General features: G+C 52.1%; 43 protein-coding genes and 3 tRNA genes (1 of these 46 cut by a window edge). 21 read left to right on the top strand and 25 right to left on the bottom strand.

Annotated features, from left to right (window positions below; translation table 11 throughout):
- The 9 genes from ACI2I2_RS02565 to ACI2I2_RS02525 all read left to right on the top strand — a co-directional run.
- Positions 1-536, top strand: a 536-nt coding sequence (locus tag ACI2I2_RS02565) for a fimbrial protein (protein WP_404656460.1), incomplete at its 5' end; no start/stop codon positions are given.
- A 71-nt stretch (positions 537-607) separates the two neighbouring features.
- Positions 608-1,231, top strand: coding sequence for a response regulator (locus ACI2I2_RS02560; RefSeq protein ID WP_404656459.1), 624 nt, complete (start codon positions 608-610; stop codon positions 1,229-1,231).
- Between the two features lie 4 nt (positions 1,232-1,235).
- Positions 1,236-4,853, top strand: coding sequence for a transporter substrate-binding domain-containing protein (locus ACI2I2_RS02555; protein WP_404656458.1), 3,618 nt, complete (start codon positions 1,236-1,238; stop codon positions 4,851-4,853).
- A 127-nt stretch (positions 4,854-4,980) separates the two neighbouring features.
- A complete protein-coding gene (locus ACI2I2_RS02550) occupies positions 4,981-5,748 on the top strand; it encodes a basic amino acid ABC transporter substrate-binding protein (RefSeq protein WP_404656457.1) in 768 nt (255 codons plus the stop codon).
- A gap of 69 nt (positions 5,749-5,817) precedes the next feature.
- Positions 5,818-6,582 (top strand): amino acid ABC transporter permease, encoded by a 765-nt coding sequence (locus ACI2I2_RS02545; RefSeq protein WP_404656456.1) that lies wholly within the window; start codon positions 5,818-5,820, stop codon positions 6,580-6,582.
- A complete protein-coding gene (locus ACI2I2_RS02540; protein WP_404656486.1) occupies positions 6,569-7,291 on the top strand; it encodes an amino acid ABC transporter ATP-binding protein in 723 nt (240 codons plus the stop codon). Before ACI2I2_RS02545 ends, ACI2I2_RS02540 begins: the two co-directional genes overlap by 14 nt.
- Before the next feature lie 89 nt (positions 7,292-7,380).
- Positions 7,381-8,103: a peptidoglycan editing factor PgeF gene (gene pgeF, locus ACI2I2_RS02535; protein WP_404656455.1), complete on the top strand. Its 723-nt coding sequence runs from the start codon at positions 7,381-7,383 to the stop codon at positions 8,101-8,103.
- A gap of 292 nt (positions 8,104-8,395) precedes the next feature.
- Positions 8,396-9,037, top strand: a complete 642-nt coding sequence (locus ACI2I2_RS02530; RefSeq protein WP_404656454.1) for a LuxR C-terminal-related transcriptional regulator — start codon at positions 8,396-8,398, stop codon at positions 9,035-9,037.
- Positions 9,038-9,041: 4 nt separating this feature from the next.
- Positions 9,042-9,647: a LuxR C-terminal-related transcriptional regulator gene (locus tag ACI2I2_RS02525; RefSeq protein WP_404656453.1), complete on the top strand. Its 606-nt coding sequence runs from the start codon at positions 9,042-9,044 to the stop codon at positions 9,645-9,647.
- 487 nt (positions 9,648-10,134) lie between these two features.
- Here the strand turns inward: ACI2I2_RS02525 and ACI2I2_RS02520 are convergent.
- The 4 genes from ACI2I2_RS02520 to mdtK all read right to left on the bottom strand — a co-directional run bounded on the left by ACI2I2_RS02520 (position 10,135) and on the right by mdtK (position 11,897).
- Positions 10,135-10,211 (bottom strand) — tRNA-Val (locus ACI2I2_RS02520).
- Between the two features lie 18 nt (positions 10,212-10,229).
- Positions 10,230-10,306 (bottom strand) — tRNA-Val (locus tag ACI2I2_RS02515).
- A 2-nt stretch (positions 10,307-10,308) separates the two neighbouring features.
- Positions 10,309-10,385 (bottom strand) — tRNA-Val (locus ACI2I2_RS02510).
- Between the two features lie 138 nt (positions 10,386-10,523).
- The gene (gene mdtK, locus ACI2I2_RS02505) at positions 10,524-11,897 is read right to left on the bottom strand and encodes an MdtK family multidrug efflux MATE transporter (protein WP_404656452.1); all 1,374 of its coding nucleotides are present in this window, start codon (positions 11,895-11,897) and stop codon (positions 10,524-10,526) included.
- Positions 11,898-12,134: 237 nt separating this feature from the next.
- On the opposite strand from mdtK, the gene ACI2I2_RS02500 reads away from it, so the two are divergent.
- On the top strand, positions 12,135-12,776 hold the full coding sequence (locus ACI2I2_RS02500) for a riboflavin synthase subunit alpha (RefSeq protein WP_404656451.1): 642 nt from the start codon (positions 12,135-12,137) through the stop codon (positions 12,774-12,776).
- Positions 12,777-12,985: 209 nt separating this feature from the next.
- Entirely contained in the window at positions 12,986-13,195 is a 210-nt protein-coding gene (gene glgS, locus ACI2I2_RS02495; protein ID WP_330982627.1) for a cell surface composition regulator GlgS, read from the top strand.
- A gap of 46 nt (positions 13,196-13,241) precedes the next feature.
- Here glgS and ACI2I2_RS02490 read toward each other — a convergent pair whose 3' ends face one another.
- From ACI2I2_RS02490 to punC, 5 genes are all read right to left on the bottom strand, one after another.
- Positions 13,242-14,570, bottom strand: coding sequence for a PTS sugar transporter subunit IIC (locus ACI2I2_RS02490; protein WP_404656450.1), 1,329 nt, complete (start codon positions 14,568-14,570; stop codon positions 13,242-13,244).
- Between the two features lies 1 nt (position 14,571).
- Complete coding sequence (locus tag ACI2I2_RS02485; protein ID WP_404656449.1) at positions 14,572-15,960, bottom strand: glycoside hydrolase family 1 protein; 1,389 nt, start codon at positions 15,958-15,960, stop codon at positions 14,572-14,574.
- 9 nt (positions 15,961-15,969) lie between these two features.
- On the bottom strand, positions 15,970-16,284 hold the full coding sequence (locus ACI2I2_RS02480; RefSeq protein ID WP_404656448.1) for a PTS sugar transporter subunit IIB: 315 nt from the start codon (positions 16,282-16,284) through the stop codon (positions 15,970-15,972).
- Positions 16,285-16,571: 287 nt separating this feature from the next.
- Entirely contained in the window at positions 16,572-17,720 is a 1,149-nt protein-coding gene (gene cfa, locus ACI2I2_RS02475) for a cyclopropane fatty acyl phospholipid synthase (RefSeq protein WP_404656447.1), read from the bottom strand.
- A 299-nt stretch (positions 17,721-18,019) separates the two neighbouring features.
- Complete coding sequence (gene punC / locus ACI2I2_RS02470) at positions 18,020-19,210, bottom strand: purine nucleoside transporter PunC (protein ID WP_404656485.1); 1,191 nt, start codon at positions 19,208-19,210, stop codon at positions 18,020-18,022.
- Positions 19,211-19,323: 113 nt separating this feature from the next.
- Between punC and punR the strand changes: the two genes are divergently transcribed.
- Positions 19,324-20,235 carry a DNA-binding transcriptional activator PunR gene (gene punR / locus ACI2I2_RS02465; protein WP_404656446.1) on the top strand — a complete coding sequence of 304 codons (912 nt, stop codon included), beginning with the start codon at positions 19,324-19,326 and terminating at the stop codon, positions 20,233-20,235.
- 171 nt (positions 20,236-20,406) lie between these two features.
- Here the strand turns inward: punR and purR are convergent, their stop codons facing one another.
- Complete coding sequence (gene purR, locus ACI2I2_RS02460) at positions 20,407-21,432, bottom strand: HTH-type transcriptional repressor PurR (RefSeq protein ID WP_404656445.1); 1,026 nt, start codon at positions 21,430-21,432, stop codon at positions 20,407-20,409.
- Positions 21,433-21,725: 293 nt separating this feature from the next.
- Between purR and ACI2I2_RS02455 the strand changes: the two genes are divergently transcribed.
- Both ACI2I2_RS02455 and ACI2I2_RS02450 read left to right on the top strand, forming a co-directional pair.
- A complete protein-coding gene (locus tag ACI2I2_RS02455; protein WP_330982620.1) occupies positions 21,726-21,815 on the top strand; it encodes a YnhF family membrane protein in 90 nt (29 codons plus the stop codon).
- 169 nt (positions 21,816-21,984) lie between these two features.
- Positions 21,985-23,151 carry an MFS transporter gene (locus ACI2I2_RS02450; protein WP_404656444.1) on the top strand — a complete coding sequence of 389 codons (1,167 nt, stop codon included), beginning with the start codon at positions 21,985-21,987 and terminating at the stop codon, positions 23,149-23,151.
- A 36-nt stretch (positions 23,152-23,187) separates the two neighbouring features.
- Here the strand turns inward: ACI2I2_RS02450 and sodB are convergent, their stop codons facing one another.
- Entirely contained in the window at positions 23,188-23,769 is a 582-nt protein-coding gene (gene sodB, locus ACI2I2_RS02445) for a superoxide dismutase [Fe] (RefSeq protein ID WP_404656443.1), read from the bottom strand.
- A gap of 124 nt (positions 23,770-23,893) precedes the next feature.
- Positions 23,894-24,712, bottom strand: a complete 819-nt coding sequence (locus ACI2I2_RS02440; protein ID WP_404656442.1) for a C40 family peptidase — start codon at positions 24,710-24,712, stop codon at positions 23,894-23,896.
- A gap of 342 nt (positions 24,713-25,054) precedes the next feature.
- Here ACI2I2_RS02440 and ACI2I2_RS02435 point away from each other — a divergent pair, with 342 nt between their 5' ends.
- Complete coding sequence (locus ACI2I2_RS02435) at positions 25,055-25,402, top strand: Grx4 family monothiol glutaredoxin (protein WP_404656441.1); 348 nt, start codon at positions 25,055-25,057, stop codon at positions 25,400-25,402.
- Between the two features lie 60 nt (positions 25,403-25,462).
- On the opposite strand, the gene ACI2I2_RS02430 is transcribed toward ACI2I2_RS02435, so the two are convergent.
- The 8 genes from ACI2I2_RS02430 to ACI2I2_RS02395 form a co-directional block, all read right to left on the bottom strand.
- Entirely contained in the window at positions 25,463-26,503 is a 1,041-nt protein-coding gene (locus tag ACI2I2_RS02430; protein ID WP_404656440.1) for a pilus assembly protein, read from the bottom strand.
- A complete protein-coding gene (locus ACI2I2_RS02425) occupies positions 26,503-27,240 on the bottom strand; it encodes a fimbria/pilus periplasmic chaperone (protein ID WP_404656439.1) in 738 nt (245 codons plus the stop codon). The genes ACI2I2_RS02430 and ACI2I2_RS02425 overlap by 1 nt, the downstream gene beginning before the upstream one ends.
- 15 nt (positions 27,241-27,255) lie before the next feature.
- The gene (locus tag ACI2I2_RS02420; RefSeq protein WP_404656438.1) at positions 27,256-29,790 is read right to left on the bottom strand and encodes a fimbria/pilus outer membrane usher protein; all 2,535 of its coding nucleotides are present in this window, start codon (positions 29,788-29,790) and stop codon (positions 27,256-27,258) included.
- An 84-nt stretch (positions 29,791-29,874) separates the two neighbouring features.
- Positions 29,875-30,417, bottom strand: coding sequence for a fimbrial-like protein (locus tag ACI2I2_RS02415; protein ID WP_404656437.1), 543 nt, complete (start codon positions 30,415-30,417; stop codon positions 29,875-29,877).
- A gap of 573 nt (positions 30,418-30,990) precedes the next feature.
- Complete coding sequence (gene rnt / locus ACI2I2_RS02410; RefSeq protein ID WP_404656436.1) at positions 30,991-31,641, bottom strand: ribonuclease T; 651 nt, start codon at positions 31,639-31,641, stop codon at positions 30,991-30,993.
- Between the two features lie 104 nt (positions 31,642-31,745).
- Positions 31,746-32,153 carry a lactoylglutathione lyase gene (gene gloA / locus ACI2I2_RS02405; protein WP_330982610.1) on the bottom strand — a complete coding sequence of 136 codons (408 nt, stop codon included), beginning with the start codon at positions 32,151-32,153 and terminating at the stop codon, positions 31,746-31,748.
- Between the two features lie 79 nt (positions 32,154-32,232).
- Positions 32,233-33,330: an alkene reductase gene (locus ACI2I2_RS02400; RefSeq protein WP_404656435.1), complete on the bottom strand. Its 1,098-nt coding sequence runs from the start codon at positions 33,328-33,330 to the stop codon at positions 32,233-32,235.
- 54 nt (positions 33,331-33,384) lie between these two features.
- Positions 33,385-33,984, bottom strand: coding sequence for a TetR/AcrR family transcriptional regulator (locus tag ACI2I2_RS02395; protein ID WP_404656434.1), 600 nt, complete (start codon positions 33,982-33,984; stop codon positions 33,385-33,387).
- A gap of 256 nt (positions 33,985-34,240) precedes the next feature.
- Between ACI2I2_RS02395 and ACI2I2_RS02390 the strand changes: the two genes are divergently transcribed.
- The 3 genes from ACI2I2_RS02390 (at position 34,241) to sodC (ending at position 36,018) form a co-directional block, all read left to right on the top strand.
- Positions 34,241-34,480: a DUF1289 domain-containing protein gene (locus ACI2I2_RS02390; RefSeq protein WP_330982607.1), complete on the top strand. Its 240-nt coding sequence runs from the start codon at positions 34,241-34,243 to the stop codon at positions 34,478-34,480.
- A 49-nt stretch (positions 34,481-34,529) separates the two neighbouring features.
- Entirely contained in the window at positions 34,530-35,426 is an 897-nt protein-coding gene (locus ACI2I2_RS02385) for an aldo/keto reductase family oxidoreductase (RefSeq protein ID WP_404656433.1), read from the top strand.
- 70 nt (positions 35,427-35,496) lie between these two features.
- Positions 35,497-36,018 (top strand): superoxide dismutase [Cu-Zn] SodC, encoded by a 522-nt coding sequence (gene sodC, locus ACI2I2_RS02380; protein ID WP_404656432.1) that lies wholly within the window; start codon positions 35,497-35,499, stop codon positions 36,016-36,018.
- Here sodC and ACI2I2_RS02375 read toward each other — a convergent pair.
- Genes ACI2I2_RS02375 through ACI2I2_RS02365 form a run of 3 tightly spaced genes read right to left on the bottom strand, consistent with a single transcriptional unit; the run spans position 36,011 to position 39,219 of the window.
- Entirely contained in the window at positions 36,011-38,035 is a 2,025-nt protein-coding gene (locus ACI2I2_RS02375) for an FUSC family protein (protein WP_404656484.1), read from the bottom strand. The genes sodC and ACI2I2_RS02375 overlap by 8 nt on opposite strands.
- 2 nt (positions 38,036-38,037) lie before the next feature.
- Positions 38,038-38,973, bottom strand: a complete 936-nt coding sequence (locus ACI2I2_RS02370; RefSeq protein ID WP_404656431.1) for a biotin/lipoyl-binding protein — start codon at positions 38,971-38,973, stop codon at positions 38,038-38,040.
- Between the two features lie 9 nt (positions 38,974-38,982).
- A complete protein-coding gene (locus ACI2I2_RS02365; RefSeq protein WP_404656430.1) occupies positions 38,983-39,219 on the bottom strand; it encodes a DUF1656 domain-containing protein in 237 nt (78 codons plus the stop codon).
- 181 nt (positions 39,220-39,400) lie between these two features.
- Between ACI2I2_RS02365 and slyA the strand changes: the two genes are divergently transcribed.
- Positions 39,401-39,841, top strand: coding sequence for a transcriptional regulator SlyA (slyA, locus tag ACI2I2_RS02360; RefSeq protein WP_404656429.1), 441 nt, complete (start codon positions 39,401-39,403; stop codon positions 39,839-39,841).
- Between the two features lie 42 nt (positions 39,842-39,883).
- On the opposite strand, the gene ACI2I2_RS02355 is transcribed toward slyA, so the two are convergent.
- Complete coding sequence (locus tag ACI2I2_RS02355; protein ID WP_404656428.1) at positions 39,884-41,248, bottom strand: GGDEF domain-containing protein; 1,365 nt, start codon at positions 41,246-41,248, stop codon at positions 39,884-39,886.
- 239 nt (positions 41,249-41,487) lie between these two features.
- Positions 41,488-41,955 (bottom strand): outer membrane lipoprotein SlyB, encoded by a 468-nt coding sequence (gene slyB, locus ACI2I2_RS02350; RefSeq protein WP_404656427.1) that lies wholly within the window; start codon positions 41,953-41,955, stop codon positions 41,488-41,490.
- Positions 41,956-42,229: 274 nt separating this feature from the next.
- Here slyB and anmK point away from each other — a divergent pair, with 274 nt between their 5' ends.
- Together anmK and mliC are read left to right on the top strand one after the other, a co-directional pair.
- Positions 42,230-43,354 carry an anhydro-N-acetylmuramic acid kinase gene (anmK, locus tag ACI2I2_RS02345; RefSeq protein ID WP_404656426.1) on the top strand — a complete coding sequence of 375 codons (1,125 nt, stop codon included), beginning with the start codon at positions 42,230-42,232 and terminating at the stop codon, positions 43,352-43,354.
- Positions 43,355-43,445: 91 nt separating this feature from the next.
- A protein-coding gene (gene mliC, locus ACI2I2_RS02340; protein WP_404656425.1) for a C-type lysozyme inhibitor crosses the window boundary here: on the top strand, positions 43,446-43,663 show its 5' portion. It continues 106 nt past the right edge of the window; only the first 218 of its 324 coding nucleotides appear in the window; it begins with the start codon at positions 43,446-43,448; its stop codon lies off the right edge, out of view.

Raw genomic sequence — 43,663 nt, 5'->3', positions numbered from 1 at the left:
AGCTGGTAAAAATAGCGGCAACCACAGGGTCGGGCCCCATGACCGGAGGCTCAATAGTGAAGGCTCAGGTTGTCGGGGAAAGTGACATCATGAACGTCATTCTGGGCGGCGGAACTGTACGCACCGTGGGCTGTTCAGTGAGTAATACCACCATCAACGTGCCCATGGGCTTAACAAGGAATATCGACTTCAGCGGCCCGGGCAGCACCGGTAACGATAACACCTTTGATATCGCGCTGGATTGTACTGCCGGGACCCGGGTATCGATGCGTCTTGATCCCGGTAGCGCAGGGCTGGCGGATGCCAGCAATGGCGTGCTGAACCTCAACGGAGGGAGCGGAGCGCAAGCGAGCGGTGTGGGCATTCAGGTGCTTTACAACGATGCGCCCGTGCAGTTCGGCACGGCCATGAGTGCGGGTACATCACGTGGTGGTTTTACAGACCTGCTGCTGAAAGCTCGCTACTACCAAACGGGCAGCAAAGTGATGCCAGGACAAGCGGATGCGACCGCAACGTTTACCATGACTTATCAGTAAAAGGTAATTTTCCACGCATCTGCTACATTTTTGGTATCTGACTGAAAACTAAAACGATAGCTGGAGCTTTCATGGCCAATATTGCGATCATTGACGATCACCCCGTAGCCCGACTTGCCATTCGGATGCTGCTTGAAAAAGACGAACACAGCATTGTATTGGAGGCCGATGATGGCCTTCAGGGGCTGAACCTGATTCGAACCCGTCAGCCGGACATGGTGATCGTTGACCTGGATATCCCGACCATGAGCGGCGTGGAAGTGATTGAAAAACTGCGTGCCGCCGGGTTTAGTGGCGGCATTTTGGTGCTGACCGGGCGGGATGACGCCCACTTTCTCAGCCGCTGTCAGCAGATTGGCGCGGATGGCTTCGTCAGCAAACGCAATAACCTGGAAGAGTTGGGCGATGCTGTTAAAGCCATCCTGCGCGGCTATAGCTACTTCCCTCGCAAACGTAGCGACGGTTCGACCTTAAAAACCGACGATCAGGAAACCACCGCACTGACGCAGCTTTCCAGCCGTGAACTGCAGGTGCTGCGCTATCTGGCGCAAGGGCTGCGCCTGGTGGATATCTCCCGGCAGATGCACATCAGCAATAAAACCGTGAGTACCTACCGCAACCGGATTATGGAAAAACTCGACATTAGCGATCTGCCTGCGCTGCTGAATTTTGCGCGCAGGCACCATCTGGACTAACACTGTGAAGTTTCTTCTTTTTTTTATTCTTACTTTTAGCTTGCTGACGACGGGTTATGCCCGCGAGCCGCTGCCGCCAGAAGCACTGCAAATTCGCAGTCAGGAACACTATCACAACAGCAACTTTGCGCTGAGCGATCAGGACTGGCGCTGGTTAGGTGAAAAACGGGTACTGACGATTGGCGTCTGGCGGCCTGAAATTCCGCCGCTCAATCTGTTTACTGAATCCGGGAAATACGAGGGGATCGGCGCGGACTACGTGCTGCTGGTGGCGCAGTACCTTGGGCTGCAAACGAACATTCAGCGTTATAGCACCCGTGACGAAGCCATCAGCGAACTGGAAAACGGCAGCGTGGATATGGTTGTCGACCCGGCTGGTTTTCCGATTTCGAGCCACAGCAACCTGGTGGTCAGCCGCAATTTCGTGACCGATCACCCGGTTCTGGTTCATCGCCAGCAGGCGACAAAAGGCAATTTCGAGTACCAGCCTGGAATGAGGCTGGCGATCTCCAACTGGTACATAGACGACAGTTGGCTGACGACACAATTTCCCGGCGTGCGTATCGTGCGTTTCAACAGTGACACCGAAGCCATGGCCTCGGTGGCGTTTGACGAGAATGATTTCTACGTCGGCAACCTGATTACCGCATCTTATTTGATGACCCGCAATTACAACCACTACCTCGAATTGCAGCATGTGTTTCCCGATCACGATACCGGGAGCCGCTTTATTCTTCGCCGCGATGAAGATGTTTTGCTTCAAGGCGTCGACAAAGCGTTACAGGCTATTCCGCGTGCGCAAAGTGAAGGCATTCTGCACAAATGGAGTGAAGAGGCTGAATTGTGGCGCACCCAGCAAACCGTGGCGTTTACCGAACGCGAACAACGCTGGATTGCGCGAAATCCTGTAGTGCCGGTGGGCGTAAATGCCTTCTACGCACCTTTCACCATGGTCAGCCAGAACGGGTCGTTCTACGGGATCACGGCTGATATTCTGCGCTTAATCAGCCTGCGAACCGGGATAAACTTCAACCCGCAACCGTCGGAATCGGTCGACAGTATGTTCAGCCACATCGGGTCGAAGCAAGTGGCCTTTCTGGGGTCGATGACCTGGAGCGACACTCGTGATAACCAACTGCTCTTCAGTCGCCCGTATTTCACCTCGCCGTTTGTGCTGGTGGTCAAAGCGGGAATCGATCATCCGGTGCGCATCAACCGTTCGATGACCCTGGCGCTGGTAAAAGGCAATGCGCTGATCCCAGAACTGCGCAGCCGCTATCCGGGCATTAATTTGCTATTGGTGGATAACGCCAGCCTGGCGCTGCAAAACGTAAAAGAGGGCACCGCTGACGGTGCGGTGCACACTCTGATTGGCGCGCATTATATGATTGCCCGCTATTTCCAGAATGAATTGAAAATTGCCAATACCCTTGGGGAGCACTCAGCGGAAGTCGGCTTTGCCGTGCGCCGTGATCAGCCTGAACTGCTGAGCATTCTGAACAAGGCCCTGGCGGATATTCCTTCGAACGACGTGTCGCGCATTCTGGCGAAATGGCAAACCCGTCCGGACGTGAAGCTGGACACCTGGGAAATCTATCGCAAGCAGTTTTGGCTGGTGGTGGCGATGGCGGCGGTGGTAGCGGCGACGTTTTTGGGCTGGGTGTGGTTTTTGCGTCGTCAGGTGGCGGGTCGTCGTCGGGCGCAGAACCAGATGCAGACTGAGCTTTTGTTCAGCGACACTTTACTTAACAGCGTGTCGGTGCCTGTTTATGTCGTCAATCAGCGCGGCGAGTTACTGCGCTATAACCCCGCGTGGTCCGCATTCTTCAACGATGAACAGCGTGAAAAGGCTCAGCAGAATATCGGCAATGAAGACAACCCGCTGCACGCCATCTGGCAGCAACTGCAGCCGTTGATGGCGGAAGGCCAACTGCCGCATTCTTCAACCCCACTGGCGGTGAAGATTGACAGCGGTGAATCTGAACGCAGCGTGCTGCACTATGCCGTGCCGTGGGGCGACGAGCAGCAGCCTTTCGCTGGGCTGATTTGCAACTGGATTGATTTGACTCGTCACGAACAGCTGATGCAGGAGCTGTCGGAAGCTCGCGAACGTGCTGAGCAGGCGAACAGAGCGAAGAGCACGTTCCTGGCGACCATGAGCCATGAAATTCGTACGCCAGTGAGCGCCATCATTGGGCTGCTGGAGTTGGCAGTGAAAACCGCCGAAGAGGAGCCGGGAGAAGAAGATCCGATCCGCGTGGCGTGGGAGTCTTCCCGCAGCCTGATGGGCATTATCGGCGATATTCTTGATATGGCGCGCATTGAATCCGGGCGACTGGAACTGTCACCGGAGTGGGTGCGAACCACCGAATTGTTGCCGCCAGTATTGCGTGTATTTGAAGGGTTGGCGCGGCAAAAAGGCTTACGGTTGCGTTGTACTTTGCCGCCAACGCTTCCGGGTGAAGTGTTTATCGACCCACTGCGTTTCCGCCAGATCCTGTCGAATCTTGTCGGCAATGCCATCAAATTTACCGAACAGGGCGGGATTGATATCGCCATGGATATTGCGCCGCGCGACGCCGAAACGGTGGTGTTGCAGATTGCGGTGCAGGACAGCGGTCAGGGCATTGGCGAAGAAGCGCTGGCTACCATCTTTGATCCCTGGGAACAAACCGAAGTAGGGCGCAAGCAGAGCGGGTCCGGGCTGGGATTGGCTATCTGTGCACAGCTTGTCGAAATGATGGGCGGTGATATCTCACTGACCAGTGAAAGTGGCCGGGGAACGACGGTCAGATTCTCCATCCCAGTACAGCAAACTAACAAGCGACCGGAGGCTCGCGTCGCTGAAGTGGCTCCGGCGCTGCTTCCGGACAGGCTTTCGCTGAACATTCTGACAGCAGATGACCATCCGGCGAACCGCATGTTACTTCGTCGCCAGTTGACTCATCTGGGACATCGGGTGACCGAAGCCTGCGATGGTGAAGAGGCTTTTGGGCTCTGGCAAAATGGGGATTTCGACCTGGTGATCACCGATTGCAGCATGCCAGTGATTGACGGGATTGGGCTCACGAAGTTGATTCGTGAGCATCAAAAGCAGCCGGTGGTGATCCTCGGGCTGACGGCAAACACCTGGCCTGAAGAGCGTAACCGCTGCATAGAGGCCGGGATGGACGACTGTTTGTTCAAACCGCTGCAGTTGCCGCAGCTTCAGGGCATGCTTGAGGCAGTCGCCAAAAAACTGGCCTCACAGGGGCTAACGCTACGGCCTTCGCTAGGGGCAATCTTGTCTCTCGATAATTTGCGAGAGTTTACTCAGCACGATGACGAATGGCTCAAAACGTTGCTGCAAACCACGCTGAACGCCAACCGGGAAGACGCGATAAAAGCCCGCGATTGCCTGGAAATCGAAGACTGGCCTGAGCTGGGATCTTGCGTACATCGCTTGCACGGCATGGCGCAGATTATCGGTGCTACAGCCGCAGCGAAAGCCTGCAAAGAGGTCGAAGAACTCTGCCGACAGCAAGCGCCCGATCCCGAATGCATCCGCACAACCTGGCAGGAAACCGAGCATCATCTGAATCAGCTCAACGATGCGATTGCGAGCTGGCTGGAGGCGTCTTGATAAGGTGCCTTCTGCCAGGAGAGAGGGTTGTAGGACATAACCTGCAGTTATAAGGACGATCATTTGTTGCATATGCAGATTAGTTTATGTATTTTTATGCAAATTAAATGCATAAAAAGGTAATGATATGATCAGCAAATGGATGAAAGCCTGTTGTCTGACGGCAGCGTTAGCCGCAAGCGCACAGGCAGCAGCAGAAACGTATGTGGTTGGGGCTGGCGGAACTTATCGCCCGTTCGAGTTCGAAAACAATCAAAAGCAGCTGGAAGGCTTTGATATCGACGTGATTAAGGCTATCGCCAAAGCGGAAAATTTTGATATCAAACTGGTCAACACGCCATGGGAAGGCATTTTTGCGACCCTCAATTCTGGCGATCGCGACATCATCATTTCAGGGATCACCATTACCGACAAACGTAAACAAATGGTCGATTTCTCTGCCCCTTATTTCCCGGCAGAGCAGTCCATTGTGGTGCCGAAAGACTCAAAAGTGACGTCGCTTGATGCGCTGAAAACAGAGAAAGTCGGCGTGGTGAACTCCAGCACCGGCGATATCGTGGTGTCTGATGTGCTGGGCAAAAACAGCACCGCTATCAAGCGTTTCGACAACACGCCGCTGATGTTACAGGAACTGTTTGAAGACGGTGTCAGCGCGGCGGTCGGCGATGTCGGCGTGGTGAAGTACTACATCAAACAACACCCGGAAAAACAGTTCAAACTGGTGCCGGACGCCAAATTTGAACGTCAGTATTTCGGCATTGCAGTGGCAAAAGGCAACACTGAGCTGCTGGGCAAAATCAACGATGGCCTGAAGAAAATCGTCGCTGACGGCACTTACGCCAAAATCTACCAGACCTGGTTTGACGCAGACGTTCCAACGCTGCCTGCACAATAATCACGCTTTTCATTTAACACCACGGCGATCGCCTTTGCGGACGATCGCCGTTTTTTTCAGGGATAAAGTATGACGGGATTCCGTTGGGAAATTATCGAGGAGTACGGCCCGCTGTTTATTGACGGCGCGATAATGACCCTCAAGTGCACCATCATCTGTGTGATCCTCGGCACGCTGTGGGGTCTGACCCTCGGCCTGGGGCGAATGGCCAAAGCTGAACATGGGCCATGGAAATACATCCTGCGCTATCTGGTGCAGTTCCCGGTGCGTTTTTACGTCAGCGCATTCCGTGGCACGCCCCTGTTTGTGCAAATCATGGTGGTTCACTTCGCGCTGGTGCCTTTGTTTATCAACCCGCGCGACGGCCTGCTGGTCACCGGTGGAGTGATGAGCAGTGACTTCGCCCGCGAACTGCGTTCAAACTACGGCGCGTTTCTGTCCTGTATTGTGGCGATCACGCTGAATGCGGGCGCCTACGTTTCGGAGATTTTCCGCGCCGGCATTCAGTCCATCGACAAAGGGCAGATGGAAGCCTCGCGTGCATTGGGGATGCCATGGTGGAAAACCATGCGGAAGGTGATTTTGCCGCAAGCATTTCGCCGCATTCTGCCGCCGCTGGGGAACAACGCGATTGCTATCGTGAAGGATTCTTCCCTGGCCTCAGCCATTGGCCTTGCCGATCTCGCTTACGCCGCGAGAACGGTTTCCGGGGCTTACGCCACCTACTGGGAACCCTACCTGACCATTTCAGTGGTGTACTGGGTTATTACGTTCGTGCTGGCGCAGCTGGTTAACCGTCTGGAAAAGAGGTTTGGCAAAAGTGATTCACATTAAAAATCTGCATAAACGTTTTGGTGAAAGCCATGTCCTGCGCGGGATCGACTGCGATATTCAGCCGCAGGAAGTGGTGTGTGTGATTGGCCCGTCGGGTTCCGGGAAAAGTACGTTTCTGCGCTGTATGAATGCGCTGGAATCGGTGAGCGAAGGGGAAGTGGTGGTCAACGGCTTCCCGGTTCACGATAAGAAAACTGACCTGAATAAGATGCGCGAAAGCGTGGGGATGGTGTTTCAGCGCTTTAACCTGTTCCCGCACATGACGGTGCTGGAAAACTTGCTGATGGCGCCGATGGCGCTGCGCGGCATGTCACGGGCGGAAGCTATCACTTTTGCTGAAGGTCTGCTGGCGAAAGTTGGGCTCAGCGATAAACGCGATGCCTGGCCGTCGAGCCTTTCTGGCGGTCAGCAACAGCGCGTAGCCATCGCTCGGGCGTTGGCGATGCAACCTTCCATCATGCTGTTTGATGAACCCACTTCAGCGCTGGACCCGGAACTGGTGGGCGACGTGCTGGACGTGATGAAAAACCTCGCCAAAGAAGGGATGACGATGGTTATCGTGACCCATGAAATGGGCTTCGCCCGTGAAGTGGCGGATCGGGTGATTTTCATCGACCAGGGCGTGATTCAGGAGCAGGGCACACCAGAACACATTTTCAACACTCCGCAAAACCCTCGTACCGCTTCCTTCCTCAGCAAAGTGCTGTAACGACGCAACACCTGCGGTGTCATCCGGCTTGCCGGAATGGCATCGCTGGTTTACGGTTATAGGCTAAGCCCAAAGACGCAAAGACAATTATGGCCTGGTTTTCCCGTTTACTGACCGACATTCCCGGCATTCGCCACGCTTTCCTGAACGTTCATGAATCTGCAGCTTTTGATCAATCCCGGCTGGTGGATATCAAACAGGTGCATGGCGCTGAGCTTTTGTCCCTGACAGAAATACCTGAACAGCGCCCACATGTGGACGGCGTAATCACGTCGCTTACGGCGCAGCAGATAGGGATTGTGACCGCGGATTGTTTGCCTTTGCTGATGGCTTCCCGCGACGGCAGGGTGATTGCCAGTGTGCATGCCGGATGGCGTGGTACAGCGGCAGGCATTGTACAGCAAACTGTGCAGCAGTTTGCTGCCAGTGGCATTGAGGCGAAAGATATTGTGGTCGCCATAGGGCCGCATATTCGGGCTTGCTGTTACGAGGTCTCTGAAGCGTTTTATCACACTTTGTTGCAGATGCCCGCTCGGGAAATTGTTACCCGCAATCAGCAACGGTTGTTCTTCAGTTTCCCACAGCAGCCAAATGCGCTAAGCGCCAATGCCCGTGAAAACAACAGCTATTGGTTTGATTTACCGACCTTCTGTCTGCTGCAATTGCAGGACTCAGGGATTCATGCTGAAAATGTCGAAGTGCTCGAAAACTGCACGTATTGCACGCCAGAAGAACTGGGCTCGTATCGCCGCCGAACCCATGTTCCGGCAACCAAAACTCAGCAAATTTCCTGGATCATGAAGGATGCTTAAAAAGAAAGGATCCGGGACGTCATATTTAATTAATGAATGGACTTTGGTCCCTGGTGTGCGCTTTTTGAGCGCGAAGGGCTGAAATTTATTCCTCCGCCAGGGCCACTATTGAGTAGGAATATACGGAAGACCGCTGTTGTACGACTTTGGTATATCGTTAATTAAAAAGAATAATCGTTTAATTGTAATAAAAATGTGACTTACAAATCCACTATTGGACCCACTGGCGTATTGTCAATAAGTGTGAATCTACTACTCTGGCGTTGTTAATCATTTTCTGATCATGGACGTTATGGAACAAGGATCTCCCACAGTGCCAGCGCTATTTCTTTTTGAGCCGCGCATGTTGATGCGCACGGCGGTTACCGGTTTATTAACGAAACAACACTCACACATTCAGACATATCAAGTGCTGCCTTCATTACTTGAAGGCCTGCATGCGTCGCGCTCAGACAATAAAACGTTGCTTATTGGCGTGGGTGGTGCGGGGCATGCCTGTTTTGACCTCTTGCGATTAATTCGCCGGATGAAATCACTGAAAGTCAAAACTCTTGTCTGGGTACCCGCAGAATATCCCTGGATGCTGCGTTTATTAAAGTCCCTGCACGTTCACAAGGTGATTGCCGAAGAAGACATTGCCACCGTGCTGCCTGCCTTAGTGACCGAAGTGATGGGTGCTAAACCGCGAGCTGTACGAGCGCCAGCTGGGGTAGCGCGAGCACGTAGCATCACGCAAACGGAACTGGAGATTCTGCTGCAATTTGCATCGGGGCTCTCTTCAAGAAAAATGTCTGAGCAACGTAACTGCAGCTATAAAACGATTTTCTCCTGGAAGCATAATTTATGTGAAGCGTTAGAACTTAAGTCGCATTCGGACTGGCTTCAAGTGCTGTTCGAGCTTTCACAACTTTCATCTCAATATCAGGCAGGGTGATCTTTTGGCCAATTACAACGTATTATCGCTTTCTGCACAGAGCATCTGGGTTCAGGCTATTGGATTTGGCCTGACGCATTTGGCACGAACCAATCCAGGTTGGTCGTATCTTATTCTGTCGAAAGAAGAAGAGGGTATTGTTCCAAACCTCTATATTCTCGATTTGACTGCCAACACAGATATTGATGTGCAAGCGCTTCCGGTCGTCAACTCTCGATTACTGGTTCTGGTGCACGCCTACCAGCGTCGGTTGATAAAAAAACTGCAGCAAGAATCCCGCTGTTCCCTCCTTTGCGTCGATGAACATTTTTTAAATTTCCGTGAGATCATCGAGTCCAGTGCTCGACATAAACGATTCATGAGCCCGTTTATTCGTGAACTACTGATGCAACAACCCGTGCCCGTTGATGAAATAAAACTTACCGAAACGGAAAGTAAAGTCCTGAAATTTATTCGCAACGGGAAAAACGGGGTGGAGATTTCGCAGGCTCTGTTCCGCAGCCAAAAAACCATCAGCAGCCATAAACGAAACATTATGCGCAAGCTGGGCGTTAGCGATGACCTCGGGTTGAAGCAAAAGATCCTGGCGATGGAAGAGAGTGCTCGATAAATGAAGGTGCATGGATGGCGCTGGGGTCCAGAGCACTGTTCCGTTCACTTTATGACTTGCTATCACCTTAACTATCTTTGCACGTGAACGGGTTAAGGGAGCCTCTCGCGGCTCCCTTAACAATCCCTGCGACCCCGCGAATGAAACCGGTGCTTTGCACTAAACCTCCCTGCCAACCAGCTGCCTGCGGCCGGCTCGACTCGACGTCCCTGTCTCATTTCGCCTCAGTCCGCCATCCATGGCGGCCTGACCTTGTCATCTGGTCGTCAGCTCGGCGGTTTCAGCGGGGACCAACACCAGTGCCCACCTCAGCTAATGGAAAAGAGATTTTGATCCTGGTTTTGACCTTGTTAGTGAACGGAACGATCCCACAGATGTTTTATGGATATTAATTTTATGGCGATCTCTCAGTACGAACACCGATCAAGAAATATCAATAGCTTATGCGATGAGCAGAAAGGGAATACAAGAAAGGTAAAACACTGAATGGTGCGTCCGAGTGGACTCGAACCACCGACCCCCACCATGTCAAGGTGGTGCTCTAACCAACTGAGCTACGGACGCACATAAGAAAAGCGATGATGGTGCGTTCAATTGGACTCGAACCAACGACCCCCACCATGTCAAGGTGGTGCTCTAACCAACTGAGCTATGAACGCAATGGTGCGTCCGAGTGGACTCGAACCACCGACCCCCACCATGTCAAGGTGGTGCTCTAACCAACTGAGCTACGGACGCACAACGGGGACGAATATTAGCGGCAGGGAGGGGAAGTGGCAAGAGGCAATTGCCACTTTTCTTTCTGATTTCACGCGATTGCGGAACAACTGCACAAACTGTTGAGAAAGCCGCCACTTAAAAGTAGCGGCTTTGGGGTTAGCGAGCCGCGCGCGCCAGAATGATGGCGGAAGGTTGACGCTGAAGGAAGCGCATACGCAACATCATCAGGATGGCCGCCGAGGTCAGACCGATAATAAAGCCCATCCAGAAGCCTGCAGGGCCCATTCTCGGCACGACAATATCTGTTAACGCCAGAATATAGCCGCTTGGCAGACCCAGCACCCAGTACGCCGTGAAAGTAATAAAGAAGATGGAGCGCGTGTCTTTATAGCCGCGCAGAATGCCGCTGCCGATAACCTGAATGGAATCAGAAATCTGATAAACCGCTGCCAGCAGCATCAGCTGCGAGGCGAGCGTCACCACCTCAGGGTTATCGTTATACAACATAGCAATGTGCGAGCGCAGAGTAACGGTGAAGATAGCGGTCATGACCGCCATACACACACCTACACCAAGCCCTGTCCACGCAGCTGTTTGGGCATCCAGCGTGGAGCCCTGGCCCAGACGGAAGCCTACGCGAATGGTCACCGCAGCGGCCAGTGACATCGGCAGAACGAACATCAGCGAGCTGAAGTTCAGGGCGATCTGGTGCCCGGCAACATCAATAATGCCTAGCGGTGAAACCAGCAGAGCTACGACGGCAAACAGCGTCACTTCAAAGAACAGCGCCAGCGCAATCGGCAAGCCAAGCTGCACCAGGCGTTTCATGATTGCCATATCCGGCAGCACAAATCCTTCGTGCGTGCGGATGTCACGCATGGAGCGTGCGTTCTTCACATAGGACAGCATGGCAATAAACATCACCCAGTAAACCGCGGCGGTTGCTACACCGCAGCCCACACCGCCGAGTTCCGGCATGCCAAAGTGACCATAAATAAAGATGTAGTTAACCGGGATGTTGACCAGCAGGCCGATAAATCCCATCACCATGCCGGGCTTGGTTTTGGCCAGGCCTTCGCATTGGTTACGGCATACCTGGAAGCACAGATAGCCGGGAACGCCCCACAGTAACGCTCGCAGATAACCGACGGCTTTATCAGCCAGTTCAGGGTCGATATTGTGCATGGAGCGAATAATGTATCCGGCGTTCCACAGAACGACCATCACCAATACGGAAACGCTGCTCGCGAGCCAAAAGCCCTGACGAACCTGATGCCCAATGCGGTCACGACGACCGGAACCATTGAGCTGAGCTATAACGGGCGTTAACGCCAAAAGCAGGCCGTGTCCGAACAGAATAGCCGGAAGCCAGATGGACGTGCCAATGGCAACGGCGGCCATATCGGTGGCGCTGTACCCGCCTGCCATGACGGTGTCGACAAAACCCATTGCCGTTTGGGCCACCTGCGCAAGGATGACCGGGATTGCCAGCGCGAGAAGCTGGCGCGCTTCTGAAACGTACTTTTGCACGGGTAGATACCTTTTTATCTTTGTTATTGTGGAAGAGACTAAAAAAGCCGCCGAAACTGGCAGCAAGAAGAAAGAGCAGGGGAATTTTCGAATATATTGTAGCGAGTCATCGCCATTAAGCCAGTCAAAAAATGGCAGGGAGCACTGGCTGACTGGCAACAAGGAAGGGCAACTGATATTGTTTGAGGCATAAAAGGCGGTGCTGATTCCGTCTTCGTAGATACAGGAGTTAATGGCATGTTTACTGGTATCGTTCAGGGCACCGCAAAAATTGTGTCCATCGATGAGAAACCGAATTTTCGCACCCATGTGGTTGAAATGCCGGAGCATATGCTCGACGGCATTGAGACTGGCGCGTCGATTGCCCATAACGGTTGCTGCCTGACGGTGACGGAGATTAATGGCAACCGCATCAGTTTTGATTTAATGAAAGAGACGTTGCGTATTACCAACCTCGATGAGCTCAAAGAAGGCGATGTGGTTAACGTCGAACGCGCCGCACGTTTTAATGACGAAATCGGTGGGCATTTAATGTCCGGTCATATTATGACGACCGCCGAGGTGGCGAAAATTTTGACGTCTGAAAATAACCGTCAAATCTGGTTCAAAGTCCAGGACGCCGCGTTGATGAAATACATCCTCTATAAAGGATTCATCGGCGTCGATGGCATCAGCCTGACGGTGGGCGAAGTGACGCCAACCCGTTTCTGTGTGCATCTGATCCCGGAAACGCTGGAACGCACCACGCTTGGCAAGAAAAAACTCGGTGAGAAAGTGAATATCGAAATTGACCCGCAGACTCAGGCCGTGGTCGATACGGTTGAGCGTGTCATGGCAGCGAAAGAAGCGGCCGCACTGCAGCAGAGCGCAGACCAGTAACAGCGTTTCACAGCGATACATAAAAAGACGGTAGCGTTTAACGCTGCCGTTTTTTTTATGCCTGAAAAAACCATTGATGCGTGGAAATGTGAACCAGACCCGGCTTCATGCAGCAGAAGCGCACGCAGCGCTCAAAAAAAGAGCAACCATAAGTCGATACTGAAAACAGAAGCATATGGCCTTATACGATAAATATTGTCACGGAGGGTATGCTGATGAACCAAAACAATCTCTATGCGCTAAAGAATTTTGATTTTCTGGCCCGCAGTTTCGCTCGAATGCACGCCTTGGGCCAGCCGGTAGATATTCAGAGCGTTACCGGGAATATGAGTGAGGAGCAGCAGGTCTGGTTTCGGAAGCGTTTTGAACACTATCGCATGCAGGCTGAACAGGCCCGTCAATTAGAAGAGTACGCATAATGTCAGGCCGCGGGAAATATCGCCCGCGGCCTGTTTCTTTTGGTTATCAGTTTGATTCAGCCAACTGCTTTGCTTGAGCTTCTTCTTCCTTTTGCTGCTGTTCAGTTTCCAGCATCTTCTTCTCGTACACTTTGAAGAACGGGTAGTAGATAGCCAGCGAAATAAAGAAGCAGACGAACACCAATCCGCAGGCAATCAGGTTCCAGTTGGTGGTTATCAAGGCTCCCAGCGGGGCAGGAATAGTGAAGGGCGGTTTGACCATCATGCGTGGGATCAACCCGGAAATAGTAAAGAGGTACACCACCACCGTGTTGACCATCGGCGCAAGAATGAATGGCACCGCCAGAATGGGGTTCATGACAATCGGCGCGCCAAATATCATTGGCTCGTTAATATTGAACAAACCCGGAATGAAAGACAGCTTGCCGAGCGATTTCAGGTAGATAACTTTCGAGCGAATAAACAACACCACCAGCGCTAAGGTAGAGCCTGTTCCACCCATTTGTGCGTACCACTGGAAGAATTGTTCAGTAAAGATATTGGGCAATTCATAGGCGCTGGTTCCGGCCTGGAACAGCTCCATATTTTGCACAATAGCCTGATCCCACAAGGGGCGAATCAACGGGCCCATCACGGCATGGCCGTGAATACCAAACACCCAGAACAGGTCGATAAAGAACTGAGTGATGATCCCACCAAACAGATTGGTCCCGGTCATAAAGCCTTTCAGCGGCATAATAATGAAGCTGATAATGGCATTAATGTCGATATTGAAAAAATGCCGGGGGATCCAGAAAATCAGTACGACGGCAAGTGTCGGGAACAGGGCCGAGAAAGAACTCGCCACCACTGGTGGAACACCAGCAGGCATCTTGATTTCAATATTGCGGACTTTGATAAAACGGTAGATTTCGATGGCAATCAACGAGGAAATAATCGCCCCGAAAAGCCCCTGCGAGCTTAAAGAGGTAATGGGAATATAGCGGCCAGCAACGGCTTCTCCGGCAACGGTCACGCCCTCTTTGATATTCACCGGCACGATCATCAACAGTGTCGCCAGCATGGCCAGTAACCCGCTGGTGATGTCGTTGAGCTTGTAGCTTTTACCGAGGAACGAGCCAATAGTGAAGGCGGCGTACAGCGACATCAGTCCTACTGTGAAGCGAAACGGCACATCCAGCATGTCTCGCCACGGGGCGATAAAGTCCATATAGCCTTTGATCGGGATATTCAGCAGGATAACGAAAAAAGAGCCGACAATCGTCAGCGGCAGAATGGAAATTAAGCCATTGCGAATGGCCTGCATATGACGTTGATTGCCAATGGCGTTCGCCACCGGCAGCATTTTTTCAGCCAGCTTTTCAAAAAAGGACATATCACGCTTCCCCGAACCCGTTGTTATCAATGACGGAACGGAACCACTGTCCCGATTTTTTCAGCGACCGTTGCTGAGTCGCCAGATCAAGGCGGTAAAATCCATAGCGATTTTTATAGGCGTTCTGCCATGACCAGCAGTCTACGAAAGTCCACATGTGATAACCCAGACAATGACTGCCGTCGGCAATGGCCTGATGCAGATAGCTCAAATGCTCCTGCAGGAAGGCGATGCGATAATCATCCTGTACCTGCCCATCAACCATAAACTGCTCTTCATCCTGAATACCAATACCGTTTTCAGAGACAAACCACGGCACATTGCCGTAGGTGTTTTTCATCACCATGGCGATGTCGTAGAGCGCCTCCGGGTAAATTTCGATGCCCCGTGACGTGTTCATCCGCCGACCGGGCATAATGTACTCTTCAAAAAAACGTTCCGGCACAAAAGGCTGACTGGCATCAAGTGGCGTTTCACGCGCTTTAACGCGGCGAGGGCGGTAGTAATTAATCCCGACTAAATCGACGCGTGTATTAGCGATGAGTTCACAATCGCCAGGCTGAGTTTGCGGAAGCTGGTCAACTTCTTTCAGGATGGTCAGCAGTTCTTCGGGATAGTGGCCCAGCAACATAGGTTCATTAATGCTGCGTGTGTAAAAGAGGTCGGCCATTTTGGCTGCCTGAAGATCTTCTTCGCTGTCGCTGCGCGGGTAGACCGGAATGACATCCATGATGATGCCAATTTTCCCTTGCCGCCCGGATTCTCGCCAGGCTGCAACGGCTTTGCAGTGCGCCAGCACGATGTGGTGCAACACCTGTGCCGCGCGACCGAAGTCACTGACGTAAGGGTAATGACGTGGGTGCAGATAGCCCGCTTCAGCCGGGATCAGCGGTTCATTGAAGGTGAACCAATAACGCACTCTGTCCCCGAACAGTTCGTAGCACAGGCGGGCATAGCGGGCAAAGGCATCCACCACTTCGCGATTCTCAAAGCCACCTTTTTGCTGCAGGGCCATGGGCATATCGAAGTGATAAAGATTGATAAACGGTTCAATACCCTGAGCTTGCAACTCATCGATAACTGCGTTGTAGAACGCCACCGCCTGAGGATTCACCTCGCCATCGCCGTCAGGGATCAGGCGTGACCAGGAAATCGAGGTACGAAAAGAGTTCAGGCCAATCTCTTTGGCGCGCTGAATATCTTCTTTGTAGTGCGTATAAAATGTAGAGGCTTCACTGCACCCGACGCCGCCATGGAAGCGTTCCGTGAAATGTTCTGAGGCATAGTCCCAGATATTTTCGCCTTTACCGTCGCCGGCCACGCGGCCTTCCGATTGCGTCGCGCTGGTTGCCGTGCCCCACCAAAAATCTTCAGGAAAGCGGTATTTCATGGCTTGCCCTTATTGTGGTTGCGGTAAAAGCGAAAGTGCCTGTTGCAGGACTTTGTCACCCTGCATGGAGCCGTATTGCATCATGTCGATAGCCGCAACCGGCACGCCATAAGGCTCGGCGGCCTGGGTCAAACTTTGCAGCTGAAACTTCACTTGTGGGCCGAGCAGAATGACATCGGCTTCAGTGACAATCTGTGAGAAGTCAGAGACAGGCACCGCCGTAATTTCCGCTTCAATATTCTGGCTTTTGGCGGCGGCCTTCATACGTTCAACCAGCATGCTGGTGGACATGCCTGCAGCACAACATAAATAGATTTTTTTCATCGTATCCCTCGTCGTTTCAGCTCTGTCTATCCGCAAAATTGCTTAAGAACATTCTGGGTAGGTGCGAAAAAAGCGGCAAGAGAGGGTCAACACAGTTCTGCTATTTAGCGCTGATACTTTTGGTGGGTTAAATGAATGGAATGAATAAATAGGCTTTAAAAACAGAAGGGTGTGAATGGTACTTTCAGCCGCTGTCGCGATTTTTAGTGGTGAATTTCAGAGTGGATGTCAAAAAAAGCCCCCGGCAGAGCCGAGGGCATGGTAGCTGATAAGTGGGCAGTAAAACGTTAACGGGCGACGCGTAATCCGCCGTCAGCACCGCGAGAGAACACCACTTGCCAGAGCTGAATGTCACGGGCGCGGAAGGCGCCAGCACAGGCATTCAGGTAATACGAGAACATTCTTTTGAAACGTTCTGAATAGTTCTCTGCAATTTCCGGCCAGCTTTCCTGAAAACGACTGTGCCAGGCCATCAGCGTGGTGTCGTAATCCGCCCCAAAGTTGTGCCAGTCTTCCATAATGAAATGGGGCTCGCTGGCATTGGCAATCTGGCGTACGGAAGGCAGGCAGCCGTTCGGGAAGATGTATTTGTTGATCCACGGGTCGACGTTATTATCCGTCCTTTTCGACCCGATGGTGTGCAGCAGAAACAGGCCATCTGGCTTCAGATTTCTGTCGACGACCTCGAAATACGTCGCGTAGTTTTTGGGCCCAACGTGTTCGAACATGCCGACGGAAACAATACGGTCGAATTGGTCCTGCAAATCCCGATAGTCCTGCAACAGAATTTGCACGTCCAGCCCTTCACAGCGTGCCTGAGCCAGCTTTTGCTGCTCGGCGGAAATAGTGACTCCCACCACGCTGACACCGTAGTTTTGCGCCATGTAATACGCCAGCCCGCCCCAGCCACAGCCGATATCCAGCACGCGCATACCCGGCTGCAAGTGCAGTTTCTGGCAAATCAACTCCAGTTTGGCTTGCTGCGCCTGCTCAAGGTTTTCTGCTTCTTTCCAGTAACCGCAGGAGTACTGCATAAATGGATCGAGCATGCGGCTGAACAGGTCATTACCAAGGTCGTAATGTTCTTTGCCAACTATCCAGGCGCGTTTTTTACTTTGCAGATTAAACAGACGAGCGCCGGCAATTCTCAGCGTGTCCTTAAGATGGTGGGGGAGCTGGCTTTCCAGTCCCGCGCGCAGGACCTTTTGAAAAAAAACATCGAGGCGTTCGCACTCCCACCAGCCATCCATATAGCTTTCACCTAATCCCAGCGAGCCTTCCTGCAACACGCGTTTAAAAAAATGAGGATTATTGATTCGGATGTCTGAAGGGGCGGAGCCATTAATACCAATCCCTGCACGGCTAAGTAACTCGCTGCAAATGCGGGTCCAGTCGTCATCAGGAACGCTAACTTCTTCTATACACGATGTACTCATAGCTTCTCCATCACGCGGCTTGTGATCAGAACCTTAAAACAGCGTAGACGCTTTTTGGGTTATGTGAGAACTCTCACGGAAGTTCCGTGAGCCTGCTATCCGACGTAGAACAGAGGAAGGGAGATATCCCTTGCCGAAAGGTCGTCCATGATGAAACGAAAGCATTCCTTGCCTCCGTTAATCGCTAATATTTATCGTAATTATGTGATGCAGAAACAGTATAGGCCGCAGAAATGAGTGATTCAATAAAAAATTGTTAGCGGCCTAATTACATGATTTTTACATAGTTGCCTCGGACACTATGCGTGAGACTGTTGTGCGGAGCCTGTTTCGTCACGTTGCGCGACGTACTGCATCCTGTAACCCCAACCGGCTAATACCACGGTGGCGAGCATCACGCTGGTGGTGGTCAGCAGAGGCGTCGCAATCAGCGTAGAGACCACCAGGCTTGCAAGGAAGCACAGGCCAAGCTGTAACGTGTTTTGCAGCGCGGCCGCACGACCCGTCGCCTGTGGGAAAGGACGAAGCGCCTGAGCGACAACAATTGGATAGATAGCCCCGTTTGCCATTGCCATCATGCAGAAGGGAATGAGCAGAGTGGTCAACGAAGTATCAGTGGCAAGGCCAACGGCGAAGGTGGCCGCAACGCTAATCGCAAAGGCGATCAGCAGCCACGGCAGCATTTGCTGTCCCTGCCATTTCTGCAACGCGGCGCGACAGCCGTAACCGCCAATCAGGAAAGCGATAGTCTGGGGCACATAGCTCAGGCCAATCACTGTTGGGCCATAGCCCATGGCATTCAGAATGAACGGGGAACCGGTCAGCCAGGCAAAGAAGCTTGCTGAGCAGGCCGCGTAGATCAGCACGTTGCCACGATAGTCACGTGAACGCAGCAAAGTCATGAACGTCAACGCTTGTTCTTCTTTGTGCTCTTGCTTGACGGGTTTTTTCAGGCGCAAAGCAGGCAGCATTAACAGTAACGTGATACCAAACAGCGTGGCGAAAATGGCCTGCCATTCAAAATGGTGCAGGATCCAGCTGCCAAGCAACGGCGCCAGGGCAGGGGAAAGTCCAACCAGCGGCATAATGGTGGCGAAAATGCGGTTAGTACGCTGTGCAGGATAGTAGTCCGTCACCATCGCTTGCCAGGTCACCGCTGCGGCGCACACACCCACCGCCTGGATGAAACGCAGCACAAGCAGCCACGTGGCATCACGAACCCAAAGCATGCCAATACAACCTACGGCGAAAATCGCGAGGCCAATCAGCAGAATGGGTTTACGCCCGTAACGATCGGACAGCGGCCCCCACAATAATTGTGCGAAAGCAAAACCGGCGAGGAACAGGCTCAGGCTGGCGCTGACGGCCGCAGCCGGTGTTTGTAAATCATTCTGAATCGCGGCGAAGGCGGGCAGGTACATGTCGGTTGCCAGAAAACCCAGCACGCTTAAGCCTGCCAGCCAGCACAAAAACCCAATTCCTGGTTGCATAGTCATTCTCTTTCTCGTTGCAGGTGGTAATGGCAGCAGAGTGTAGGGAGTGCAACTTCGCTTGTGAAACGCTAATATTTGTCGGGTGGATTCAAAAATTTTGCAGGCAGATTATGTGGTCCGAATACTCTCTTGAAGTGGTGGATGCCGTCGCACGCAATGGCAGCTTCAGCGCAGCAGCGCAGGAACTGCATCGCGTGCCTTCTGCGGTCAGTTATACCGTGCGTCAGCTGGAAGAATGGCTGGCGGTGCCGCTGTTTGAACGCCGTCATCGCGACGTAGAATTAACGCCAGCCGGGGTCTGGTTTCTGAAAGAAGGGCGCTCTGTTATCAAAAAAATGCAGATCACTCGCCAGCAGTGCCAGCAAATTGCTAACGGCTGGCGCGGTAATCTGGCGATTGCTGTCGATAATATTGTCAGGCCTGAACGAACCCGACAGCTGATTGTCGATTTTTATCGCCACTTTCAGGATGTGGAGCTTTGTGTCTTTCAGGAAGTGTTCAACGGTGTGTGGGATGCGCTTTCCGATGGCCGCGTGGAGCTGGCCATTGGTGCAACTCAGGCTATTCCTGTCGGCGGACGTTATGCGTTCCGCGATATGGGGATGCTAAACTGGAACTGCGTGGTGTCCAGCCGCCACCCTTTGGCGCAGATGAAAGGGCCGCTGAGCGACGATGTGTTGCGCAACTGGCCTTCGTTAGTGCGCGAAGACACTTCTCGGTCACTGCCAAAACGCATCACCTGGCTGCTGGATAACCAGAAACGGATTGTGGTGCCAGACTGGGAATCCTCAGCAACGTGTCTTTCTGCAGGCTTATGCGTTGGGATGGTGCCGGGGCATTTTGCTCGCCCGTGGATTGACAGCGGCGAGTGGGTGGCACTTGAACTGGAAAACCCGTTTCCGGATGCAGCTTGCTGCCTGACCTGGCAACAAAATGATATGTCACCGGCGTTAACCTGGCTGCTGGAGTATCTGGGCGACAGTGAAACGTTGAATAAGGAATGGTTGCAGGAGCCGGCATAACCGGCTCCTGAGTCCGATCACAAATCGCTAACGAGTAAAGCGTTGTTATCCAAAAAAACAAGGAAAATCAATTTATTGATTTTCGGCTGCTCACCACGAAGAAGGAAAAACCACGCTTTTTCCTTCTTTGTCAGCAACTTGAGGAGCCGGCATAACCGGCTCCTTATCGTTTTAACGGCGGTAGTCGCGGAACGGACCGTCGGCGACAGAACGGCGCTCGATCAGACGAGGATGCACCTCAATTGACTGCGACTCTTCACGCTTGTTGACGATGCGGTCCAGCAGCATGTCAAACGCCGCTTCACCCAGTGAATCTTTAGGCTGGTGGATGGTGGTCAGCGCAGGGGTAAAGAAGCGCGCGTTGCGCACGTTATCGTAGCCAATCACGGAAATGTCCTGCGGAACGCGCAAGCCCATTTCATCGGCGGCGCACAGTGCGCCCATCGCCATGATATCGCCACCGCAGAAGACGGCAGTAGGGCGAGGCTGTTGCGCAAGGATTTGCTGCATGGCGCGATAGCCTGATTCAGGCTCGAAATCACCCTGCACAATCCAGCTTTCCGGGATCTTAACCTGCGCTTCTTCCATGGCTTTCATGAAGCCGGCCAGGCGACCCGCGCCGGTATTGCGCTCCATTGGGCCTGGGATCACGCCAATATCACGGTGACCGCGTTCAATCAGATAACGACCGGCCAGGTAGCCACCCTGGAAAGCGTTATCGTTAACGGAGTCAGTGAAGTCCGCTTTTGATTCGCCCCAGTCCATCACCACCATCGGAATATGTCGATATTCTTCAAGCATATCGAGCACGGATTGCGGGTATTCAGAGCACATCACCAGCAGGCCATCGACACGTTTTTGCGCCATCATCGACAGATAGGCACGCTGTTTTTCCAGGTTGTTCCAGGCATTACCCAAAATCAGGGTGTAGCCTTTTTCGAAGCAGTTTTTCTCAACGGCTTCGATAATTTCCGCAAAATAGGCGGCTTCGCTGCTGGTTGCCAGCAGACCAATGGTTTTGGTGTGGTTCACTTTCAGGCTGCGAGCCACGGCGCTTGGGGAATAGTGCAGCTCTTTAATGGCCGCCCACACCGCGTTGCGAGTCTCTTCCGCAACGAAACGCGTCTTGTTAATTACATGTGATACAGTTGTAGTGGAAACGTTTGCGCGCTTCGCTACATCTTTAATTGTTGCCATTCGCTCTCACTCCAGACCCTTTCCTTACGCCTGATTATCGACACGAAAACGTTTGCCTTTACACACCCTGAGTGCAATTCATTTCAATTGCGGTACGCCGGGAAACAACACAGGACGACGGGAGGGGGTCAATGGCTGCTACGCTTTTAAATTAGCGTGGAATTTTGTCTGATTCTGAGGCAAAGGGAAAGAGAAAAATCGTTATGGGCCCAAAACCTGGAAGATTTTTACGCATAATTGTGCAAAAATGAGCAAGCTCACTTTTGTTGTGGGGATTAAAAGGAGAAAAATTGATGAGTACCGACCTGAAGCTCTCGTTGATGACGACCGTTTTTGCCCTGGGTGTGATCATCATTGGCGCACTGACTGCAGTCCTGCACTGATTTACGCGGAGGAAGCCCACGCTTCCTCCGTGACCCCTTCCTTAGATTGTTATCATTTTCGCAAAAATCTTTTGCCATTTCGTTCACTTTTGTTTTTTTGTGATTGATGTCATGCTTTTGACTTCTGCTGTCGCGCCATCACTTCAGGATGGCTTACCGGAGTCACAACATGAAACTCAACTTTCCCCTGCTGGCACTGGCAATTGGGGCTTTTGGTATCGGCACCACGGAATTCTCTCCGATGGGGCTGCTGCCGGTGATTGCTAAAGGGGTCGACGTCTCCATTCCTGTCGCGGGGATGCTGATCAGCGCGTATGCCATTGGCGTGATGGTTGGGGCACCGTTGATGACGTTGCTGTTGTCACATCGTGCTCGCCGTAATGCACTGATCTTCCTGATGGCGATTTTTACCCTCGGCAATGTGCTCTCGACCATCGCGCCTGATTACACCACGCTGTTACTTTCTCGCATCATTACCAGCCTGAACCATGGCGCTTTCTTTGGCCTTGGGTCGGTGGTGGCCGCAAGCGTGGTGCCGAAACATAAACAGGCCAGCGCGGTCGCAACCATGTTTATGGGCCTGACGATTGCCAATATCGGCGGTGTGCCTGCTGCCACCTGGCTGGGTGAAACCATTGGCTGGCGCATGTCATTCCTTGCCACGGCGGGGCTGGGCGTGGTGGCGATGGCGAGCCTGTGGTTCTCCTTACCGAAAGGCAGCAGCGGTGAACGTCCTGACGTGAAGCAGGAACTCTCCGTGTTGGTCCGCCCTCAGGTGCTGACCGCACTGTTGACCACGGTGCTGGGCGCTGGCGCAATGTTCACGCTGTATACCTATATTTCCCCGGTGCTGCACACCATTACTCACGCATCCCCGTTGTTCGTGACGGCGATGCTGGTGTTGATTGGCGTAGGCTTTTCCATCGGTAACTACCTTGGCGGTAAATTTGCTGACCGTTCCGTCACCGCGACGCTGAAAGGTTTCCTGCTGCTGTTGATTGCTGTCATGGTCGCGATACCATGGCTTGCGCAAAGTGAAGTGGGCGCAGCTGTCAGCATGGTGGTTTGGGGCGCGGCAACTTTTGCGGTGGTACCACCGTTGCAGATGCGAGTTATGCGTGTTGCGCACGAAGCACCAGGGCTTTCTTCCTCCGTCAACATCGGGGCGTTCAACCTGGGAAATGCGTTAGGCGCGGCAGCGGGCGGCGCAGTCATCTCTGGTGGGTTGGGCTACAGCTTTGTCCCTGTGATGGGGGCGATTATCGCCGGGTTGGCATTAATGGTGGTGTTGTTTAGTGGCCGTCGCCAGCCAGAAGAAGTGCACGTCAGTCTTTGAGTCAATGCCCGGCGACCGTCGCCGCCGGGCAAGGCATTACGCCGCCAGGTTTTTGGCAACGAATTCCCAGTTTACCAGCGCCCAGAAATGTTCGAGGTAGTTCGGACGGGCGTTACGGTAGTCAATGTAGTAAGCGTGTTCCCACACATCAACGGTCAGCAGCGGCTTCGCGTCAGTGGTCAGCGGGGTACCCGCGTTAGACGTAGAAACAATCGCCAGTTTGCCATCTGCTTTTTTTACAAGCCAGGTCCAGCCAGCTCCGAAGTTCTTGATAGCGGCATCGGTGAACTGTGCCTTGAAGTCAGCAAAGCTGCCGAAGCTGGCATTGATGGCAGCAGCCACTTCGCCGGTCGGTTCACCACCGGCATTGGGTGCCAGGCAATGCCAGTAGAAAGTGTGGTTCCACACCTGAGCCGCGTTGTTGAACACGCCAGCTTCAGAAGTGCGCACGATCTCTTCCAGCGTTTTGCCTTCAAACGCGGTGCCCTTGATCAGGTTGTTCAGGTTGGTGACATAGGTCTGGTGGTGTTTGCCGTAATGGTATTCCAGCGTTTCAGCGGAAATGTGCGGCGCCAGTGCGTCTTTCGCATACGGTAAAGCAGGTAATTCGAACGACATTGCTTCTTCTCCCTATTGTTCTGATTTATGGCTCAATAACCTTGTATTGAGTAGGGATAGGGTAACAAATTAAAAGAAGTGGCAAAAGAGGAACTTACCCTGTCGGCTGGCGACAGGGCAGGGATCAGCGAATGGTTTTAGGCGTCATCACGCGGCGAGCGCCGACGTAGTGGTTTGCCCAGTAATCTTCGCTCAGGGAAGTGATTTGAATATCGCGACCGGTACGAGGTGACTGAATGAATTTGCCGTTGCCAACATACACGCCAACGTGGTCAGCCGTGCCGCGACCGCGGGTGCGGAAGAACACCAGGTCACCACTTTGCAATTCGCCACGATCAACCGCACGGGCATCACGCAGGTGATACATTTCATTGGCGGTGCGTGGAATGCGGAATTTTACCAGGTCTTTGTAGGCGTAATACACCAGACCGCTACAATCAAAGCCCGTACGAGGGGAAGTGCCACCCCAGCGATACGGCTTACCAATCTGACCCATCAGCTTGTTCATTGCGGTTTTCTGCGCTTTCTGCACGCGGACTTTATGCGCATCGGCGATGGTCAGCGGTTTCATTTCTTCAGTCACACACTTCTTCTTATGGCCCTTACGCACGGTGCATTTCTGTACCATTTTCGCCGAAGCGGTTTTTAATGCGGCGCTGTGCGTGCGGCGGGTAGAAGCGGTTTTACTGCTGGAGGAAGTGCGCTTGCTTTGAACCGGGGCTTTGGACTTCAGAGTGCTGGTTTTTTTCTTGCTGGTATTCTTTGCGGTGGTTTTGCTTTTATTACTGCTCGTTTTCTTTTTACGGTCTGTGCCTTTCGCCTGATGGGATTTTTGAGATGCAGACGAACGCGCCTGCTCTGACGCATGCGACAAAGGCGTAATGGACAACGATGTAAACAGTAAAGCACAGAGCGTGATCGAGATTTTATTTATCCGCGCCACCCAGCGTTCCTCTGTGAATCAGGCATAAAACAGTCATGCCTGGGTATGATTGACAAAACGCATCGATTCTAATGCATAAAAACCACGATTGTTAATAGACTTTTTGTATCGGATGCTCTGTTTCGTTAGCGACTGCAAAAAAATGCGTCAAAGTTGACATAAGGTGGTGGGAAAATGCTCAGCATTAGTAGGCGTTTGCCGATAAAGACATATTTTTGAGGCAACTTCACGACACCGGATGTAAAATGCAATTGAGTGAACAAAATGTTATTTTCTGACAGTTGAGGTTGGCGTTACACTGGCTGACACCTGTCATAAAAAGAAGTTTAAGGAAGCAAGACAATGAGTACGACTCTTGAGAAAATCCAGGCCCAAATCGCTGAAAACCCAATCCTTCTGTATATGAAGGGGTCTCCGAAGCTGCCAAGCTGTGGTTTCTCTGCTCAGGCGGTTCAGGCGCTGTCTGCTTGTGGCGAGCGCTTTGCTTACGTTGATATCCTGCAAAACCCGGACATCCGTGCCGAGCTGCCGAAATACGCTAACTGGCCAACTTTCCCACAGCTGTGGGTTGATGGCGAACTGGTTGGCGGCTGTGACATCATCATTGAGATGTACCAGCGCGGTGAACTGCAACCGCTGATCAAAGAGACGGCGGCGAAGTATAAAGACGACGAGCAGACGGCAGAGTAAGCCTCTGGTTGGCGATGAAAAAACGGCTGGTCACTTCGTGGGCAGCCGTTTTTTTTGTGATTACTGATAGTTAATCTTCAACACCAAATCCTGGCTGAAGGGACCTGTCTCGATGGGTTTTTCCGGGTTTTTGGATAGTTTTGCCGTGTAATTGTGGGTGATGGTGTTGTAACTGCCGCCAGGATAGTAGGTAGCAAAGGGATAGTAGGTATTCATCAGAAGGTCTTCTCCCAAGGTTTCGTCGCGTATTTGCATCAATAACCCATTCTGCATATCCACATGGCTGGGGTCGTAAAGCTCGTCGGTGTTAAAGCTCAGGGTGACATCAAACTGCTCTGAACAGGCGGCGGTGGCATCACGAATGGTTGAAATGCTAAACGGCGCTTTTTGCGATATCACGTCGACATTACTCACCTGGCCAAAATTAACGGTCTGGTTTTCCGGGAAGATTTGAATATCGACCCCGCAATCCAAAAAGTGCACATGATCCAGACCATCAATGCTGTAATGCAGGTTCTTTGCATTGGAGAGATTAGCGCCGCCTTTACCATCGAACTGCAATACGTTAACCGTGCCGAAGTTATACACGGCGTCGGGATCGGGTGGAAAAGATTTCAGCTTTACATATAAGCGGAATCGGGCGGGAAAGGTGACACTTTTCTGCACCGTGCTGCCATTGCAGACAGGATCGTGCCAGATACCATCATAATATTCCTCGTATTTATCCAGACACTGGCCGGTATCAATGCCTTCATCAATGCCCTCATGATCCACACCGTTATAAGTGACACCAAAATTGAAATAGGGATTATTGAGCATGTCAGCGCTGTTTTTTGCCGTCAGTTTAATCCACGCGAAGACATTTTCTGACTGGTCGGTTTTGGTCCAGCCTGTTGCTTTGTCGCAATAAACAGTCACGTTAGTGTCTGAGCTTTCCCATATTTTACTTCCGGGTACCGCGTTAGAAGGCACCGTAAAACTGGGTAATTCGGTGGTGACTTCTGTCTGTCCGTTGGCCACATCTTTGTAGCATAAAACAGCCCATGAAGATGAAGACGCCAGCAGCAGTAATGAGCACAGCAGCGCAATAATGGTTTTCATCACTTACCCTTTTTCACTGGTTCGCTGTGGCAAACAGGCTGGACAGACGTGCAGTTGACCTGAAACATGTTTAAACCGCCGTAGTCGCCGATATACCCAATCTGGAAGGTTGCGGGGATATTCTTTATCTCTGAACTGTTTTGCTCAAAGGGAGGGATCATAAAGCCCTTAGTACCAGGAAAAAGGGTATTACCATCAATTCCGATATACCCGACGGTGATGTGATAGGGGGTACCGTTTTTAACCGTGATGCCGGATGCCGTACGCGAAATCGCAACCTTGTCCATTGCGATAGCTTGCCCTTCTTTCAGCACAATCGCTTTAGGCCGCCAGAATAATTTCAAACGACTCTGCATGGCCAACTGCATGACATTTTTCTGCTGTGTACGGGGTGGGATCTCACGCATGTTGTAGTAAAAAAGCGTCTCTCTGTCCGTCGGCAGTTGTTTCAGCGTGGGTTGCCCCATCAGGCGAACCTGGCTTTGCTCTCCGGGTTCAAGACGCAATAATGGCGGAAGCGGAGAGACATAATTTCGTGTCTTTTGCCCCTTATTATCTTCAACCCATGATTGTGCCAGGTAAGGCTGTGTCTTGCTCTGATTGATTAACTTGATGGTGATGCTCTTATCCGTTTCATTAAAGATAATTCGCGTTCTGTCCGGTGATACCGTGGCATTCGCCACTGAACACACGCTGAGTAAACCTAAAAGTCCTTTCATTAACAATGTTGGTTTCATCTGATTCTTCCTGAATTAGTTTACTGTTTTACAAGGTAAAATAAGGGTCTGGTCGTCTGTATTACTGTGATTCGGTGGTGATATCTCGCAGGTGTTCTCGCCCCACTGCAGGCGTAATTTGCTGTCTTCCTGAATCCCACTGAGATACACATAGCCGTCGTCAGCCACCAGTCCGACATCCTTGCCACTGGCCGTGTCCACCACCGTGACGCCCAGAGGAGGGAAACGACCATTTGCCAGCCTGACAATGCCGACTATCTGATAACCCTGGGTGGTATTCAGTTTTACATAACCGATGGCACCTTCGGTCAGAGTGGTGTTAAACACGGAGTTATTAATATCAATACCGTCGGGTAACTTATCGCTGTCTACCCGGACGGTAGACGTGGTGTAATTGCTGACTGAATTCGTCACCGCAATCCCCATCTGATTGGTCACAGTGCGCCTGTCGCTTAGTGGCACGCCGGCAATACCATCGGTATCCACCATCATTCTGGCGTTATTGCCGTTGGAGTTATCATGGAGCGCCATACCATGACGTGTGGCGGTGAACGAGCCATTCCAGCCCGCGGTCATTGAACGATATTCATTGGGCTGTACGCTGCCGTTAACGCTCAAACGGCCGTAGGGAGAGTAATGCTGGTAGCTGCCACGAAACGTGGGCTCTGCCTTGCGAAAATCACTTTCGTCGCCCGCCGCTGAAATGTTCCAGCTATTATCGCGGTCTGAGGAATCGTAGTAAGACACCGTTTGGGAGAGACTGTCGCTGCCATTTTTCTGCATGCTCCAGGACAGGCTGCGGTTCTGCTCCAGCGGAATTGAAAACGAGAGGTAATACTGGGTTTCTTCTTTGTCATCCCATGTAGAGCGGCCAACTGACAATGAAGCAGAGATGCCTTTGAAACCGCTAATATCGAAGTTACGGCTAATGGAGACCGTATAATTAGTGCTGGAGGACTCGTCCCAATAGGTATTACGGGTCAGGTTGAGATAGGCGTTCATCGCCAGGGGTTCAATGTATTGGTTGAACGACAGCACGTAGTTTTCTTTCTGATTGTTCGTTGAATCATCACCGTTACGAGCCGACAAATACTCGCTCATGGTGACAAATTCTTTATCCGAGAAACGGTAGCCGGCAAAAGTGACCTGACTGCCCGTTGATTCGAATCGCTTGGCGTAGTTGACCCGATAGCTGTAGCCGCGTTGATCTTCATTATTTTCGTTCTTGTCAGTTTGCAAAGTGGCCTGTGCACGCGTCACGTCGAAGGAAAGAGAGCCAAAGCTATTAAGGTTAACGCCCACACCGACTGTAGCTGCCTGGTAATCTTCCGCGGTCAGCAAGACCCCACCGTACAGCGAAGTATTTCCTGTCCATCCCCAGGAGAATTCACTGGTCCAGAACAGCGGATTATTAACGTCGGTATGGCCCACTGAGGTCGGTTTACCTGTCGACGCTTTGTAACGTACCTGTCCTTTACGCGTCAGGAACGGAATAGACGATGAACCGACCTGGAAGGTATTTTTTCGTCCATCTTCCTCTTCCACTGTCACATCAAGCTGACCCTGGAACGTGTCGCCAATATCGGCAATATTGAACGGCCCTGGCGGCACGGTAGTCTGGTAAACCATACGCCCGTTTTGGGTCACTGTGACTTTGGCGTTAGTCTGCGCGATGCCGGAAATTTGCGGTGCGTATCCTTGCAAATCCGGAGGCAGCATATTGTCATCGCTCTCGAGCGAAGCGCCGGTAAAATGGAACGTATCATAGAGATCAGAATTCAGGTCGTACTGGCCTAACGTCAGTTTCGAGGCAATAGACGGAATAGGGCGAAACAGATAAGTGCGGTCCATGCTGCTGTGGCTGTTCGTTGAGTGACCGTCTTCATATGATTTGTCGTATTGATAATCAGAACGCAAACGCCATGCGCCAAGGTTGAAACCCAGTGTGCCGTAAGAGCTGACACTCTGGTTTTTGTCACCGTCGTCGGGGGCATACTGGCTGGCATAAACGTTGTAATCGAGGATCACTCCAGCGATGCCGTCATCCCAGAACTCCGGCGGCGTCCAGTTGGTTGCCTGATATTTCATCCATGCCTGTGGCGCTACAATGGTCACCACCATCTCTGCTTTATCCAGCCGGATGATGAGTTCAGGCTTACGGGAAAAGTCCAGGCATCCTTGTTCGCCCGTGGCGTGCAACGATTGAATAAAGTCATCGGCAAACCCGAAAAGCAGTAAATCCTTCTTTGTCAGGCAGATTTGCGATCCACTCTCGGTATCCGCTTTCACCCACTCGATTGACCAGGAATTCGGTAATTTCTTTTTATTGATGTCAACTTGCACCACGTAAACACCCGGCGGGATAAATCCTTTTTTCTCAAACTGGCTGAGGTCGATATTTTCCTTATCGTCTGCATCGATCATGCCGGTATTAAATTCTACCGCCCACGCAGGCATCGCCACAAACACGGCTATAAGTATCGGACACAGAGACCGTTTTATTAAATAAAGCGGTTTTTCTGGCATTCGTTTTATAAACGTGATGTTCATAAAATCCTTTTCTCGTAATAAAAGGCCAAAAAGCCGGTGATGACCTCACCGGCTTGAATCACACATTATTTCGTACGCAAGTGATTAGTTGTAAGCCAGAACATAGTTAACGTCAGTGGTTACGTTACCGGGTGTGGCTGTGTTTTCTGGGGATTCCATACGCGCTTTAAAGCTCAGGACCTGATAAGAGCTATCCGGTGCGAGAGTGATTTCCTGAGGTGCGCCCATCACCACATTTTCATTACCTTCAGTCAACAGACGTACGCCGACGTCTGTCGCCCCACCATAGTTACCTTCAGAGGTGTTTTTCAGCAGGTTAGTGGTTGCGTCTGCATTGGCTGAGGTAAAGGTCACGTCAACTTTGGAGATAGTCCCTAAGGTGCAGTCCTGAAGGTGAATGTTGACATCAACCGGCAAAGAATATTTATCACCGTTCAGCGCGGTATCAGCCACTTCACCCAGATTAATGGTCTGATCTTCGTCACCCGGCGCGATGGAGCATGGCGCAGAAATGACGATCCCTTCGAATGATATTTTACCGTGACCTTCATCGGCAGCGGAGGCACTAAAAACAGCGCTGGAAAGAAGAGTTGCAGTCGCGACTGCAAGAAGCGTCTTATTAAACATTAGACATAATCCTTTAGACTAAATAAGATTTATAACGCTCAATAAATGAGCGAGTCAGACACCACATCATGTATGTGATGAGTCACGCAATAAGGTAATGAGCTCAATATTAAGAATATTAAATCGGCCCAATAAACTTGGTTGCAAGGCAACTTTATCATGGCGATGGGCGTATAATGCATAAGTGATACTTAATTATTAATTTACTCAGGTGGTTTATATTTGTGTTGGAAATGTTTAAGAGTGGGCAAGGCGGTCGTATTATTCGTGGTTCATTTAAGTTGCATGGGCAATATTATCTTTTAGACGATGTTGAATCCTAAACACTTTCTCCATGAATCATAGGGTTAATCGGCATTTGAGTCAGAAATATACATTTTGTTTATGGGTGTTTAATAAATATAATGTTGGTCGATCATTACAAGTGCAGAATATAGTTAATGATGAAAAATGAGCATGCTGGATCTTCTTACAGCCGCCTGCGGAATAATGATGTGAAAAGGGGGTCATGCTGAACATGACCCCCTTTTCACATCAACCACCTGAACGACGTTTTCGCCAGTGGGCCGTTTTTTACGCTTGTTCTTCCGCTATCGGCAGCGGCCAGCCGCCAAGACGCTTCCAGCGATTGACGATTTCACAGAACAGCTGAGCCGTTTGTTCGGTGTCATACAGTGCGGAGTGCGCTTTGGTGCCGTCAAATTCCATGCCTGCGGCGATGCACGCTTTTGACAGGACGGTTTGACCCAGCGCGAGCCCGCTCAGTGCGGCGGTATCAAACGTCACGAACGGATGGAACGGATTGCGCTTCAAGCCTGCGCGTTCAGCAGCAGCCATCATAAAGCTGTGATCAAACGTGGCGTTGTGCGCCACCATGATCGCGCGATTGCACTCTTGATCCTTCATGCCTTTACGCACTTCTTTGAAGATGGCGTGCAGCGCATCATATTCGCTCACCGCGCCGCGTTCAGGGTCATTCGGGTTAATGCCGTTAAAGGCCAACGCTTCAGGAACCAGGTTTGCGCCTTCAAAAGGCTCAACATGAAAATGCAGCGTGCTGTCCGGCATCAGCCAGCCTTCCTCATCCATTTTTAACGTCACAGCCGCCACTTCGAGCAGTGCATCCGTTTTGGCATTAAAGCCTGCGGTTTCGACATCAATGACTACAGGATAAAAACCACGGAAGCGGTCGCACAGTGCGTTACGTTGAGCGTTGTCGGACATCTGGATCTCTTAGACTGGAAAAAATGAGCGCGCATTATGGCAAATTTTGCCGAATGTTGCAGTAAAGGCAGGTGTAAAAAAGGGCGCTTATGCGCCCTGAGAAGTTATTGACCGAGGCCTTTGCCCGCGTCTTTCGCTTCTATCAGTTCGATTTTATAGCCATCCGGGTCTTCCACAAAGGCGATGACCGTGGTGCCGCCTTTAACCGGACCCGCTTCACGAGTCACGTTACCGCCATTATTGCGGATGCGCTCGCAGGCTTCTGCCGCGTTATCGACGCTCAGCGCGATGTGACCATAAGCGGTACCAAGGTCGTAGCTGTCGACGCCCCAGTTGTAAGTCAGTTCGATCACCGCTTCTTCGGTTTCCGGGCCGTAGCCAACGAAAGCGAGGGAGTATTTATATTCCGGGTTTTCGCTGGTGCGCAGCAGCTTCATGCCTAACACGTTGGTGTAAAACTCGATGGAGCGTTGCAAATCGCCAACACGCAGCATGGTGTGAAGTAGGCGCATTCTCTTCCCCTTAAACTATTGTTTGATAAACCAGAACGTAGAGTATAGAGGCGGATAGCCGCCGCTATCAATGCGAGGATCAGAGTGTAGGGTAATCGGTGTAACCTTCCGCGCCGCCGCCGTAGAAGCTTTCCGGACGCTGAGGGTTCAGTTCCGCTTTACGCTCAAGGCGTGCGACCAAATCAGGGTTGGCAATGTAAGCACGACCAAATGCGACGGCATCAATAAGCCCTTTAGCGATCAGGTCTTCGGCTTTCTCTGGTGTATAAGCGCCAGCCCCGATGATTGGGCCATGGAAACGTTCGCGTACTTTACGACGGAATTCTTCGGTATACGGCTGGCCGCCAGCCCAGTCAGGCTCTGACATGTGCAGGTAAGCAATGCCGCGTTTACCCAGCTCTTCAATCAGGTACAGCGCGTCAGCTTCTTCGTTCGGACCGTTGTCGGTGTTCTGGAAAGAACCAATTGGGGAAACGCGAATACCGATGCGGTCGGCGCTCCACTCTTTGCTCACGGCATCGACCACTTCCAGTACCAGACGGGCGCGGTTTTCAATGCTGCCGCCGTACTGATCGGTACGATGGTTCGCAGAAGGTGACAGGAATTGATGCAGCAGATAACCGTGTGCAGAGTGCAGTTCGACCAGGTCGAAACCGGCTTCGCGAGCATTAGCCACCGCCTGACGGAAATCGTTCACGATGCCTGGGATCTCTTCGAGTTCCAGTGCACGTGGTGTGGAAGTGTCTTCACGAGTAGCGTTGCCATTGGCATCACGCAGGGAAGTACGTGTACCTGCGTTCAGGGCAGACGGCGCAACCGGAGCTTGTTCGCCAGGTTGCAGGCTGGTGTGAGAGATACGGCCGGTGTGCCACAGTTGAACAGCCATGTGGCCGTTTTCAGCGTGAACGCCTTCGGTGATTTTTTTCCATGCGGCGATTTGTTCCGGGCTGTGCAGGCCCGGTGCGCCAGCGTAGCCTTTGGCCTGGGCAGAAATTTGCGTGGCCTCAGAGATAATCAGACCAGAGCTTGCACGCTGGCGATAATATTCACCCATCAGCGGCGTAGGGATGTCACCCGGCTCAATGCTGCGCAGACGAGTCAGCGGGGCCATAAAGACACGGTTAGGGACGGTGATCGCACCGACCTTCAGCGGGGTAAACAGTTTCTGTTGAGACATCGATAACTCCTGAATAGACCGGTCGTCTAGTGATTCATTAAATAAAAACGCCTGTTACAGCCCAGGCGCGGCAATCATAGTCTTTGCATGTTCGAGCGCGCTTTCCAGCGGCGTTGAACTGCGGGAAATCTTGGCCTGAAGATTGGCGCCCAGCCATAAGGAGTAGAGCACTTCAGCCTGGGTATGGGCATCGCCCTGGAAGGTCAGACTGCCTTCCTTTCGGCCATCTTCAAGCGCATGGGTCAGCAGGACAATAATCTGGCTGGCCCCTTTGTTCATTTCGGTGCGCATCACTTCCGAGAGGTCGCACACTTCGGCCGATAACTTTACTGTCAGGCAGCCGCTGATGATGCCCTGTTGGCAGAACTGGTTCAGCGTATGCTGATAGTAGGCCAGAAGCCTGTCGCGGCAGTTACCTGCGCCGGATGTAAAATGCTCCGCCAGACGACGATGATAGTCGGCATAGTGCCGCTCCAGCATCGCCACACCAAAGGCTTCTTTAGAGCGGAAATAGTGATAAAACGAACCCTTCGGCACTTCTGCCGTTTTCAGGAGTTCGCTTAATCCCATTCCGGTAAAGCCGCGATGCATACACAACGTCTCGCCGGTGGCGAGGATATGTTCGCGGGTGTCATGTTCGGTCTGTCTGCTCATACGGCACACTGTAGTAGACCGATCGGTCTAATGCAAGAGGAAAATGAATGTGGCTGAGGGTGAAAGGGTGAGGGCACAGAGTTGTCATTCTCTGCCCATTAAAAAAATCAGGAAAATCAATTCATTGATTTTCGGCTGCTTACCACAAAGAAGGAAACACCACGCTTTTTCCTTCTTTGCCAGCAAGATAATGATTCCGGTTGCAGGATGGCGATTCTCAGGCTTCAATGAGAAGAAGCGATAAACAGGGGGCGGTGTGGCAGAACAACTGGAGTTTTTCCCGGTACAAAGCCCGTGCCGGGGCATTTGCCAGTCGGATGAACGCGGCTATTGCCGTGGCTGTATGCGCAGCCGCGACGAGCGTTTCCAGTGGCAAACCATGAGCGACACGCAAAAGCAGGAGGTGCTTCGCCTTTGCCGTCAGCGTCTGCTGCGCAAAATCCGCGCAAACAAACCCTCAGAAGCCGAAGATCCTGAGCAGCCCTCACTGTTTTGAGCGCAAATGTGCGTATACTCGATGAAATTTTTCTGTTGAGGAAGCTTTGATGGTTCAGCGTATTACTCTCGCGCCAAATGGCCCGGAATTCTCCCGTTTTGTAATGGGTTACTGGCGTCTGATGGACTGGAACATGTCCCCGCGCCAGCTGGTAAGCTTTATTGAAGAGCATCTCGATCTGGGTATTACCACGGTCGATCACGCCGATATTTACGGTGGCTACCTGTGTGAAGCGGCCTTTGGTGAAGCCCTGAAGCTTGCGCCACACCTGCGTTCCCGTATGGAAGTGGTCAGCAAATGTGGCATCGCCACCACGGCTCGCCCTGAACATGCGATAGGGCACTACATCACCGATCGCGACCATATCGTTCGCAGCGCCGAACAGTCACTGGTTAACCTGGCGACCGACCACCTCGATTTACTGCTGATCCACCGTCCTGATCCGCTGATGGATGCAGACGAAGTGGCTGAAGCCTTCACTGAGCTGCACCAGAGCGGCAAAGTTCGTCATTTTGGTGTGTCTAACTTTACCCCAGCGCAATTCTCACTGCTGCAATCCCGCCTGCCGTTTACCCTGGCGACAAACCAGGTTGAACTGTCTCCAGTACATCAACCGCTGTTGCTGGATGGCACGCTGGATCAGCTACAACAATTACGTATCCGCCCAATGGCGTGGTCTTGTCTGGGTGGCGGTAGCTTGTTCAATGATGAGAGCTTCCAGCCGCTGCGTGATGAACTGGCGAAAGTGGCGGAAGAACTGAATGCCCAAAGCATTGAGCAGGTGGTGTACGCGTGGGTGATGCGTCTGCCATCACAACCGCTGCCGATTATCGGTTCCGGCAAAATCGAGCGTGTTCGTTCTGCCATTGCCGCCGAGTCTCTTGAAATGACCCGTCAGCAGTGGTTCCGCATTCGTAAAGCGGCGCTGGGTTACGACGTACCGTAAATCTGACTTTCCGCTCAAAAAGGTGTCGCTGGTTTAGACTTAACAGCGACACCTTTTTTATGGAGGTCTTATGCAGAAAGTTACATTGGCATTTCTTACCCTCGCCATTTCAACCAGTGCGTTCGCTGCCAGCACCGAAGTTGAAATGAATCTGGTCACTTCACAGGCCGTGGGGCAATCCATCGGCAAAGTAAAAATCACCGAAACAGACAAAGGCCTGGAGTTTGCGCCGGATCTGAAAGCATTACCGCCCGGCGAGCACGGATTCCATGTTCATATGAATGGTAGTTGCCAGCCCGCGATGAAAGACGGAAAAGCCACCGCCGCAGAAGCCGCTGGTGGGCATCTGGACCCGGATCACACCGGAAAACATGAAGGTCCAACCGGAATGGGGCACCTGGGGGATTTGCCGCTGTTAGTGGTGGCGCAGGATGGCAAAGCGACACAGCCTGTGCTGGCGCCTCGTCTGAAAAAACTGGATGAGGTAGAAGGCAAAGCGCTGATGATCCACGTCGGTGGGGATAACATGTCCGATCAGCCAAAACCGCTCGGCGGTGGCGGGGCGCGCTTTGCCTGTGGCGTGATTAAGTAGCCGGAGTCTCTATTGTGCCAGCCTGTGGTGCCTGCTCAAGCTGCGACAGCGAGCAGTATAACCGCCACACAATCGCCGCTAGCTCCCGGGCCGCAGGCTGGTGGTGGTGACCCAGCGCCTCATAAATTCGCTGCAATTCTTTCAGCGCTGAGGCCAGCGGGCGCTGCTGAACGCCGCGCTCGCTCATCACATCCCGCAGCAAAGAGATGCAGAGGTCGCGTACCTGAACAAGCGGATCGGAGCGGGTTTGCCAGTCACGAAGCTGCCAGACGACATGGGAGCAGTTGAGTAACACCACGCCCCAGCGCAACAACCAGCGCCTGGCCATCGCGTCCTGGCTGTTACTCAACTGGCTAATGTAGTGATACACCAGCGACTCAAATTCATGTTCGCTTTGCTGAGGATGGCGGCTGAGCTGGTCGACAAAATGGCGGCGTAACGAACGGATATGGCGTCGGCTTTTGCGAGCATCCGACCCGGGCTTCAGTACCGCAAAGGCCAGCCACGCCAGACCGACCCCCAGAATTTTTGCCAGATTGTCGTTGAGGAAACTGCCAAAGTCATACACTGGCGGATTGGACACCGCGATAAACGAGCCCATAAAAACAATCATTTGTCCCCATAACCCGGCGAACTTCGGCATCTGCAATTTCAGCAATTGCATGGTGATAATCAACGGGAACAGGAACAACAGGAACTGCCAGAGGTCGCTTATCTGCACCATCAAACCGAATTTCACCCCAAAACTAAACAGCGAAAGCAGCAGCAAGGTGCGCAGCAACAGGGTCAGCGAATTAAACGGCGAAGGGGAAATGGAATAAAGCACACAGCATATCGCCGCTAACGTCAGGGCTGCCGGGCCAGAAGACCATTGTGCGTTGATAGCCCATGCGCCAACCATCACCAGTGCAATAAACGTACGTACGCCATTGAGCAAAGCTTCGGCATGGTCTGTACGACGCGCCAGAGCTGGTGCCTTTGGAACATCAAATTCGGTGATGGCGGAGGCATTTTCCAGCCGTTGAAGCCAGCGGCTGGACGACAAATAAAGTCGGCAGAAATAGCGCAGCCGATGCCAGAAGGCATGGTGACGAAAATCCAGCGGGTCGTCTGGCGCTAAAGGGGCAATAATTCGGGCCACGGTATAGGCATCCGCGCTGGGCTTTGCCAGCTCCGCAAACAGATTCTCCAGCACTTCGCGGGTATTTTCAGGTGGCGTTGGCCAGTTCATCAGCATACGGCGCAGGCTGGAAATCACGCTGGTCAAACGCAGTTGCTGATGCAGAAGATAGTTCAGCAAGCTGTTCTGGCGACGAAAACGATAGTGGCTCCAGAACGCCTGAATACGCAGCAGATTCATGGTCAGGATCTGACCGATGACGCTTTCGTGAGCGGTACGCACGGCATCGCTGTTTTCTGGCTGCCAGAGTAAACTCGCGTGTTCGAGGATGCGTGCATGCATTCTCTTCAGCGCTGTCAGCAGCGCGGTGCCATCGGAAGTACTCGGCATGATCATCATCATCAGCGCGCCGCTGATAATGCCCACAATCACTTCACAGACGCGTGCCTGGGCTATCTCCCAAAGCTGCGAGGCTTCAACAAGATTAACCAGAGGGAAGGCGATGATGGCGCAGGTATAACCGGCAAGCTGAAAGGCGTAGGCCACATTGTTCATAAACATGGCACAGGCCCAGGTGCAAAAGGCAATCCAGGCCGACATGCTTAACAGGAAAAACCACGGGTCTGTCATAGTGTGCCCGGCAATCAAAATTGCCGCACAGGCACCCAGCAGGCTGCCGGCGATACGCCCGAAGCTTTTGCTGATAACGCCACCGACGGTCGGGAAGCTCACCACCGCTGCCGACGTCATCGCCCAGTAAGGTTCATCTAGGTTGATGTAATAAGCGAAGCTTAACGCCAGACACATGGCGATGCCGTTTCGCAACGCATACCGCCACTGTGGGCGAGTCGCTTTAATCCACGGCAGCGTTCGCCAGTTCAGAGCCTGGAGAGTCATCATTAACCGCCAATCGACACGGTGCAGGTAGTGCCTGAAACCAGCACGACATCGTCGGGCAGCTTATCAAATTCAATGCGAACCGGAACACGCTGCGCCAGGCGGACCCAGGGAATGGTTGGTTTGACGTCTGCGACCAGATTACTTTCACTGCCCACGCTCTGATCGGAAATGGCGCGTCCGATGCTGGCGACGTGACCCTGTAACGTATTGCCGTTGCTGTACAGCACAATGCTGGCTTTATCACCGGCCTGAATGTGGCGCAATTTGGTTTCTTCAAAGTAGCCCACGACGTAAAACGAATGGCTATCGACAAGGGCAAAGACAGGGCGGCCGACGGAAGCGTAATCGCCGGTTCTGGTGGACAGATTAGTGACCCAGCCGTCGACAGGGGCTTTGACTTCCGTTTGGCTGAGCTGCCATTTGGCATGCTCCAGCGCGGCATTGGCTGCATCGGCGCTGGCTTTTGCCGCAGCAACATTGGCTTTCGCGGCTTCCGCGTCAGCTTTCGCCGTTTGCAGCGCAATATTGACTGTATCCAGGTCTTCAGCAGAGATAAAATTCTTGGGCAGGTCGCGGCGTCTGTCGGCTTCGCGACGTGCTTTCAACATATCCGCTTCGGCCTTATCCATGTCGGACTGTGCTTTTGCTTTATCGGATTGCGCTTTCGCCAACTGGGCTTGCGCATTCATCACTGCGATGCGAAATGGCGTCTGATCCAGGCGAAAAAGGGTATCGCCAGCGTTCACTTTCTGGTTATCACGAACGGCCAGTTCAACGATGCTGCCAGACACTTGAGGGGTGATGCTGACCTGCTCAGCGCGAATTTTCCCGTCGCGTGTCCAGGGTGACTGCATGTAGTAGTTCCACATCAGCCAGACAGCAATCAGCGCAAGCGCTGCAACCAGCAGCGTGGAGAAATATTTTAGCTTTTTCATCAGGTTTCGTTACCACACCACGATCAGAAGTAATGACAGGCAAACAGCCAGTGCGAACAAAGAGAGATCCATCAGCAAAGGATGCCAGACGTCGCCTGCGTACATCCAGTCGCGCAATTGACGGTGGGCAATGAGCCAGATGAAGAAACCGAGTAACACCGCTTTGAACAGCGGCGGGAAGTAGATGGATGCCCCGATGACCAGGTCCTGGAGGGGAAGTCCGGTGCTGTTTAACGTCAGATTCACGAGCAAAAATCCTTTGCAAATGCGTTATCGCCGGTTGAGTGGGGCTGCGCGAGAGAATTATTATCAGTGTAAATCATTGTGTCAGTCTGCGACGAAGCGGCAATACATTTGTTTTGAATATTTAAATGCTGCACACTATTCTAAAATCAGTATAATAACTTAGCAAGCTAATTATAAGGAGATGAAATTGGAATCGCCATTAGGGTCCGATCTGGCACGATTAGTGCGCATATGGCGTGCTCTGATTGACCATCGCCTCAAACCTCTGGAATTAACGCAGACTCACTGGGTCACGCTGCATAACATTCATCAGCTCCCACCAGAACAGTCGCAAATTCAACTGGCTAAAGCGATTGGTATCGAGCAGCCGTCCCTGGTTCGTACGCTGGATCAGCTGGAAGAAAAGGGCCTGATTTCGCGTCAGACCTGCGCCAACGACCGTCGTGCTAAACGCATTAAACTGACTGAAAAAGCAGAGCCGCTGATTGAAGATATGGAAGCGGTAATCCGTAAAACCCGGGGAGAAATCCTTTCCGGTATTTCGCCGGAAGAACTGGATTTGCTGCTTGGGCTCATCCGCAAACTGGAGCAGAACATCAACGAGCTGCAATCCAGAGACTAAAATGAACACACAAGGCCCTGAAAATCAGGGCCTTTTTCATTGTTACGCCTGCCAGGCTATCACCTGGTTGCGCCCATTCTCTTTTGCCTGATACATCGCTTCGTCCGCCCGCTGAACACAGATTTCCTGTGAGGCTTCAGCTTGCGTCGCGGTATAGATGCCCATGCTGATGGTGACGGGCTCCGGTATTCTGTCGGGATCTAGTGCGTCCTGTACCGATACGGATTTACGGATGCGCTCAGCAATTGCATGTGCATTCTCCGCGTCGGTATTCGCGAGCAGCAGGGCAAACTCTTCACCGCCAATACGTGCAGCTACGTCGCCTTTACGTACGGCATTTTGCAAGATATCCGCCACGCACTGGATGACTTTATCGCCCTGCAAATGGCCGTAGCGGTCGTTGATGCGCTTGAAATGATCAAGGTCGCAGACGATCACAGAAACCGGGGTGGAATTTGATACTCCACTCATTTGCGTTCTCAACGAGTCATAGAAGAAACTGCGGTTGTACAGCCGGGTCATCGGGTCACGGATAGAGTTCTGGTAGGAGTCCTCATACTTGTTGTTGGACTCACGGTACAAAGTGAACACATCGCACAGCAAGATAAGGATCAGGAACAGCGTGGCGAACGTTTCAAACAGGCGCGACTGATACCAGCCGTACCCCTCAACGGAGAGAGCGGGTTGAAGGATATAGAGGGTAAAAATATAAAATATGCAGAAAAAGTAACCGCTAAACCAAAAAATATTCCTGAGCCGGGTGATCACCAACATCGTGAGCAACGTCAAACACCAAAGTGCAATCAGGGCACTAATAAGATAGTTATGCCAGAGCGAAGTAAAGTGACGGCTTAGATTATCGATGACCAATAAATGCATGCCGCCATAATGACTGGAGTACAGCCACGAGAGTGTGAGCATACTGACAGTAAAACCGATAATTAAAGCAAGAATAACAATATGATTTCGTAACGTATGAATTTCGCTGTGACGATATTTATACAGAATTATTGATGCTATGAATAATACTGCCATCATCACATTACGGAAAAAGTAGTAGATAAACGCATCGTTATAATTCACTTTGGCGATAGGTGAGCACAGCAGCCAGTCGGTGTAACTGCTTAGCGTCCCCAGCATCAGCAGCGCAGAGCCGCCGAAGGCACAGGCAATGGCCATCAGGTACAGGCGGTGTTTATCGCAAAGGTATTTCATCACCATAAAACTGGCGATCAGGAAATGAAAGACCATCAAAAATATGGTCATTACAGGGAAGAGGGTCGGCATTGTCGCAGGAATACGATAAATGACCTGGCTGGAAAAAAGATTTAGCAGCCCCACAGCAAACACTGAGCAACCAAAAAAGAACAGCAACCGATGAATCGGGAATGACGATTTTACAAGCATGTTAATTTCCTGGGGAAGTGGCATCACAAGGTGTGAAGCCAAAAGCAGGCATAAGCCTGAAACGGGATAAGTTTATTTTGTTACGGTTCAATGAATATTGCGCAGGCGCAAATATTATTTCTCTTAAATGCGAGGATACTTTCAGATATGTAAAGTAAGCAGAATATTTGTGGGGAAATAACGAGAAGCGTGAAAAGACGTAAAAACAGTGTGTGGCCGAGGGGCCACACACGGGAACATTAACGAGGGGACACAGTCACCTGGCTGCCGTTGCTTGCCATCACAACACGCTGGCCAGCAGAGAAACGGGTATCGCCCTGTTTCTGTACGACCATGATGGTGTTGCCGTCGTCTTTACGGATTTCCAGCTCAACGCCCTGAGTTTTATTCATTGCGCCCTGAACACCCTGACCCGCAACGCCGCCAGCCACAGCACCCGCAGCAGTTGCCAGTGAACGGCCAGTGCCGCCACCAACGGTATTGCCCAGGAAGCCACCGAGGACTGCGCCACCGATAGCGCCGATGACGTTAGAATCATCACCACCCTGAATCTGGACTGGACGTACGTGAACAATAGTCCCGTAAGTCACATTCTGAACTTGTTTGGCTTCGGATGCGGAATACACGTCGCCGGACAGGCCGCTGCTGCTGACACAACCCGCGAGCGTTAAACCGATCATTGAAACGGCCAATACACGTAACATCATTTATGAATCTCCTGTTCACCAAGTAACGCTCTTGAGAGCATCCTTACCTCGCAATTATATGGCATTTCTTCCTGGGCGGTCATATGTTCTGCGCGGTTATAATGAAAATTCTAATTGCAGTAATCTTAACCAGACGTCAACAGCCGCCTCGCCAGTGAACAAATCCAGCATTCGAGGGATTTTGTGCGCGATTGTTAAATTTTATCAGCCGGTCGTGGCAATGAGAAAGACTTTATGTTTCAGTGTGCCTTTCGGGCACAACTAAGGAAGGCGTATGAAATCGGGTCGTTATATTGGCGTAATGTCAGGTACCAGCCTTGATGGGGTTGATGTGGTCCTCGCGGCCATGGATGACAACATGGTGGCGCAGCAAGCCAGCCTTTCCTATCCCATTCCCATTGCGCTGAAAGAGGCCATCCTGGCGATTTGCCAGGGGCAGCAATTAACGCTGTCGCAGTATGGTCAGCTCGATACCCGCCTTGGGCATTTGTTCGCTGACGCGGTTTTGGCGTTGATGGCTCAGGAAAATCTCACCGCCAGTGATGTGGTTGCCATTGGCTGTCATGGGCAAACCGTCTGGCATGAGCCAGACAGCGATGCGCCGCATACGCTGCAAATTGGTGACAACAACATTGTTGCCGCTCGCACAGGTGTGACGGTAGTGGGGGATTTTCGTCGTCGCGATATGGCGCTGGGTGGGCAGGGCGCACCGCTGGTTCCTGCCTTTCACCAGGCATTGCTGGCGGACCCGCTGGAGCGCCGTGTGGTGCTGAATATCGGTGGCATCGCGAACCTGTCACTGTTGTGTCCGGGCTTACCGGTAAAAGGTCATGATACCGGGCCTGGAAATATGTTGATGGATGCGTGGATCTGGCGTCAGTGCGGTAAGCCTTATGATAAGGATGCTGCCTGGGCGAGTGGCGGGAAAATCAATCTGCCTCTTTTGCAGGAAATGCTCAGCGATCCGTGGTTTGCCTTACCTGCGCCGAAAAGTACGGGGCGCGAATATTTCAACTACGGTTGGCTCGAACGTCAGTTGGCGAAGCATCCAAACGTGAGCGCGGTCGATGTGATGACAACGCTGACAGAACTGACCGCGGTGACTATCAGCGAGCAAGTGATGCTCAGTGGTGGTTGTGAGCGCCTGTTGGTTTGTGGCGGGGGCAGCCGTAATCCTCTGTTAATGGCTCGTCTTGCTGCGCTGCTCCCAGGAACTGAAGTGTCGACCACTGATGAAGCTGGCGTTAGCGGCGATGATATGGAAGGCCTGGCGTTTGCGTGGCTGGCGTGGCGTACTCTGGCAGGCCTGCCAGGCAACCTGCCTTCTGTCACGGGAGCCAGCGAAGCAACCGTCTTAGGGGCGATTTTTCCTGCCAACGCCCCGCAGAATCAGAGTTAACTGACTGAGTCATTCTTGCATTGCCGATAAACTAGAAGCGTTATGGAGGGCATCTTGCCCTCCGGGACCGGGACAGTCTTAAGGCAAGCTAATGAAAAAACTCCTCCTCGCAATTGTACCCTTGGTGCTCTCCGGCTGTAGCTATTACAACCAGTTCGTTGAGCGCATGAACACCGACACGCTGCAATACCAGTGTGATGAAAAACCGTTAACTGTTCATCTGAATAATACCCGCCAGCAGGTCGACTTTATTTACGACAACCAACAGCAGACGCTGACTCAGGGCATTTCAGCTTCAGGGGCGCGCTA

The sequence above is a fragment of the Scandinavium sp. NPDC088450 genome, assembly GCF_044900545.1.
Taxonomy (GTDB): domain Bacteria; phylum Pseudomonadota; class Gammaproteobacteria; order Enterobacterales; family Enterobacteriaceae; genus Scandinavium.
Note: the sequence above shows the minus strand (reverse complement) of the source record. Positions and strands in the feature narration are given on the sequence as shown.

Excerpts from the sequence above, each read along its gene's own strand:
- ACI2I2_RS02560 (WP_404656459.1), top strand. The coding sequence starts at position 608 with ATGGCCAATATTGCGATCATTGACGATCACCCCGTAGCCCGACTTGCC.
- purR (WP_404656445.1), bottom strand. The coding sequence starts at position 21,432 with ATGGCAACAATTAAAGATGTAGCGAAGCGCGCAAACGTTTCCACTACA.
- anmK (WP_404656426.1), top strand. The coding sequence starts at position 42,230 with ATGAAATCGGGTCGTTATATTGGCGTAATGTCAGGTACCAGCCTTGAT.
- rnt (WP_404656436.1), bottom strand. The coding sequence starts at position 31,641 with ATGTCCGACAACGCTCAACGTAACGCACTGTGCGACCGCTTCCGTGGT.
- ACI2I2_RS02500 (WP_404656451.1), top strand. The coding sequence starts at position 12,135 with ATGTTTACTGGTATCGTTCAGGGCACCGCAAAAATTGTGTCCATCGAT.
- ACI2I2_RS02435 (WP_404656441.1), top strand. The coding sequence starts at position 25,055 with ATGAGTACGACTCTTGAGAAAATCCAGGCCCAAATCGCTGAAAACCCA.
- slyB (WP_404656427.1), bottom strand. The coding sequence starts at position 41,955 with ATGATGTTACGTGTATTGGCCGTTTCAATGATCGGTTTAACGCTCGCG.
- ACI2I2_RS02395 (WP_404656434.1), bottom strand. The coding sequence starts at position 33,984 with ATGAGCAGACAGACCGAACATGACACCCGCGAACATATCCTCGCCACC.
- pgeF (WP_404656455.1), top strand. The coding sequence starts at position 7,381 with ATGGCCTGGTTTTCCCGTTTACTGACCGACATTCCCGGCATTCGCCAC.
- gloA (WP_330982610.1), bottom strand. The coding sequence starts at position 32,153 with ATGCGCCTACTTCACACCATGCTGCGTGTTGGCGATTTGCAACGCTCC.
- ACI2I2_RS02375 (WP_404656484.1), bottom strand. The coding sequence starts at position 38,035 with ATGACTCTCCAGGCTCTGAACTGGCGAACGCTGCCGTGGATTAAAGCG.
- cfa (WP_404656447.1), bottom strand. The coding sequence starts at position 17,720 with ATGAGTACATCGTGTATAGAAGAAGTTAGCGTTCCTGATGACGACTGG.
- ACI2I2_RS02450 (WP_404656444.1), top strand. The coding sequence starts at position 21,985 with ATGAAACTCAACTTTCCCCTGCTGGCACTGGCAATTGGGGCTTTTGGT.
- ACI2I2_RS02485 (WP_404656449.1), bottom strand. The coding sequence starts at position 15,960 with ATGAAATACCGCTTTCCTGAAGATTTTTGGTGGGGCACGGCAACCAGC.
- slyA (WP_404656429.1), top strand. The coding sequence starts at position 39,401 with ATGAAATTGGAATCGCCATTAGGGTCCGATCTGGCACGATTAGTGCGC.
- ACI2I2_RS02425 (WP_404656439.1), bottom strand. The coding sequence starts at position 27,240 with ATGAAACCAACATTGTTAATGAAAGGACTTTTAGGTTTACTCAGCGTG.
- ACI2I2_RS02355 (WP_404656428.1), bottom strand. The coding sequence starts at position 41,248 with ATGCTTGTAAAATCGTCATTCCCGATTCATCGGTTGCTGTTCTTTTTT.
- ACI2I2_RS02490 (WP_404656450.1), bottom strand. The coding sequence starts at position 14,570 with ATGTCCTTTTTTGAAAAGCTGGCTGAAAAAATGCTGCCGGTGGCGAAC.
- sodB (WP_404656443.1), bottom strand. The coding sequence starts at position 23,769 with ATGTCGTTCGAATTACCTGCTTTACCGTATGCGAAAGACGCACTGGCG.
- ACI2I2_RS02545 (WP_404656456.1), top strand. The coding sequence starts at position 5,818 with ATGACGGGATTCCGTTGGGAAATTATCGAGGAGTACGGCCCGCTGTTT.
- ACI2I2_RS02400 (WP_404656435.1), bottom strand. The coding sequence starts at position 33,330 with ATGTCTCAACAGAAACTGTTTACCCCGCTGAAGGTCGGTGCGATCACC.
- ACI2I2_RS02455 (WP_330982620.1), top strand. The coding sequence starts at position 21,726 with ATGAGTACCGACCTGAAGCTCTCGTTGATGACGACCGTTTTTGCCCTG.
- ACI2I2_RS02415 (WP_404656437.1), bottom strand. The coding sequence starts at position 30,417 with ATGTTTAATAAGACGCTTCTTGCAGTCGCGACTGCAACTCTTCTTTCC.
- punR (WP_404656446.1), top strand. The coding sequence starts at position 19,324 with ATGTGGTCCGAATACTCTCTTGAAGTGGTGGATGCCGTCGCACGCAAT.
- ACI2I2_RS02430 (WP_404656440.1), bottom strand. The coding sequence starts at position 26,503 with ATGAAAACCATTATTGCGCTGCTGTGCTCATTACTGCTGCTGGCGTCT.
- sodC (WP_404656432.1), top strand. The coding sequence starts at position 35,497 with ATGCAGAAAGTTACATTGGCATTTCTTACCCTCGCCATTTCAACCAGT.
- ACI2I2_RS02420 (WP_404656438.1), bottom strand. The coding sequence starts at position 29,790 with ATGAACATCACGTTTATAAAACGAATGCCAGAAAAACCGCTTTATTTA.
- ACI2I2_RS02550 (WP_404656457.1), top strand. The coding sequence starts at position 4,981 with ATGATCAGCAAATGGATGAAAGCCTGTTGTCTGACGGCAGCGTTAGCC.
- ACI2I2_RS02385 (WP_404656433.1), top strand. The coding sequence starts at position 34,530 with ATGGTTCAGCGTATTACTCTCGCGCCAAATGGCCCGGAATTCTCCCGT.
- punC (WP_404656485.1), bottom strand. The coding sequence starts at position 19,210 with ATGCAACCAGGAATTGGGTTTTTGTGCTGGCTGGCAGGCTTAAGCGTG.
- ACI2I2_RS02480 (WP_404656448.1), bottom strand. The coding sequence starts at position 16,284 with ATGAAAAAAATCTATTTATGTTGTGCTGCAGGCATGTCCACCAGCATG.
- ACI2I2_RS02530 (WP_404656454.1), top strand. The coding sequence starts at position 8,396 with ATGGAACAAGGATCTCCCACAGTGCCAGCGCTATTTCTTTTTGAGCCG.
- glgS (WP_330982627.1), top strand. The coding sequence starts at position 12,986 with ATGCTGATGAACCAAAACAATCTCTATGCGCTAAAGAATTTTGATTTT.
- ACI2I2_RS02370 (WP_404656431.1), bottom strand. The coding sequence starts at position 38,973 with ATGAAAAAGCTAAAATATTTCTCCACGCTGCTGGTTGCAGCGCTTGCG.